Below are 50,084 nucleotides of genomic sequence, written 5' to 3' on the forward strand. Positions count from 1 at the left end.
CCGTCATCTCCGTGATGAGTAATACTCTTTCCGGCAGGCTTTTGGTCGTGCCCGGACGCAACATCAACGACTCAACCCTGGACGCCTACGCGCAGTCGTGGAACTTCCTGAACACCATCGTGGTCTAAGCAAACGAGCCCATCCCTGCGGCTTACGATCGCCACAGGGACGGGCTTTCACTTACTTCGGTCCCCACACGCGGAACTCGCCGCCCAGGTGCATCAGGCTCATCATGTAGAGCATTCCGTCGTAATAGCGGCTCTGCCCGCTTGGCACCGGTGTCTCCCACAACGCCTTCACAAATCGCTTCGCGCGCTCCTGGTCTGTCGCCGCCAGCCCCGCAACTGCGTTTGTTCCCACCAGGCCCGCCGGATGATCTTCATGCGTGAGCCCCGGCGTTGAGCCCAGGTCCTTGCCGTCCAGCGTATACACCGGCCCATATTTGTCGATACCCTGAGACTCGAAAAATGCCTGAATGCGGTCGCTCAGCTCGCGCTCCGCGGGCGCTTTGCCCCACCACGACCAGTCCACAGACCAGTTGCTCGCCGTGCGCCATGCGTCATAGCCAAACTTGTCTGATTGCACAAACCCCGACTTCACCGCAGTGCCATCAAAGTTCGCATACGCCGGAGCTAACCCTGTTTTCGGGTCCGTAGTCTTTACAAAGAAATCCCGGCTCGTCTGCGCAGCCTTCGTCCAGAAGTCGTGGTCTTCCTTCGGTCCCCACAGCGCCCACAACTCATAAAATGCGGGCAGATGATACGAAGGGTCCGTGAACGGATGCGGCGTCTTGTCCGCCACAAACAGGATCATCGGCGGATCGTCATGCATCATCGGTCCCACCGTATGCGCTACAGTCTTGCCTCGCCACTGAATCTCTCCAGTGATTTCCGGCCGATGCACCATCGCCGTCAGAATCTTCTCTGCTTCGGCCTGGTAGTCATAGATTCCCTTGCCATTGCCCCAGCGGTTAGCCGCAAACAACAGCGCCATCGCGAAATAGGATTCCCCATCCGGCGCTGCGCCCTCCGAGTTGTGCGTTCCGTCAGTCTTGCAGCTCCAGGCAAAGTACTGGTAGCTCGGCGCCTTGGGGTCACTGATATACATATACGTCTTAGCCCAGTTCCAGATGCCGTCAAACTCGGCCTTCTTGTTGAGCTGGACGGTAATCATCATCCCGTACGACATGCCTTCAGTCCGCACATCGTGGTTGGCCCAGTCCGTCACATACATCAGCGGGCCATTCTCATTTTTGCCCGCGGCAAAGGCAATGGCCTGCGTCTGCGGATCACCATGAAAGAGCTGCTGAAAAGTAGCTTCGATCTTCTCGTGAGCAGCCCGCTTGGAGTATCCGGCTTCCACCAGCAGATTGCGATATTTACCGGTCGTATAAGCGCCCGCGCTATCCGCAGGCTGCTTCTGCGCGGCAACCCCCACGCATGAGATCAATGCGAAAAACAGCGCTGCGCCAACTCTGGGCTTCATCTCGTTTTATCCCCGTGAAAAGCGATTTACTGATTCAGTATTCGCAAGGAGAGTATCGCGGTTTTGCAGCCGCTGGCAAATTACTTTTTATGTAGAGGAAAACGCTTGAAGCCTGCGTGCAGAAAGCTTTACCAGAGGCCCCAGTCGCCGCGCATCAGCACCCACGCTGCCAGCAGCAGATTGCTTACAGCATGTGCCGCAACCGCATCGCCAAGCTGGCCCTTGTATCGAGCCAGCAGGGCAAAGGCCAGCCCGGCCACGGTGCCCACCATCCATTGCTGACCGTGCATCAGCCCAAAGACGACCGACGAAATTAGTATCGAGATCACAGTCAGCTTGCCGAGTGGAAGGCCATCGAATCCGCGGTTTACAAGCCTGCGCGCCAGAAACCCGCGAAAGGCGAGCTCCTCAGCCAGAGGAACCGTAATCGCGGCTGCGGCTATGCGAATCGAAATCCATGCCCAGCGAGCAGCGGGAGAAAGTTGGTTCATCTCCGTGCCCAATGCCGCTGCAACCGGCTGCGCTTCCCTCAAGTGCGGAAATATCCAGACCAGAAATACAGCCGCGCCAACCGCCAACGCCTCCCAGCCAAATCGCCATTGAATGGTCTTATATGTTTTGCGGTAATGCCACAGTGCCCAGCCTGCTGCCACAAACCGCAGCGGATAGAGCCACTCAAAATGTCCTGAAGCGGCCCGGGAAATGAAGGACGCAGCAAGAATCGCCAGAAACGGAACCAGATAGGCTGCAGTGGCTGGAGATTCCGATTCTGTGTTTGCCCACGCGCGAGGACCAGCAGGAGCCGGAATCTCCAGATCGTGTACATAACTGCCTGATCCAGGCGAAGCAGACGAATATCGGCGAACCCAGCGTAACTTGCCCGCGGCCATGGCGAACAAATATGCCACAACGGTGAAGGCAATCCATCCTGCTTGCGAATGAAAGCCAACCATCGCTACCTCAGGCGCTCCCGCATTGCCAATCAGTATCAAGACCACGAGCCGCGCTATGTTCAAGACCCATGCGGCAGCAAGCGCGCATGGAATGAGCACCAGCGCTTGCGGAAAGCGGTTCTCCTTGCGAAAGAACAGCAGCCACGCCGTGGTGAAGATCAGCATCAACCCCAACCCTTCGAAACCGGAACAAGCTGCTTCCACGGTTACGCGAAAGCGATCGGTGCCTAAGAGGAAGGTTGCCGGATCGGCTACAACGGAAGGCAGCATTAATCTGAGAACAGACGCAGCCGAACGAAAGGCAAGAACCTGCAAAACCCGTCCCTGTGCCAGGATGCTCATGTTCCAAGCGGTCTGCATCGGAAACCGCAGGCACCAGGCCGCCACGCCCACCAGCAGCGAGTAGAGCCACAGTTTGCCCGTGGCATGAATCATTTCCTTGAATGCGCCGAACGGAATGCAGGCCAGCGCGGCGAGAGCCAGTCCCGCCAGTACTACAAGACTGATGGCCGCGGAAGAGACCAGAACCCAGGCGCCATCTACATGCCGGGAAACAAGAGCAGCACACCACGCCGCTCCCACGCAGATAAGATGAAGGGCGAAGAGACCGCCGCGGAACTGCAAGGGGAGACGCATGGCCTTGAGCGTCCGGTAACCAAGGCAGGTAAACGCAGCAAGCGCCGCAATGCCAATAGGCGCCAGCGGAGCAATCAGCAGACCAACATGCACTATGCTCGCCAGAATCGCGGCATCGATCGCCACGATCATCAGGAACAAGTGAATGCGCCCCAGTATATGCGAAGGCATACGAGTGCTGAGGCCGGACCGGGAACTTGCGTTCGCGGTCCACGCGGGATTGGAAAAAGAATTCAGGGCGTACTGTCCTAGCTGCGGCGCCGTGAGCGCATGACGGTCAACATGCCGGCAAGCAGGGAGACTCCTCCGACAGCTGCGCCGGGATCGATCTCAGGAGCGCGGACCGGCGGCGAAGTACGGCCGGAAGGTGGCGGAGGTGGAGCTTTGGGTTCAAAATATCGAACTGGCCCCAGCTCGCGAGCTGAACTCGACTCCACCGGAGACGTAAAGTGGCCATTGGCGAACAAACTTTGGCCTGCGGCGTATACGCTCGGAGTCATGCTCAACACAAATCCTGTACAAACCAAGGAGCACTTCAAGAAGAACTTCAAAACTACACTCTCACGTTTTCTCAGGAGCCCGCCCGAACTGGAAAACAACTTCATTCCCTCTCTGTTTTATAGGCCTGTCCTGCGCCTGATTTTTGACAGGAATGATTGTTCTTCTGTACGGGTTATGTCATCCAGCATTGCGTTTTGATGCTGTCTAATCGTGCAGCATACAAAACTGCTAAGTTGTCCGGTCGGCAACGTCCCGGCTGCGCCACTGACTCTCTGTGTCTGCAAACAAAAGCTTGTAGTCATAGAGAACCGGCGAAACTTCTTCCATAGTGATTCTTTCGGAATGACGCCTGTAATTCAAACAATTTCCATGAGTTAGCAGATGCAAATAGTAATCGTCATGACTCTCAGGGGTACTTCCGGATTTGGCTGCAGGTGGTAGAACGCTTTGTTACTTTCAAGCCATTGAGTCATAACACTCCAGGTGTACGTGCCGGCATAAAGCGTTTGAAAACTGCATTCTGGCCAACGGATGCACTCCCCATTCGTAACCTGCTCTGCGAAAATTAGGTTTGAATGCTCTCTCTTCAAAATGCGGGAAAACGCTTTGGACCACGTGTCCTGTTCATGGAAGCCAACTGGCTCATCCGCGCAAAAGAAAAAACCGCGCTTGTGGGCGCCAACGGCACCGGAAAATCCACGCTGATGAAAGTGCTTGCCGGTATGGAGCAACTCGACTACGGCGAAATTCAGCAGACACGCGGCATGAGCATCGGCTATCTGCCGCAAGAGGGTCTGCCTCTCACGGGGCGCACCATCTTTGACGAGTGCCTCACGGTCTTCGACGAGATTCACGCCATGGAGCGCGAGATAGAACAGCTTGGCGCGCGCATGTCCGAACTGGATCATGCAAGCGCGGAGTACGAGTCCACTGCGGAGCGATTTTCTCTTTTGCAGGAACGCTTTCATGCGCTCGATGGCTACGCGCTGGGCGCGCAGGTTGGTTCTGTGCTCACCGGCCTCGGCTTTGGTAAAGAGGATTGGTCGCGCAGAACCGATGAGTTCTCCGGCGGCTGGCAGATGCGCATTGCGCTGGCCAAGCTGCTCCTCGCCAAGCCGAACCTGCTTCTGCTGGACGAGCCGACGAACCATCTCGACCTCGAAACCCGCAACTGGCTTGAGGAGTATTTGAAGTCGTATCCATTTGGATACATTCTCATCTCGCATGACCGCTATTTTCTCGATGTGACTATCGACCGCACCGTGGAGATATGGAACAAGCGGCTCAACATCTATCAGGGCAACTACACCAAATATCTGCGGCAGAAAGACGACCGCCGCGCGCAGCTTGAAGCGGCGTATCGCAATCAGCGCGGCCAGATCGAACATCTTGAAGCCTTCATCAATCGCTTCCGCGCCCAGGCCACCAAGGCCAAGCAGGTGCAGAGCCGTATCAAGGAACTCGAAAAGATCGAGCGCATCGAGATTCCCGAGGAAGAGCCCGTTATTCACTTCAGCTTTCCTCAGCCGCCGCCCTCGGGCCGCATGGTTGTAGAGGCTGAAGGGCTGTCAAAAAGTTACGGCGAAAAGCATGTACTCAACAATGTGCGATTCGGCATTGAGCGCGGAGATCGCGTGGCGCTCGTCGGCGTCAATGGAGCGGGAAAATCCACCCTCATCAAGCTGCTCACCGGGGTCGAAGCGCCGACAACGGGAATAGTAAAGCTGGGCCACAACGTCGTCAGCGAATACTTTGCGCAGGACCAGTACAAGGTCCTCGATCCCGAAGCGCGCATGTTGGACGACATCAGCCGCGCCGCTTTGAAGGTGCCTGAGCCTGAGCTGCGTTCGCTGCTCGGGTGCTTCCTCTTCAGCGGCGACGATGTATTCAAGAAGCTCGGCGTGCTTTCCGGCGGCGAGCGCAACCGCTACGCATTGGCGCGCATTCTTGTCTCTCCTTCTAATTTCCTATTGCTCGACGAGCCGACGAACCATCTCGACATGCGCGCGAAAGACGTGCTGCTTGAGGCCATCGCCAACTTCTCGGGCACCGTTGTGTTTGTCTCGCATGACCGTTACTTCATCGACAGGCTGGCCACGCGCGTGCTGGAAGTGGAGAACGGCACCGTAATAAGCCATGAAGGCAATTACGAAGATTACTTGCGGCGCAAAGAAGGGCTCCTCGCCGGAACCTCGGCACCAGATTCGTATCAGGGCACGACTTTAGCCGTGCCGAAAAGACCACAGGAAAAAGATGGGGCTTTAGCCCCCGCCGAAACCAATCGCGACTCCGAATCCACGAAGGACAAACCAAAACGCCTCAATCCCATCAAGCAGAAGCAGATGGAAGACCGCTGCGCGTTTCTTGAAGAAGAGATCCCGCGCGTTGAGTCTTCCATTGTGCATACAGAACAGCAGCTTGCTGTATTTGTTTCCGCGCAGGAGACGCAGCGGCTTACCACGCTTGCAGAAGACTTGCGCACGCAGCTCACCGCCCTTACCGCTGAGTGGGAAGAGTTGATGCTTCATCTGGAAGAACAATCGATTTAAGCGAGAGCTATTCCGACTGCGCGATTGTCAGATTCATGCGTGTTTGAAATGGTTACAGCTTTCCATGAACGGCTTCAAGCAGCAGAATCAGGCCAACTGCGACAAGGCCGAAGTAGACATACTTAACGAACCCTTCACGCTCCATGCGGTGATTGAGGAACCTGCCGAGAAATATGGCCGGAACTGCTACGGGAAGCGATACAAGGTAATAATGCGTCACTGCGGGAACCCACAATCCTGCCCACCAATATCCTGCGAGAGCTATCAAACTGGCCGGCAGAAAATATGCCTGAAGCGTAGCGCGAAAGTGCTGTGCAGTCCACTGCCGCATGGTTCCATAGATGGCGAGTGGCGGCCCGTTCATCCCGTAGGCGCCGCCAAGAATGCCGGCGGCGAAGCCGCACACGAGCAGTAGTCGAATATCATCCTGCTGCAAAATGACTCGTCTGGATGCAAGCAGCGAATACAGAGAAAAACCGATGATGGTTAGGGCCAGGACAACCTTGACCGATGTGGGATGACTGCTGGTGAGAAGAAGCAGACCAATCGGGATTCCGAAGATGGTTGCTGCGATCAGCCAGCTTGCACTGCGGAGATGAATGCGCCGCCAGTCCTGAAGAACGACGATCCCTCCTATGGTGACGGACAGAAGGGTAGCCAGCGGAGTTGCGACTGTGATGGGGATAAACAGCGCGAGAAGAGGGACTGCAACCAGGGCCTCTCCGAACCCAAATGTGGAACGAATCAACGTGGCGGTAAAAATAATCAGAAGCACCCAGGTCAATGCCATGTTGAATGCAATCAACTCCTGAAAAATTCAAACGGTTCCATTAGATATGGTACGGGGCATCATCGTGCGTGGATACGTCGTGGATAATTTAAATACGATGGCACTTTTGTGGAGTCCCGAGAGTTGGTCCAAGCGGCTGGCAGAGTTGGAAGCCCGCTCTGGCGATCTGAAAGCTGTTCCGCTGCGGCGAGATGTGCGTTCGCTCGGCATTCTGCTCGGCGAAGTTCTGCGCGAGCAGGCAGGCGACGAGTTCTTTGAGCTGGTCGAGGCACTTCGCAAGGGCACCATCCGCCGCCGCGCAGCCGAGACCCGCCGCAACCGCAAAGAGGCTGCGCGCCAGGGCGCCGAGGCACTCAAGCTCGTGCATTCGCTGCCCGTCGAGCAGGCTATTCTTCTCTCGCGTGCCTTTGCCTTCTACTTCGAGCTCATCAACCTGGCTGAGACCAACCATCGCAAGCGCCGCCGCCTGGCTTTGCAGCTCTCCGGTGAAGCGGCTGAGCAGCGCGGCTCGCTGGCCGGAACATTTGCCATCATGAAGCGCGTGGGCATCGGCTCGGAAGAGGCGCTGGAGTGGCTGCGCCGCGTGCTGATTGTGCCGGTCTTTACCGCGCATCCCACGGAAGTGGCTCGCCGCTCCGTAATGTTCAAGCGCCGCCGTATCGGCGAATTTCTTGCCGCGCTTGACCGCATCCCAACACCGCGACAGGAGCTAGCGCACCTTGAAGACGCAATCCGCGCGGAGATCACCAGCCTGTGGCAGACAGACGAGGTCCGCTCGCGCAGACCCACCGTCTACGACGAGATCAAGATGGGCCTCGATTATTACGATGTCGCCATCTTCGCCACGCTGCCCGTGCTCTACGAAGAAATTTCTGAGGCTCTGCGCTGTGTCTACGGCCTCAAGATTGAGCCGCACAACCTGCCGCAAGTGTTGCGCTTCGGCTCATGGATCGGCGGCGACCGCGACGGCAATCCCTTCGTTACGCCGGAAGTTACGCGCGATGCCATCCGCCTGGCTCGCATGCACCTGCTGGCCTTTTATCGCCGGCAGTTGGAGCGCATCATCGATCTGCTCACCTCGAGCGCTCAGCAGATTCCCGTCAGCCGCGAGCTTCGCAAGCGGCTTGAAGATTACATTGAGCAGCTCCACGTGCCTGCCGAGCAGGTCTTTGGCGAGCAGTTCGAATTCGAGCATTACCGCCGATTCGTCCTCTGCATCAAGGCACGCGTGCGGCGCACTCTGGAGTCTGCTGTAGGCGGTTCGTTGCCTCCTTTGAGCGGAATTTCAGGGCAGGGTCATGAACTTCTGGCGCAGGCGCTGCCTGCGTATGGCTCGGCGCGGGAACTACTCGACGATCTTGAAACTCTTCGTAATTCTCTCGCCTCCAATCGCGGCCTGCGCATCGCCGAATCACAGATCGATCCGCTCATCCTGCAGGTCCGCACCTTTGGGCTCCATCTGCACACGCTGGATATTCGCCAACATGCGCGCGTTCACGCTCAAGCCCTTAAAGAAGCAGCCGCGGACGTCATTGCATCGGATCTGCCCGGAGCGTTGTCCACCGAGACGGCCGGGGTTCTCGAGACCTTTCGCGTCATCGCCGAGACCAAGCGGAGCAGCTCGCCGGAGGCCATTCGACATTACGTCATCAGCGGCGCCGCATCCGTGGATGACGTGCTCGCCGTAGTACGCCTGGCGCGGCTCGGCGGAGCGCGGATGGAAGGTACCAAAACCGATCCCGGCCTTATGCCGGTGCCGCTCTTCGAGTCCATTGAAGATCTGCGCCAGGCTCCTGAGATATGCCGTGAGCTATGGTCGCGGCCCGACTATCGCCAACTTGTTGCAACATGGAATAACTGGCAGGAAGTGATGCTCGGCTACTCGGACTCCAATAAAGATGGCGGCATGCTGACCAGCACTTGGGAAATCTTCCGCGCGCATCGCGATCTGCACACCGTTGCCCGCGAGTGCGGCGTGAAGCTGCGTCTCTTCCATGGCCGCGGCGGCACCGTGGGCCGTGGCGGCGGGCCTACGCATCGGGCCATCTTTGCGCAGCCCATGGATTCTTTTGAAGGCCAGCTCCGCATTACGGAACAGGGCGAAGTGCTCAACTTCAAATATGCGGACGAGGTGCTTGCCGAGCGTAACCTGGAGCTGATGATTGCCGCTTCGATTGATGCTCTGGCACGCCCCAACGCACGCGATCCGAAAGGACACTTCACCGGCATCTTAAAGCCTGAGTGGGAGGCTGCGCTCGATGAGCTTTCGGAGATTTCCTTCGGCTTCTACCGCGAAAACATTCTCGACAACCCCAGCGTCATTACCTATTTCGAAGAATCGACGCCGGTAGGCGAGCTGGAACAGGCCAAGATCGGGTCACGCCCCGCACGGCGCAAAGCCTCGCGCAACATTGCTGACCTGCGCGCCATCCCCTGGGTCTTCGGCTGGACGCAGTCGCGGCTGCTGGTGCCGGCGTGGTTCGGCGTGGGCCATGCCATTGAGCAGTATCTCGCGCCTCCCGGCACGTCCAAGGTGCGTCTCAAGCTGCTCCAGGAGATGGCCCGCGAGTTTCCACTCTTCATCGACCTCGTCCGCAATGTAGAGATGGCGCTCGGCAAGGCCGACCTGGCTACAGCGAAGCTCTACTCTTCGCTCGTTGAAGACTCAAAGCTCCGCGATCAGGTTTACGAAATGCTGGTGGCTGAATTCAATCGCAGCGTGCGCGCCGTTCTGGCGATTACCGGCCAGAAGCAGCTGCTGGAAGGCAATGAAGTGCTGGCCAACTCTATCCGCTTGCGCAATCCCTACGTCGATCCAATGCACCTGATCCAGGTGGATATGCTGCGCCGCAAGCGCACCGGCGAAAATACCCCGGAAGTAAACCGTGCCATCTCCGCAACAATCAGCGGAATTGCCGCAGGCCTGCGCAACACAGGATGAAATCGCTGAACCGTGAAAAACGGTCCGTCGCCCACTTGCATCCCCCCACCCACGGGGGCTACCCTGTACGCATGCGTCGATGTCGCTAACACCGTCCTGGTGAGAGTTCCGACGCTAACGTGTGCCTGCCTGCGCGTTTCTTCCTGCCACACAAGCTCCACCAATCCCCGAACATAATTTTTAGACTGCGGGGATTCTTCCCGCTCAAAAAGAGGAGAACATCATGGCGCGCATTGCCGCGAATGTTACGGAACTGATTGGGGGCACACCGCTGGTCAAGCTGAACCGCCTGGCCGACGGACTGCCCGCTACCGTTGTAGTCAAGCTCGAGAGCCGCAACCCGCTAGCCAGCGTGAAAGACCGCATCGGCTTTGCCATGATTGACGCGGCAGAGAAAGCCGGCAAGATTAAGCCGGGCGAGACGGTTCTGATTGAGCCCACCAGCGGCAACACCGGCATTGCGCTGGCGTTTGTGGCTGCGGTGAAAGGCTACAAGCTTATCCTCACCATGCCGGAGACCATGAGCCTGGAGCGCCGTGTGCTGCTCAAGGCGTTTGGCGCGGAGATTGTTCTCACACCCGGGCCGAACGGCATGAAGGGCGCTATCGCCAAGGCCAATGAGATTCTGGCGAAGACGCCGAACGGTCATATCCTGCAGCAGTTCGATAACCCGGCCAATCCTGCGGTCCATTTGGCGACCACCGGCCCGGAGATTTGGAACGATACTGACGGCGCGGTGGACATTCTCATCTCAGGCGTGGGCACAGGCGGCACAATTACCGGAATTGCGCAGTACATCAAGCCGCTCAAGCCATCATTCAAGGCCATTGCGGTGGAACCTACGGACAGCCCTGTGCTCTCCGGCGGCAAGCCCGGGCCACATAAGATTCAAGGCATCGGCGCCGGCTTCATTCCCTCTATCCTGGACACAAAGCTGGTGGATGAAGTGATTCAGGTTACTAATGATGAGTCGATTGCAATAGCGCGCCGTCTGCCGCTGGAAGAGGGCATCTTTGTCGGCATCAGCTCTGGCGCAGCCGTGGCTGCGGCACTCAAGGTGGCGGCGCGCCCGGAGAACGCAGGCAAGCTGATCGTTGTTGTGCTGCCGGACTTTGGCGAGCGCTATCTCTCCAGCGTGCTCTTCGATTCGCTTCGCCAGGAAGTTCTGGCCCTGCCCACGGAATCAGTTACGCTGTAAAAAGCAGGAAACAGGGATCAGGGATCAGCAAACCCTAGTCCCCTAGTCCCTTGGTCCCTGTTCTTATGTTCGACCGCATCCGCGAAGATATTCGCACCGTTTTTGAGCGCGACCCCGCAGCCCACTCGTGGCTTGCAGTGGTTACGTGCTATCCGGGTCTCTGGGCGGTATGGTTCCATCGTGCCGCGCACTGGCTCTGGAACGCGCATCTTCGCCTGCTTGCGCGCATTCTTTCGCAGAAGGCGCGCTTCCTCACCGGCATTGAGATTCATCCCGCAGCCACCATCGGCCGCCGCCTGTTCATCGATCACGGCATGGGTGTGGTGATCGGCGAAACTGCGGTCATCGGCAACGATGTGACCCTTTATCAGGGCGTGACGCTGGGCGGCACCGGCAAGGGCCACGGCAAGCGCCATCCAACCATCTGCAACAATGTCTTCATCGGCAATAACACCAACGTGCTCGGAAATATCAGCGTTGGCGAGAACTCCCGCATCGGCGCAGGCTCCGTGGTGCTGACGGATGTGCCGCCCAACTCAACTGCCGTGGGCGTGCCTGCGCACATTGTCTACCGCAACGGTGAGCGCATCCTCATTACCGATCCGCGAGAGATTAAAGATCCGCTCTCAGACGCGCTCATTGCGCTCTCTGGCCGCATGGATCATCTCGAAGCGCGGCTCGGCAGCGTTGCGCGCCAGGCTGAGCCCTTTGCCGCGGAAGAGGCCGACCGCACGGCCTATCGCAAGCAACTGGATCTGCTTGCTGAGTATGTGTCGATGGGTGAAGGCATCTAGCGCCACTGAATTCCAGCGAAACGTCAGTAGTGAGTGGTATCGTAAATTTGTTCACGCATCCTCATCCGGAGCCTCCGTTTCTTGTCCCGCGTTCGTACGCTTCTTGCCTGCATCCTCGCCGTTCCCGCGCTCCTGCAGGCAGCTCCGCATATCTACCCCGTACCCGTCCCGCAGGAGCTGCGCTCAACTGCATTTACTGTCACGGTGAACGGCAAGCCTGTTGACGTGGCCCATGCCGCGGCAAGCTACGATTTCGCGAACTTCGATATTACCGGCGCGGTGGATGTGGAGATCACTGCCGCCGAGCCGGGCTTCTGGGATCACGGCGTAGATATAGAGCCGTGGCGGCTTGGAATTCGCGCACAGCGAACAGGCCAGACCATTCGGTTTCACCTGGCAGGTCCGGCAAAGCTTTCGATCAGCCGCCCACGCGACTTTCTCAACCACGCATCGATGCTCTTTCTCTTCGCTGGCTCGCCGCCGCCTGCGCCTCCAAAAGGGCCGAACGTAAAAGCCTACTCGCCAGGGGTGTATCACGAGAGCCTCAATCCCAAAAGCGGTGACACGCTGTATCTGGCTCCCGGCGCATACATTTATGGCAGCCTCAATCTCTGGCAGGTAGATAACGTAAAGCTGCTGGGCCGCGGCGTCATCATTTATGACGGGCCGCAGAATCCCGATGACGATGATGGCTGGATGCAGAAGCCTGACTGGCACTGCGTAGATTCGCTCGAAGCGCATCACGTCGAGGTTGATGGGCTCACCTGCATTCTGCGCTCGCGCACCTGGTCCATCCAGATGAAGGATTCTTCAGATTTCACCTTCGATGATCTGCGCATCGTCGGCGGAAATCCCGGCAACGCTAATCAGGATGGCATGGACTGGGTGGGCTCATCGAACGGCGTGGTCCGCGATTCTTTCTTCCGCGCCTCAGACGATGTGATCGCGCTGATGGGCAACTGGGATGGCTATACGGATGCCGATATGCTGCGTCCCGGCAAAGATGTGCATGACATTCTGATTGAGAACAGCGAGCTTTCCACCAGCATCTCTAACATCGTTCGCGCAGGCTGGCCGCAGAAGATCTTTAACTCGCACAACTTTACTCTCCGCAACTCCGACATTCTGCATGCAGGCATCGGCGCATGCATCCAGAACTTCGGCCTGATCGGTTTCTGGGGTGCAAAGGACGCCAAAGGCCTGCATCAGAACTACACCTTTGAGAATCTCTTTCTCGACAACTGGTACTCGCTTGCGCAACTGGAGCAGGAGCAGCCCGCGCTGAAAGACTTCACCTTTCGCAACATCTGGGCGCTCGATCAGCCGCCAATGATTGCGTCCACCATAAAAGGCGATGTGTCAGGCGTAACGTTTGAAAACGTAAAGTACGGCCAGCACGTGGCGGAAAACAACGCCGATCTGCCGCTGTTTGTGGATGCCGCGGAACAGCCGCATTACGCGCCCTCAGCCGGTCCTGTTGCAGCCTTCACGCTCGACAAACCGATCGTCGCAACCAATCAAGATGTTCTCTTTACGGCAAGCAAGTCTGAGAATGCCGCGTACACATGGTACTTCGGCGATGGAACCACGGCACAGGGCCGCAAGGTTCATCACACTTACAAAGATACGGATGGTTCCGATCTCGATGGCACAAATGGCGCAGGGCGCTTCCGCGTGCTTCTTCAGGTCAAAGACGATCAAGGCCGCCAGGATTGGGCCGCGCAGGGTCTTGTTGTTGTTGCCAAATGGCAGGACGCCACCTTGGCTGCCGGACCCATGCTTGCTGGTCTTGCGTTCCAGGTCTATGCGGGCTCATGGACCGAGTTGCCCGATCTCAAGAAAGAGACCGCTGTCATCACCGGCGAGTCGCCGAACCTGAACGCCAATGCGCGCGGCTTCGAGCGATATGCCGTCGCGTGGGATGGACTTCTCGACATTCCGGCGGACGGCGGCTATACCTTCCATCTCATGGACCGTGACGGCGCGCGCCTTGTTCTCGATGGCATAGAAGTAGCTCGCACCGGTCCGCCCTTTGCAAATACCTGCGGTTCCATCGGCAACGCCGTGCGCTATGATCGCGGCTCACTTGGCCTGCGCGCGGGACTGCATACTTTTCACGTGGAGCAGCTTCACAATGCCAGCAATGGCGCGCCGCGAATTCTGTGGGAGGGGCCATCTTTGCCTGTCATCGACATTCCCTCCGCGGCCTTCACACATCCGCGGCAGGATGTGATCACTGCAAGGTAGCCGGTCTACTTTTTCTCCGGCGCGTCAGGCTTTTCCGGTGGAGGCATTCCCATCACCTTGATCAGCCGTTCGTCCTCAGCGTTGTTCAGACTGTTGGTCTTTTCGAACTCAGCCCTGGCATCGTCTGCCCGGCCCATCGCGCGATAAAGCCGCGCCAGCCGCCAGTGTGAGGCTGCATCCTTGGGCGTGAGCCGGATCGCTTCCTTCAGTTCCATCACAGCGGCATCGTTCTGGCCGGCGTCCGCATACAGCGTGCCCAGGTCCCTGTGCGCCATCGCATTCTGCGGTATCAGCTTCACCAGCTTCTCAAGCGACGCCCGAGATTGCTCTGTCTTGCCGGTCTTCATCTGCGTATCGGCAAGGTAAAGCATGGCCAATACATGCTGCGGATTATTTTGAATCTCCGCTTCAAACTGCTCCGTCGCTTCGCCATACTGCGCCTTGGTCCACAGCAGATAGCCCAGACCAAAATGCACGTTTGGCTGCTCGGGGTCCACGGCAATCGCCGCGCGAAACTCCTTCTGCGCGCCCAGCGGATCGTGCATCTCATCGAGCGCTTCGCCCACAAGCATGTCCGCTTCAGCAGATTCCGCATTCAGCGCGATTATGCGATGAAACGCATCGAGAACGCATTGGTACTCCTTGGCAAACAGGCAACTGTGCGCCAGTGTCAATTGCAGCTCAAGGTTTTGTGTGTCGGCATCGGCGGCGCGCTTCAGATAAGGAGTTGCGGCAGCATACTCGCTTAGCCCGTAATGCGACATGCCCACCAGCAGTGTTACCCGCTGATCGCCGGGGTCAGCCTTCAGCATGGGCGAAAACATCTCTATGGCCTGCTTATAGTCCCCGTTTTTGAAGTACGCCAGCCCCAGATTCGGCCGTAGCGCAGGCATCGCGGGCGCAATTACCATCGCTTTGCGATACGCCGCAATCGCCTCTGCGAAATGCCCCTGCCGCGCCTCAAGCTGGCCAATGTGTGCATACGGCTCAGCCTCGCCGGCATGATGTGCGGAGTACGCGCGCCACGCCGCTGCCGCCTCCGCGTTTTGGCCTTGTTGCTCCAGTGCGCTCGTGTCCGGCTTCATGTCGGTCTGTGCGAATACAAACTGTCCGCATGCAAGCGCAGCCATCACAAGAGCTGAGAGCGTATTGTGCTTCAGTCGCCTCAGAAATACGTCTCCGCCACATCCACCACGTTGTATTCGCTGTCCACAATCGGCAGCACGCGCCACTTGTCGAAGGTGAGGCACGGATGGCAAATATCAAAACCAATCATGTCGCCCACGCGCACATCGTCTCCCGGTTTGATTGCGAGAAAGCCATGCTGGTCCATCAGCTTGCTCACTTCCCAGTGCGCGGGCGCGGGCGTCGGCGCCGCACCACCGGGCCGATAATGCAGCGCTGGTATAGGCAGGCCGGAGTCAAAAGCCGCATCCCGTCTGCCCAGTCCCACAATCGCCTTCTGTGGCTCTGGAATCGACTGCACATACGCCCAGACATGCAATGCAGTCTCAAGGCCCGGCTGCAATTTGCATGCAACTGGATTGGTCTTTTCCATCCTCAGTTGCGCCTCCCGGTAGTTGCCCGCATCGTGCGTAAGGTAGCAGCCGGGGCGCAGCACAATCTCCGCATCTGTGAGCTTGGATGCCGCTGTAAACTCCTCCGCCACCACGTCGAACCACGCTGAACCAGCGCCGGTGAGAATCGGCCTGCCCACAAAGCGCCCTTCAGCAGACAGGTTCACGACGAGATCGCATGCCCGCCGCAGAAACGCGCGAATCTCATCCTCTTCTTTCAGCACGCCCTCGTACACTTCCACACCGCGCAACGCCAGCGCGCCCTTGTGCTCAGTAAGCGCGTGTAGAAGCTCCTGCAACTGCGCATCGTTGCGAATCCCCGCGCGCCCGCCTTCGACACCAAGCTCAATCAGCACATTCAGCTTTTGTCCGGACGAAGAAAAGAACTTCCCAAGCTGTTCCACCTGCGCTGCCGAATCGACAAGGCAGTAGAACTCAAACTCCGCATTGCTCAGCAGCCGCGCAATCATGTCCATATTCGGCTTACCCACAAGCTGGTTGGCCATCAGCACGCGGCGTACGCCATGCTCATACGCGACTGAAGCCTGATGCGCCGTCGCCACCGTAATGGCCCATGCTCCCGCATTCATCTGCATGGCAAAAAGCCGGGGAGCCATCGTCGTCTTGCCGTGCGGAGCCAGCTTCACGCCATATTCGGCCATGAACTGCCGCATCCACTTGAGGTTATGCTCCAGCTTCTCGCGGTAGAGAACCGCCGCGGGCAGGCTCAGATCCTCGCGCAGCAGGTTCCACCCGCGTTTTCCAATTTCTTCCATGGAAACCGGCGCGGAGAGCTGGCCGATACCTTTATTTAGCGGATTGATTTTATGCGAACTGACAAGTGAGATCATAAACACCCTTTATTCTAAAGGCATTGCGATGACGAACTGTGACCTCATTCTGCGCCGGGCGCGCGTTGTGGACGGCTCCGGCGGCGAACCCGACATTCTCGACGTTGCGGTGGCCGATGGCCGCATTGCAGCCATCGCTCCTGCGCTCTCACTTAACGCGCTCACAGAGATCGACGCCGAAGGACTCGTTCTCGCTCCCGGCTTCATCGATACGCACACGCATGACGATACCAGCGTGATCGAGACGCCTGAAATGCTTCCCAAGATTTCGCAGGGCGTCACCACCGTCATCGTGGGCAATTGCGGTATTTCTGCCGCGCCGGTGCGATTGAAGCCGGAATCTCTCACAACAGGGCCGCCTGACCCAATGAACCTTCTCGGGCGCGCCGAATTCTTCCGCTATCCTACCTTCGCTGCGTATGTGGCTGCCATTGCCACTGCAAAGCCCGCCGTCAACGTCGCCGCGCTTGTCGGGCACACCGCGCTACGCAGCAATGCCATGGACCGCCTGGACCGCGCTGCCACGGAGGCTGAGATCGCCGCCATGCGTGCGGACCTAGAAGAGGCTCTCCATGCCGGAGCCATCGGTCTCAGCACCGGCCTGGCCTATGCCAATGCCTCTGCCGCGCCAAACTCGGAAGTTCTCTCACTCGCTGAACTTCTCGCGCCAGCTCATGCCGTCTACACCACGCACATGCGCACAGAGACCGAAGCTATCCTCGATGCCATGCAGGAGGCCTTTGAAGTTGGCCGCGAGCATCAGATTCCCGTGATCGTCTCGCACCTCAAATGCGCCGGCATTGATAACTGGGGCCGCAGCGGAGAAGTGCTCAATGCGCTTGATGCGGCCCGAACTCACCAGGAGATTGCCTGCGACTGCTACCCCTACGCAGCCGGCTCCAGCACGCTCGATCTCAAACAAGTGGACCCGCGCGTGTCGATCACCATTACATGGAGCACGCCACATCCCGAGGTCGCAGGCAAGACCGTGGCGGAGATTGCAGAGCTGTGGGGCTTGTCACAAGTCGATGCGGCACGCCGCCTGCAACCCGCAGGAGCCATCTATCACTCCATATCGGAGAGTGATATGCGAAAGATTCTCGCGCACCCCAGTACCATGATCGGCTCTGACGGCCTGCCCCACGATCCGCGCCCGCATCCGCGTCTCTGGGGAACCTTTCCGCGCGTGCTCGGGCGCTATAGCCGCGAAGAAAAACTCTTCTCACTCCCCACCGCCATTCATAAAATGACCGGCCTGCCTGCGCAGCGATTTAATCTGCATAAGCGCGGTTTGATCCGGGAAAACTTTCACGCCGACCTCGTACTCTTCGATCCCGAAACCATCCTCGACACAGCTACTTTCACTGATCCTGTCCGGCCTGCTCAAGGCATTCATTCCGTCTGGGTCAACGGCGTGCTGACGTATACCTCTGCCGGCGCAACCGGCGCGCGCGCAGGCCGTTTTCTCAAGCGCCCGTTTCTCAACCCTGGAGCGATCAATGATTGACGCACACGGCATCTATCTCCTCATAGCCGCTGCCGGTGCGGTAATTGCACTCATCCTGCTTGTCGCATGGGCCAAGCTCAATCCATTCCTCACCATTCTGCTTGTTTCTTTGTCTCTGGGCGTGGCGGCCGGAATGCCGTTCCCCACGATTCTTCGTTCCTTTGAAACCGGTCTCGGCAATACTCTCGCCCACATTGCAGTGGTTGTCGCGCTCGGCACCATGCTCGGCAAAATGATGGCGGAGTCGGGCGGTGCCACGGCCATCGCCAACCGCATCATTGACTGGTTTGGAGAGAAGCGCGTGCCGTGGGCCATGATGGCCATCGGCTTTCTCGTCGGCCTGCCTGTCTTCTTTGAGGTCGGTTTCGTTCTCCTTATCCCCATCGCCTTTACCGTGGCCCGCCGTACCAAGACATCGCTGATTCTTGTTGCGCTGCCCATGCTCGCCGGTCTCTCGGTGGTTCACGGTCTCATTCCGCCGCACCCCGCAGCGCTTCTGGCTGCATCCATCTACAAGGCGAACGTGGGCCGTACCATCTTTTATGGCGTGCTCATCGGCCTGCCCACAGCCATGCTTGCAGGGCCGATCTGGGCAAAGATCATCGCTCCTTTTATCCAGCTTCCGGAAGAAAATCGCATGGCGGCGGAGTTCGCCGAGCATAGTAACGAGCAAGGCACACCGGGCTTTGCAATCACCGTTGCCACCATTCTGCTTCCCGTGGCGCTCATGATGATCGGCAGTTGGGCCGACTCGATTTCATCGCCAGGCAGCCCGTTGAACCAGGGGCTGCATCTTGTTGGCAATGACGATATTGCGCTCTTTCTTGGCGTGCTGGTCAGCTTTTATACCTTTGGAAAACGGCGCGGCTTTACACGCGAGACGATTCTTCGTTTCACCAATGAGTGCCTGGCGCCCACGGCAACCGTTACGCTGCTTGTCGGCGCAGGCGGCGGCTTTGGCCGCATCCTGCAGGATAGCGGCGTCTCAGGCTCCATCGTTACGGTTGCAATGGCGAGCCATGTCCCACTTGTGCTCTTCGCGTGGCTGCTGGCTGCGCTCATGCGCCTCGCCACAGGATCGGCGACAGTGGCCATGACCACCGCTGCCGGCATTGTTGCGCCCATCGCACTGCATACGCCGGGCGCGCATCCTGAGCTGCTTGCGATTGCCACCGGAGCGGGCTCGCTCATCTTCTCGCACGTCAACGATGGCGGCTTCTGGCTGGTCAAAGAGTATCTGGGCCTGAGCGTTCCGCAGACAATCAAAACATGGTCCATTTGCGAGACCATCATCTCTGTTACTGCACTCGTCTTTGCGCTCACACTCTCGTTTCTTCCGCTATGATCGAACCCGGTACAAAAAGGACCGCTCATGAATCCAATTGCTTCTCGCCGCAACTTTTTACGTTCCAGCGCCATCGCAACTGCAGGAGTGGCATTCATGCCCAAAGCATTCTCCGCTTCCTCGTCTCAATTCGTTTATGTCGGCACCTACACCGGCTCTGAAAATCACGGTGAAGGCATCTATCTTTTTGATTTGGACCCCGCGACCGGCGCGCTCAAGAATCGCAAGCTCGCAGCAACTACGACAAGCCCTTCGTGGATCGCGCTCCATCCCTCAAAGCGCTTTCTCTATGCCGTCAATGAAGGCGACACCTCGGGCTCTGTTACGGCCTTCGCGGTCGATGCGGCTTCAGGCGTGCTTCGTCAGCTCAACTCAGTAAGCTCTCACGGCTCCGCGCCATGCCACCTCAGCTTTGATCCAACCGGCAAATTTGCGCTTGTGGCCAACTATGTCTCAGGCACCATCGCCGTGCTGCCGATCAAGGCCGATGGTTCATTTGGAGAAGCCACCGATGTGCAGACACACACAGGTGTTGCCGGCGCACCCAACGGCGCAACCCACGCACCCAAAGGCAGCTTCACCACCATCGGCCATGACGCTCCGCACGCGCATTTCGTCCAGCCTGACGTCAAAGGCCACTTCATCCTCGCCGTCGATCTAGGCCAGGACCGCATCTACACCTATCGCTTCGACTCTGCCGCGGGTAAGCTGGCTCAGCAAACCACCACGTCTATTCCCACCGGTGACGGCCCGCGTCACTTGGCATTCCATCCCAACGGCAAATGGATCTATGCGATTACCGAGCAGGCTTCCACTGTCATCTTCTTCCAATACGATCAAAATTCCGGCTCGCTCAATTCGCAGCAAACCGTCTCTGCGCTGCCGGAAGACTTTGCCGGAAGCAGCTATGGCTCGGAGATCACCATGCATTCCAACGGGAAATGGCTCTATGTCACCAACCGCCTGCATGATTCCATCGGAGCCTATTCCATCGGAGCCGACGGCAAGCTGACGCACATCGGCCACGTCCCCACCCTCGGCGATTATCCCCGCCACACCAACATCGACCCCAGCGGCCAATACTTCTACGTCTGCAATCAAAAAGGCGACAACATCACCAGCTATCGCATCAACCCGCAGACCGGCGCTCTCACATCTACCGGCCACTATACCGCCGCCGGCACGCCTGCCTGCATCATCTTTGCTTAACCGGCCTCAAACCAGGGAAGGGAGATTCAAGGCCCAAGTGCAACGTTTCCGATTTTGAGGAGATAGTTGCCTATGGGCATTGAATCCGCCCTCGATCCCCACGCGCTGCAACAGCACAGCCAGTTTGCGTGCGCCCCAGCCCGGCCGTTGCAGGCGCAGTTCTACGATCCGCGCCTCGATCATCTCAGCCGTGCGGCGTGGACTCCGCTGCGGCCGCCGGCTGTGCTCCCGCACACCGGCCACGCCCTGTTCCCGGAATCGCTTCAGCCACAGATACCCGGTGGGCCGCGTGATCGCGAACTCCCGGCACAGGCTGCTCAGGCTCTCACCGCCACAGGCACGAACCACGAACTCCATCCGCTGCTCCAACACTCCCACAAGCCTCCAAGACATCTCCACCTCACCAGACCGTTTACGCTCCGGTGTAAAGAATCTCCTGATAACAACCTGTAAAGAATGTCATGAGACTGAACAATAAAGCCGCGGATGAATGGGCACCCGGCTCACAAATTTGATTGGGCCATTCTCTCTTTGATGTTTTACAGATAAAATTGCCATATTTCGTTCTTCTTAAAATTGAGATCGAGTCGTGTGGGGATATCTGCGTTCTCCGTCGGTAGGAATCAGCGCGGATATTTTGAGGGGAATTATGGCAAATGGTGTCGATTCAGGTCGTCAAAAAGCGATGACACATTTAAATGCAATGCTCGTCGCAGGCGAAACTTCTCAGTCCGTGGCGCTTCAGCGACGTATCTTTGCCCTTCTGCATAGACGCTTATTTGTAGCAGCCACAACTGGCAGGCTGATTGGTATCGAACGTGGCTTATTGGGAGGTTTTTCCCCTGTCGATCTTCGATGGCAAGACATTAAATCTGCTCATATTCAGCAAGGAATATTCGGAAGTCATTTGACGATCACAGCTCTGACCCAACCTGATTTAGCGATAGGAGGGGCTGTTCGGAAATTTGAGTTCAACGGATTGAATAAAGAAGAAGCTGCGGCCATTTATAGAATTTGTCAGGCCCAGGAGCAGGCGTGGCGAGAAAAACGTCGCTTGCGTGAGTTGGAAGAAATTCGAGCGAAGTCTGGAGGTTTCGTGGGTAACTTCGGTTCTGGAAATGTAGGCTCACCTCCTGAAGAAGACCCCGTATCAAGGCTCAAAAAAGCGAAAGCAATGCTCGAACAAGGACTGATTAGCGACTCTGAGTACGAGACGATCAAGGCGAGGGTGGTAGGGCAAATATAGGAAATATCAGAGGGCGTCGTTTAAGAACATGAGTGCATCATCATGAATAGCGCTTGATATAGCGGCGGCCTTGGATTTCGTATTGGTTGCTGGCTACTCTTGCGATGGCTTCGGTGTAGGCCAGGTGCTCTTCGGCCAGGATGCGGGCGGAGAGTGAGTTGGCATCATCTTCATCGAGGACTTCGATGGCGCGCTGAAGGATGATGACGCCGTGATCGAGATGCTCGTCGACGAAGTGGACGGTGCAGCCGGCGATTTTTACGCCGTAGTCGAAGGCTTGGTGTTGCGCGTCGAGGCCGGGGAATGCGGGTAGCAGCGATGGGTGGATGTTGAGGATGCGGTTGGGAAGCGCGGCGACGAACTCCGGTGAGAGAAGACGAAGGTAGCCGGCGAGGATGATTAGATCGACGCTGTGTTCGCGAACGCAGGCGAGAACATCGGCGTCGTGATCGGCGCGTGCGCGGCCTTTCGAGACATGGAGTGCGGTGGGTAGGCCTAGCTCCTGTGCGGAGATCAGGCCGCCGGCGTCGGCTACGTTCGAGATGACTACGGCGATTTCGACGTTGGCGAGTTTTCCGCTGCGGATCGATTCGGCGATGGCCAGGAAGTTGGACCCGCGGCCGGATAAAAGTACGCCTAGTTTGAGCGGCTTCGATGGAGCGGCGGGTTCCAAAAGCATACCTCAGGGGCTAAAGCCCCAATTGATTTCGCGGTCTGAATTGCCGGGGCTAAAACCCCGGCCTACCGTTCCTACATGTATTGCACGCGGCGGTCGCCTTTGACGATGCGGCCGATGATGTGGAATTTTTCTTCGGCGCGGTCGAGGAGGTTTTTGGCGCGGGTGAATTTGGCGGCGGGGATGGCGGCAATGAGGCCGATGCCCATGTTGAAAGTGCGCATCATCTCGTCTTCAGAGACCTGGCCAAGCTGGCGGAGATGCTCGAAGATAGGAAGCACGGGCCAGGAGCCCATTTCGATCTGCGCGGCAGTGGCTTTGGGCAGGATGCGCGGGAGGTTTTCCGTGATGCCGCCGCCGGTGATGTGCGCCATACCGGTCGTCAGGCCCGCTGCTACAAGCTTCTGGATGACGTGAAGGTAGCTGCGGTGCGTCTTCATGAGCGCCGTGCCGGCTTTTTCCTTGATGGCAGTGACGTACTGCGTGGGCTTGTAGCCGGCGGTCTCAAAGAGCAGCTTGCGGGCGAGCGAGTAGCCGTTGGTGTGCAGGCCGGTGGAGGGCAGTCCGATGAGGACGTCGCCGGGCTTGATGGTTTCGCCGGTGACCATCTTGTCGCGATCGACGGCGCCGACGATGAAGCCGGCCAGGTCGTATTCGCCATCGGAGTAGAAGCCGGGCATCTGCGCGGTTTCGCCGCCAATGAGGGCGCAGCCATTGGCTTTGCAGGCTTCTGCCAGGCCGGTGACGACGGATTCGATGACCGCTGGGTCGAGCTTGCCGGTGGCTAAATAGTCCAGAAAGAACAAAGGCGTTGCGCCCTGCACGGCGATGTCGTTGACGCAGTGGTTCACGAGATCCTGGCCGACGGTGTGATGGCTGTCGAGCTCGAAAGCGATTTTGAGCTTGGTTCCGACGCCGTCAGCGGAGCTGACCAGGATGGGGTTCTTGAACTTCTGCAGGTCGAGCCGGAAGAGCGCGCCGAAGCCTCCGATGCCGCCGAGGACATTGCGGTTGAAAGTCTTTTGCGCGAGGAATTTGATGCGGTCCTTGGCGCGGTCGCCGGCGGAGATGTCTACGCCGGAGTCGGCGTAGGTGACGGATTTTGAGCGGGATTCAGGCACGGGCGGAGGCTTTCTGCAGGTAAGATAACGGACCCGGCAGGCTTGGCCGGAAAGAGTGATTTTATCACCGCGCGGGGGCGCTTTCCGAGGCTCAGGCAGCGTCGTGATTTCCCACAGTCTCGCCGGATGCGGCCTCAGCGGGATAGTTGAAGAGGAGCTGATTGCCGTCGGGATCGTCGATTATCAGCAGCCGATAGCCCCAGGAACCATCCTTGACTGTGACATTTTTGGCTTCTAGCCCTGCGCGGAGGGCGTCGAGAGCAGCGGCGGCGTTTTCAGGCGTAGGCGGCTCAACGTTGAGGGAGATGAAGATCACTCCCTTGCCGATTTTCTCCGGAGCCATGTTGCTGGCCAGAATGAGGGCGGAGCCTTGCCGTTCGACCTGTGCGACGCGCGCATATCCGCCTTCGTCATAGCGCCAGGGGCTGGTAAAGCCGAGCAGGTCCGTGTAAAAGCGGAGCGAGGCATCGACGTCTTTGACGTGCAGGATGGGGCGCGCGAACCATTCTGTCATAGCAACATCTCCTTTATCTGGAGGCAGGAGCCAGCGGGTTATTCCAGTTGATTACGGTGGGGTCGAGGCCGGCCGGGGACCAGGCCTTGATGATGGCTTCGCCGATTTTGGCGAGCGTGATCTGGCCTTCGTTGTCGCCGGTCCAGCGCTGGTTTTCATTGTCAAAAGTGTAGGCGGCAATGACGATAGGGCCGGATTTTGAGGCGATGATAGCGACATCGGCGCGGACACGGTCGAGTGCGCCGGTTTTGTTGCCAATGGCGGAGCCTAGCTCACTGGTGTCCAGGGCTTCAATGTAGCGCGGCAGGCCGTCGCGGTCCTGCTGGACGCGGAGCATCTTCAAGATGGTGCCGCAGATGGAGCCGTCGATGCCTACACGAAATGTTTCTTCCGTGACAGGTAGATCGAGATTGCACGTGGCAAGGCGTGTCATGATTTCGGCCATCTCGCGTGGCGTGGTCTTGCCCAGGCCGAATTTTGGCTGATCGGCGGGCATGGGGCCGCTGGCGGGCTTGTATACCTTTTTATAGAGCCAGGTCTGGTGGAGGCCGGCCTGCTGGATGGTCTTGTCGATGTGGTCCAGGCCAAGGCGGTCGATGGCCATGTTGGTGGCGGTGTTGTCACTGAGCGTGACCATGAGGTGCAGCACGTCGCGGAGGGTGAGCGGGAGCGGCGTGTCAAGCTGGCCGATGATGCCTGAGCCGGGGACCTGGTTCTCGTGCGTAAGCACGAGCTTTTCGTCGAAAGAGGCGGTGTGAGAACGGACTTGTTCAGCGGCGTCGAGGAGGATGGCTAGCTTGATGGTGGAGGCTGTCTGTACCGGCAAATCGGGCGAGATCGATGCGGTCTGATGGGTGCGGAGATTTTCCGCGTAGAGGGCTACTTTGCCGTGATGGGCTGCTGCGATTTTTTCCAGGTCTTGGACGAGAGTTGTGTCCTGTTGGGCGAAGGCGGGAAAGGCGGCCAGAACAGTCGCTGCGAAGAGTAGAGCTCGGGACATGGGGTTATGGTACGGCAGGGATGAGGGGACAGGGATACAGGAAAAGTAACAGCAAAAGCTTCAGGTTGGCAGTGGTGGAACGGACGGATGCAGAAGCAGGTTCTCCGATGTCCCTATTCCCTGTTCCCTTATCCCTCTTCTTTGGTGAAGGCGATCGACGCGGAGTTGATGCAGTAGCGCAGGCCGGTGGGCTTTGGGCCGTCCGGGAAGACGTGGCCGAGATGTCCGCCGCATTTTGCGCAAGTGACCTCAACGCGGCGCATGCCGTAGGTGTTGTCTTCGTGCTCGCGGATGGCTTTTGAGTCGGCGGGGATCATGAAGGCGGGCCAGCCGCAGCCGGAGTCGTACTTGGCGCCGGAGGTGAAGAGCCGCGCTCCGCAGCCCGCGCAGTGGTAAGCGCCGGACTCGAAGTTGTATTCGAGCGGGCCGGTGTAGGCGCGTTCCGTACCTTTTTCACGCAGCACGTGGTACTGGAGCGGCGTGAGTTGCTCGCGCCATTCGGCTTCGGATTTTTCGATTTTTTCTATGGAATCGGACATCGTTTTTCTCTGCCATGTTGGATGTTAATCCCACTCTTTCGGTTCAGGTGACAAAGAGTGGGACGAAAAAGAGTGAATTACTCGACTTCGGCGATGAGCTCGATTTCTACCAGGATGTCGCCGGGCAGGCGGGCGGCCTGGATGGTGGTGCGTGCCGGTGGCGGCGTCCCTGCGGGGGCCAGGTAGCTGGCATAAATGGCGTTCATGGCTGCGAAATTGTTAATGTCCGACAGGTAAACGTTCGCTTTGACGACCTTCTCAAAGCTGGTGCCTGCGGCTTCCAGGATCGCCTTGAGGTTTTCGAGGGTGCGGATGGTCTGCTCCTCGATACCGCCGGGAACGACTTTGCCGGTAGCGGGGTCCAGCGGTCCCTGGCCCGCGGTGAAGAGCAGTTTGCCGGTGACAACGACGCCCTGCGAGTAAGGGCCGATGGCCGCGGGGGCGTTGGGGGTGGAGATGATCTTTTTGCTCATGGCTAGATTGTAATCAACGCCAAACCGCGAGTACGCCGCCGGTGAGCGTGCAGCCGACGAGCCAGTAGCCGCCGACGATGGCGAAGTAAGCAAATGGGCGGCCTTCGTAGATGCGGTGCGCGTAGAGCAAACCGCCGATGAAACCGAGCCAGCAGAGGAAGCCGATAAAGGCCCCGTGGCCGAAGTTGTCAGCTCCGGCCCAGACGACGATGTGGGCCATGACGAGCGAGAGAAGAAGATTTCCGATGAAGGACGCGATCATGCCGTGGACCATGCCTTTGGGCTTCTCTCCCATGGGACGACCGACGATGGCGGCCCAGGGTTTGGCGAAGAGCAAAGGCGAAAACCAGAATGCGCCCAGAATCCAGAAGCCGATGCCTATGGCGAGAATCGCCCAGAAGTTGAGCATGTGGTGGATGTGTTGCATGGCAGGGCCTTTCGAGAGCGGAATTTCAGGGGAGGGATTGAGGGTCGCGCAAGGAATGGTGGAGTGTCAAGAAAAATGCTACTTGCGCTTCAACATTTCCAGTTCATCCAGCGTGCGGGGCCAATCGGAACCGAGCAGGCGTGAAAGTCCGCGGTCGGCAAGGAGCTTGCCGCCAGTCTGGCAGGGGGGGCAGTAGTTGGTTTCGTTATCCGCGTACTGGATGCGCTGAATGGGCGAGCCGCAGCGCGGGCAGGGCTGGTTGAATTTGCCGTGCGCGGCCATCTCCGGGCGGAAGGCCGTCACCTTCTCTGGAAAGGATTCTTTCGCTTCGGCGTTGAAGCGGTTGATCCAGAGGGTGAGCGTCTCGCGAGTTGCTGTGAAGAGGCTCTGCCATTGCTCGTCTGTCATCTTGTGCGTCTGCAGAATGGGTGAGAGCCTGGCGGCGTGGAGGATTTCATCCGAGTAGGCGTTGCCGATGCCGCTGACGATGCGCGGATCGGTGAGCGCGCGCTTGAGGGTGCGGTTTTCGCGGGTGAGAGCGTTGCGGAAGCCTTCGAGATTGGTGGAGAAGACTTCAATGCCGCCGGGGTCAATGTCGTCGAGAGCTTCTGTGCTGCCGAAGACGTAGAGCGAGGCGCGGCGCTTGGAGCCGGCTTCTGTCAGCACAAGAGTGCCGTCCGAAAAATCAAAAGCGAGAAGCCCGACTTTGCCAGGGAGCTTGGCGAGAGGCGGTTTCCAGTGCAGGCGTCCGGCGATCATGAGATGCAGGACGAGCCATAGATCACCTTCAAGGCCGATGGCGATGCGCTTGCCGATGCGGCGCAGCGCCGTGACTGCACGGCCTTCTGCGGATTCAAGCGGCGGGCTGACTGTGCGGAGAAGAAAGATGGAGCCGAGACGGACGTGCTCAAGCTTTTGCCCGAGGATGCGCGCTTCGAGCGCGGTGATGTAGGCGGAGATGTCGGGTAGTTCGGGCATCTCTTCAAAGACTGCGATAATTTGTGCCGATGTGCAATACAGTTCTTTTGGGCTACATACGTGTTCTTCAAGAATGGAGTACCGGTGAAAACAAATCCGTGGTCAGCTTTGCAGCAGATCTGGCTGAGCGTCGGCCTCCCTGGGTTTCATAGCGAGACAACCTATCAAGGCTATCAACTCGAAAAAATGCCAGCCATCCCGATCAAACTGGATGATGATCTCATGTGGCTTTATATCAACGGTACGCCGCGTCCGGGAAACGGGCTTGACGGACGCGATGAGTTTGCCAAGCCATTGCCTCCGGCCACGGTGGTGAATTTGGCAAAAGAACTGAATTTGCCGCTCCCGGCGAGCTTCAGCCAATTTATGACATCGCCTGACTTGCAATCGAGAGTACGATCTTGCACGGATTGTTATTTAGATCCCGGAGAACGAATTGTTGAAACCATTGGTTCTATTCCGGGTTATCTCATGCATTTCCTTTCTGACTCTCAGAGCTGTGCGCACTGGTATCTGCATGTTCTTCCAGATGGGCGGTCGGCAGTGCTGCAGTCTGCTGATCTCTACTGTTATGAGGTTGAGAATTCGGATTGGATGGAGAATCCGGCATGCAGGCAGGAGCGAATTGATTTGACGATGATAGAGGCTTACTTTTGTGCGTCGTCCTTTTCAGAGTTCCTTTTTCGCTTCTGGATTGAAAACGAGATTTGGTATGTCGTTAGAGATTATGAGAGACGTCCGTTGACCGCTCTTGAAAATGCTTATCTCGAAAATCGAGTCATAAGAGTAGGCAAGAATTAATCTGCTCATATGATGCGCGAATCGACGTGGTAGGTTTGGCCCATTTCTTAGTGGAGAATTCGTATGATTTTTTTGAGGAAGTCTGGTCTTGGAATTTTGTGTGCTTTGATGCTGGTGATGGCGGCCTGCGCCGCTGGCGCGAAGCAGACTAAGGTGTGCTCGGCGACGGATGCTGATAAGCCGGCGGTGGCTGAGACTCTGCGGACGATGTATGCCATGGCGATGAAGAATGACGTGGCGGGCTTTGATGCTTTGATTGCGCCGGGGTTCTATATGTATGACAATGGCGCGCGGCTTGACGGCGACACGATCATGACCAAGGTGATGCCGGAGCAATAGAAGAAGGGTTACAAGTATGTGTGGTCTGTGCAGGAGCCGGTGGTGGAAGTGGACTGCAACATGGCTTGGATTACGTATGTGAATAAGTGTTCGGTGACGATGCCGGATGGGAAGAAGACGGATATGCAGTGGCTTGAGTCCGCGGTGCTGGAGAAGCGCGATGGGAAGTGGTTGTTGCGCTTCTTTCATTCGACGCGTGCGGCACAGTAAGAGCAGGCCGGGCAGCGACGATCTTGTATAGTTGGCAACACAAGTCTTCCCCACGTTTTGCGAATCCATTTCAATGCAGGTGCTGCTTTTATGAAGATGCGTTTGGTCTCTGTTGTGGCTGTGTCCGTAGTGGCTTTGTCTCTGGTGTTTTCCGCGGGGTTGTTTGGGCAGAGCCCGCCGACTGCGCCTGCGACTTCGCGTGTGGCAATTCCTGCAAAAGCGGGTGAGAAGTTTGACCTGGCTTGGATTGGGAAGATTGTGCGTGTCTCCGATCCGCAGATTGCGCCGGATGGCAAGTCGCTTGCCGTTGTGGTGGTACGCAATGACTATGACGAGGACCTGAATGTATCCGAGCTGGCGTTGGTGGATACGGCGACGGGCAAGACTCGCAGTCTGACGCATGGGCGAAAGACGGCTTCGTTTCCACGCTGGTCTCCGATGGGGGACAGGCTGGCGTTTCTCGCTGGCGATGCGGAGAAGCACAACCAGATTTTTGTGCTCGACATGGCGGGCGGGGATGCCGAGCAGGTGACGAAGAGCCCGACTTCGATTCAGCAGTTCGCGTGGAAGCCGGATGGGACGGCGTTTGCATACGCGGCGATTGACGAGGCTCCCAAGCTGAAGGACGCGGACAAGTTTGATGATGCGTTTGAGGTCGGTAACGGGAGCTTTCTGGATCGCGAGAAGGCGCTGCCGACACATCTGTGGCTGATTGGGGCCGAGGGCCGCGAGGCGAAGCGGCTGACGCAGGGCGCGTGGTCGCTGCCGGTGGCGTTTCCGCCGGGGCCTCCGGCTTCTCCGATTGCGTTTACGCCGGATGGGACGAAGCTGATTTATGTGCGACTGGAGAACACGTACTCGGGTGACCGTAAGTACTCGTCTCCGCAGGTGCTGGATCTTGCAACGGGCAAGTCAGAAGCGATTACGACGCATACCACCTGGGCGGGATTTCCGGTGATTTCGCCTGACGGGGCGCATGTGGCGTATCTGTATCTGCGCGATGGGGTGGAGCGGAACTATGAAGACATTTATGTGGTGAACGGGCTGAAGGGGGATGGCGCGAACATTACGCAGGCGATTGACCGCAATTTTTACCGCGCGTTGTGGACGCCTGACAGTAAGGCGATTTTGACCGGGGCGAACGATGGCGCGACGGCGGCGCTTTGGCTGCAGCCGCTGGATGGCAAGGCGGCTCGGCTCGATCTAAATGGCGTGACTCCGAATACGGGCTACTGGCTGGATGTAAATGTTGGCGCTCAGGGGCAGATTGCTTTTGCGGGGACGGAGCCGCACAGACCGGCGGAGATTTACCTGATAGACTCGCCGACGGCGAAGCCGCGCAGGCTGACGACTTTCAATGCGGCGTTTGATGACGGGCTGAAGCTGGGCAAGAGTGATGTTGTGACCTGGCAGAGTCCGGATAAAGCTCCGAAAAACTGGACGGAGAATGGGATTCTGACCTATCCGCCGGATTATGCACCGGGCAAGAAACTGCCGCTGGTGCTGTACATTCACGGTGGGCCGAACTCGGCATCGAAGGACACGTTTTCTACCTTTGCGCAGTTGATTGCGGCGCAGGGGTGGCTGGTATTTGAGCCGAATTACCGGGGCAGCGATAACTACGGGAATGATTTCTTTCGCGCTATTATTGACGACTCCGGCGACGGGCCGGGGCGCGATGTGTTTGCCGGCCTGGACATGCTGAAGAAGCGCGGCATTGTGGATGAGAACAACATTGCCGTGACGGGCTGGAGCTATGGCGGCTACATGACGACGTGGCTGATGGGTCATGCGCAGTTCTGGAAAGCGGCGATTGCTGGCGCGCCGGTGACGAATTTGCTGGACCAGTACAACCTGTCGGATGCGAATGTGGCGCGTGCGGGAGCAATTGGCGGCTCACCGTATACGGGCGACTGGATGAAGCACTGGGTGGAGCAGAGTCCGATTACGTATTACGACAAGATGGTGACGCCGACGCTGGTGCTGCAGGATGTGGGTGACTATCGCGTGACGATTACGCAGGGGTATGAGCTGTATCACTCACTGAAGGATCGCGGGGTAAAGACGTACTTCTATGCATATCCGATTGGCGGGCACAGCCCGGCGGACCCGGTGCGGATGCGGGATGTTTATCGGCGATGGATTGAGTGGCTGGGGGAGTACTTGCCGCGTAATTAGCGGAGGACTACTGTTCCCCGGCCTTGTGCGCGTCGCGTATGGCGGCGGCATCCGCGATGTCTTGTGGTCTGCCAGCAGAGAGCTTATTCGCGATCATGTCATCTAACGATATGAAAGATGCGGTGAGTCCAGTGTCTGCGTCAATGATTACTTCAATCCGCCGACTCCATGCCTGATCGAAATCCACTCCAGAGATGCGCGGAAGAATCTCGATCATGTTAGGCGGAAAACCCATACGGAAGAACGAGCCGGGATCTATGAGGTCCTCAGGCCGTAGATCTGCCAGCGGCGCGCCGAATTTTGTCAGCGCTGCGTAGACTGCTTTTGCATTTTCAGGATCTTGCTGAACGAAAAGATCGAGGTCTTTAGTAGCGCGTGGCTGTGCATGCACGGCGACTGCGTAGCCGCCGACGATAAGGTATTTAACGCGATGCGAATGGAACGCGGACAAAAGTTCTTTGAAGTCCTTGCTGAACATCGCGCGTAGGTTCCTTCCACTGGTAGAGCATGAATGACAATTCAGCTGCGGCGTCGAGGCGAGCTTGAGGAGACAGTGCCTGCCACTCGCGGTATTCGTCCGCTTTCATCTCCTCGAAGCTGGTGTATCTCTTCAGAGTCATCTGCATAACTTATTGTCGCACCGCGACAGTTGTGATTCAATGCCCGATTTCACAGCAGGATGGTGTTGTCGATGAGGCGGGTTGCGCCGACGTACGCGGCGATGGCGAAGAGAGTGCCGGGTGTTGCGGTCTCGACGGGGAGAAGCGTGGACCAATCTACTAAGGCAATGTAGTCGATGCGGATTTTGTTCTCGTTTTGGATGAGCTTGTCTGCGGCGGCGATGAGCACGGCGGTGTCGGTGACGCCATTTGTGAAGAGAGTCTCTACGCGGCGGATGGCTCGGCTCAGGCTTAATGCTTGTGTGCGTTCTTCGGCGCTGAGGTAGACGTTGCGCGAGCTTAGGGCGAGGCCGTCAGGGTCGCGGATGATGGGGCAGACTACGATTTCGACGCCGAGGCGCAAGTCCTCAGTCATGCGGCGAAGGACGGCGACCTGTGCGGCATCCTTCTGGCCGAAATAGGCGCGGTCCGGTTCAGCCGCAATGAAGAGCTTGGAGACTACAGTGGCGACGCCGCGGAAGTGGCCGGGGCGGGATGCGCCGTCGAGGCGATCGCTGAGGCCTTCGACTTCCACGAATGTGGTTGTGCTGGTTGGGTAAAGTTCATCGACTGTTGGAGCGAAGATGACGTCTGCGCCTTCGGCTTCGGCTAGTTTGCAGTCTGCGTCGAAGGTGCGTGGGTAGCGGGAGAAGTCTTCGTTGGGGCCGAACTGGGTGGGATTGACGAAGATGCTGACGGCTACGGCATCGCGTTCTCTGCGCGCGGCGCGGATGAGCGATGCGTGGCCGGCGTGGAGCGCGCCCATTGTTGGGACGAGGCCGACAACTCTGCCGCCGGTGCGGCGTGTGCGCGACCAGGCGCGCAATTCAGAAACAGTATGAATGATTTGCATAATGCTTTTCTGCTGAAGACCCAAACGAGTCCCTTACTGGGCTGACGCGAAGTTTTCGAAACGTGACTTCATGTGAACAGCTGATTAGACTTCACTTGATGGAAAGAAATACATCGCTTCAAGTTTTACATCATGCGATATACTCATCTTCCACACGATATGCGACGGGTAATCCTTCTGTTCATGCTGGGGATTTTCTCCACAGCTCTATTAAGCTCTGCCATCACGGTCTATGCATTCCATGATGTGGATAAGGACCAAATCGGCCACTGGAATGAAGCGCTCGCAGGATTGTGTATCGAGAGCGTTTTATTCACTGTAATAATCGGTGGAGGAGTAGGACTTCTTACGTTGGTGGTACGATACTTTTTTCATCTCAAGAGATACCTTCCTCGTGCAAAATTGGGTCTGCTACTTGGAATTGGTGTTACCGTACTTCAATATCCTTGGGACTTCTTCGCAAGGATGGCCTTTCCAACGCTCGCAGATTTCTCTCGTTCCCTCTATCTGATCGCTGCGATCGTTCTTTGCTCCGTTGTCATCGTCCGCGATAACTTCAGGCAGATGAGATTGCGCGATGCTCAAGTTGCTTCATTCGAAAATTGATGGTTTCTGAAAGCCGTGTTTTTGGAAACTTCAGGTTAAAAGCCCCATCGTGTCAATAAAGGTTTCTTGCTATCCCACATCCCAACTGCGGGATGTGCGGCACCCATTGTCTTTGATGGGTCTACATCCTGAAAAGCAACAACAAAAGCAACCGCAGGTCCTTCGACTCGTCGGTCACGCGCTGCGTGACCGGCTTCGCTCAGGATGACACCTCTGTAGGGGAACGAAGGATGTTATTGGTCCCTGCTCCCTCGTTCGCTTGGTCCCTTACAGCTCCGTGGATTGCGTGGCGACCAGGTTTTTCGCTTTGGCGATAAAGTCGGCTAAAGGCATGGAGCCCTGGTCGCCTTTGCCTCGGGTGCGAACGCTGACTGCGCCTGCTTCCTGCTCCTTGTCGCCGAAGACGAGGATGTAGGGTGTCTTGAGGTTGGCGAAGTCGCGGATCTTGGCGTTCATCTTTTCGTTGCGTATGTCTGATTCGACCCGGAAGCCTGCGGACCGCAACTCCTCCTCAATTTTTGAGGCGTAGGCTGCATGGCGCTCGGCGATGGGCACGAGGCCGATCTGCACGGGCGCGAGCCAGAGCGGGAAGGCTCCGGCATAGTGCTCGATGAGTACGCCGAAGAAGCGCTCGACAGACCCGAACAATGCGCGGTGGACCATGACGGGCTGATGGCGCTCGCCGTCTTCGCCGACATACTCCAATTCAAATCGTGCGGGAAGGTTGAAATCGAACTGCACGGTGGAAAGCTGCCAGAGACGGCCCAGCGCATCGACGAGTTTGATGTCGATCTTCGGGCCGTAAAATGCGGCTTCGCCGGGGATGGTCTTGTAGGCGATGCCTTTTTCTTTGAGAACTTTTTCAAGCGAGCCAATGGCGAGGTTCCAGTTGTCGTCGCCGCCGAGATAGTGGGCGCGGTCGTTCGGATCCCAGCTTGAGAGCTCGATTTTGAATTCGTTGAAGCCGAAGGTCTTGAGCACGGCTTCAGCAAAGTCGATGCATGCGGCGACTTCGGATTCCACCTGGCCGGGAGTGCAGAAGATGTGCGCATCATCCTGCGTAAACCCGCGAACGCGCAGCAGGCCCTGCATGGTGCCGGAGCGCTCATAGCGATAGACGTTGCCGAATTCGGCATAGCGCTGGGGCAGGTCGCGGTAGCTCTTGGGCGAATCCTTATAGATGAGGATGTGGCCGGGGCAGTTCATGGGCTTGAGGCGGTATTCGGCGTCGTCGAGCTCCATAGGAGTGAACATATTTTTGGCGTAGACGCCAGTGTGGCCGGAGACCTCCCAGAGGCCTGCGCGCATGACGTGCGGCGTGTAGACCAGCGAGTAACCGCGCCGGATGCACTCGTCGCGCATCCAGTCTTCCATGATCTTGCGGATGATGGCGCCCTTGGGATGCCAGAAGATCAGTCCCGGACCGGCGAGCTCCTGAATGCTAAAGAGATCGAGCTGCTTGCCGAGCAGGCGATGGTCGCGGCGCGCCGCTTCTTCAAGGCGCGCGAAATGCTCGTCCAGATCCTTCTTCGAGAAGAAGGCCGTGCCGTAGATGCGCTGAAGCTGCGGATTCTTCTCATCGCCGAGCCAGTAGGCACCGGCGAGGTTGGTGACCTTGACGGCTTTGACACGGGCTGTCGAGGGCACATGCGGGCCGCGACAGAAGTCGGTGAAGTGACCGTTCTTGTAGAAGCTGACTTCGGAGCCGGGCTCGGTGAACTTCGTCACGAAGTGCGTCTTCATGAAGTCGCCGTCTTTTTCAAATTCGGCCAGAGCCTGCTCGCGCGGCTCGTGGATCCGCTCGAATTTTTCATCGCGGGCGATGACCTCGGCCATTTTGGCTTCAATGGCGGTCAGGTCTTCCGGCGTAAAAGGCTTTTCGCGATAGAAATCGTAAAAGAATCCCGAATCCGTGGCGGGGCCGTGGCCGAGTTTTGTCTCCGGGAAGAGCTCAAGAACAGCCGTCGCCATGACATGCGCGGCGGAATGGCGAACAACCTTCAGAGCTTCGGGATCCTTCTCCGTGATGAGCTCGAGCTTTGCGTCTTCGGTAAGCGGCGCGGAGAGATCGACGAGACGGGGCGCGGAGGCGCTGCCGGCAGCATACATCGCGGCTTCCGGCGAATCTTCTCTATCGGCAACGGCATGCGCTGTGGCTCCGGCGGGAGTGATGCGGGCGACGACGGCGGCGGCGGCGAGGCGCGGTGAGATGGAGTTGGCGATCTCAAAGGGCGTGGTGCCGGAGGGAACCTGGCGGACTGCTCCGTCAGGGAGGGATATGGAGATTTGATTCTGGCTCATGATGATCGATGTGGTAACGATACAGGATAAATGAACAGCGGGGACTGAGGGATTGGAAGGCTATGGTTCCAAAAAAGAACGCCGGCATCCCACCTTTGTGCAATGGATAACTCTATGCGGCGGATGGCAGTATGCAGAAGTTACTCAAGCTTACCCTGGGCGCAAGCAAGACTGCTTTCTGCACGGGCGACGATTACCTCGTGTGGAGGGAACGCGCCTGGGGTGGGGTTTTCAATCGGTTGAAAAATGCACGTTTTTGCGGGGGCGAAAGCGAAGGGCTGGGATTGCTCCCAGCCCTTCAAAGTGTGCGTTGCTAAGATTCTGCCGGAATCCGGCCTTTGAGATTTAGAGAGGCTGCACGTCGGCAGCTTGCCATCCCTTGGGCCCCTTGACCACGTTGAACTGAACAGCCTGGCCTTCTTGCAAGCTCTTAAAGCCGTTCGCGTTGATTGCCGAATAATGTACGAAAACATCTTCGCCATTCTGACGCGAAATGAAGCCGAAACCCTTCGCGTCGTTGAACCACTTCACAGTACCTTGTTCCATTTTGATCGTGTTTCCTGGTGTTGAATTGCGCTGGATGAATCGGAGCGGCCACTGGCAGAATCTTGCTTGGTTGGGCGAGTACTGCTCACGCCCGGTTCGCCTCTAACGCTGATTGGATTGTAGCACCTTCCCGATGGAAAGTGGGCGGGACTGTGCGCCGATTCCGCTTTCCCTCCCCGAAATGGTTCCTTGCGTAAGCTTTTGAAGAATCAGGACTTTCGTTTCGTTACGAGATCTTTATGTGGCCATAATGGAGAGCTGACCGCCGGTGTCGTGATAGGGTGGAAGGTCGTTATGACTGCCTATCCTTTCGTAGAAAAGTCTGTCCCCGGATTGCTCGCCAGAGCTGAAGAGCGGCTGGCGGCCGAGTTTTCTACCTTGCCGGAAGCAGGCCCGGACAGCAAGTATTCTCCGGAGCTGTCTCAAATTGAGGCAGTTCTTGAGAAAACCGCATCTCGGCTCGGCGATAACTACCCATATTTCCATCCCTTGTATGCAGGGCAGATGCTGAAGCCGCCGCACCCCGTGGCGCGGGCGGCGTATGCGCTGGCTATGGCGGTCAATCCGAACAATCATGCGCGGGATGGCGGCCGGGCCAGCTCCGAGATGGAGATCGAGGCGGTTCGCGGGATTGCGGAGATGTTTGGCTGGGGTTCCCAGTCTGATTCCGGCGGGTTTCTGGGACATCTGACCAGCGGCGGGACCATGGCGAACCTGGAGGCGCTGTGGGTGGCGGGGCAGCTTGCGCCCAAGTCGGGAATCGCCAAAAGAATTGTCGGCTCTGAGCAGGCGCATTACACGCATGGGCGGATTTCCAGCGTACTGAAGCTGGAATATGCGCCGGTAAAGGCAGATGCACGCGGACGAATGCGGCTCGACGCTCTTGAGGACGAGCTTCGCAAGGGCGACGTGGGAACCGTGGTGGCGACGCTCGGGACGACGGCCATTGGGGCTGTCGATCCGCTGGAGGAGATTCTGGTGCTGCGCGAGAAATATGGCTTCCGGGTGCATGTGGACGCGGCGTACGGAGGCTATTTCCGGCTGATTCGGGATCACTTGGAAGAGTCGGCGCGGCGGGCCTTCGAGGCGATCTCCCAGGCCGATTCGATTGTGGTCGATCCGCACAAGCATGGGCTGCAGCCGTATGGATGCGGGTGCGTGCTGTTTCGAGATGCGGCGGTCGGGCGGTTTTACAAGCACGATTCGCCGTATACGTACTTCACTTCAAAGGAGTTGCATCTAGGGGAGATCAGCCTGGAGTGTTCGCGGGCCGGCGCGGCGGCTGTGGCGCTGTGGGCCACAATGCAACTGCTTCCGCTGATACCCGAGGGCGAATTTGCGCGAGGGCTCGCGGCAGGACGCAGGGCGGCGGAGGAGCTGGATCGCAAGGTGCGGGCGGATGGCAGGTTCGAAGCGCTGGCGAGCGGCGTCCCGGAGCTGGATATTGTCGTCTTTCGGGTAAAGGCAGCTTCGGTGGCAGAGTCCTCGCGATTGGCTCAGGAGATCTTCGATGCCTGCGCGGAGCGGAATCTGCATCTTGCGCTTGTACAATTGCCGGAACGCTGGTTTTCCAACCCGGCTACAGCGAAAGATGCCCCGGAGATGGTGACTTGCCTGCGATCCGTGCTGATGAAACCGGAGCACGAAGCATGGCTGCCGCGCATCTGGAACGAACTGGATACGGCGACAGCGAAAGTTCTGCAAACCTGAGAAATGGATGAAGAAATGACGGTGTCTGCGGGCCCTGAAGAAAACGTTGTCATGGTGGATTGCCGGTACTAGGGCGTTTAGATTCGGAGAACTATGCAGAATCCTGCAGATTTGCGTTCGCTTCATATGGCCCGGTTTGGTGTTGAGCCGGAGATCTTTGCCGCGCCGGGGCGGGTAAACATTATCGGCGAGCACACAGATTACGCCGAGGGTTTTGTGATGCCGGCGGCGATTGACTTTGCCACGCTGGCGGGGATTTCGCCGCGCAACGACGGGAAGATCCTCATTTACTCGAAGAACTTTGACGAGGAACGAGAATTTCAGTCCAAAGCGCTGCCTGCCGCGGCCAGTCGCCACTGGAGCGATTATCCGCTCGGCGTGCTGGCGATTCTTGCCGGCGTAGGCTACACAATTCCGGCCTTCAGCCAGAGCATCTGGAGCGATGTGCCGCTGGGATCGGGGCTTTCGAGCTCGGCAGCGATCGAGGTGGCCACAGCTCTAGCGGTTTGTTCGCTGCTGAAGGTGGAGATTCCACGCCCGGTGCTGGCGCGGCTCTGCCAGCGGTCGGAGAACGAGTTTGTGGGCTCGGCCTGCGGGATTATGGACCAGTTCATCAGCGCGAATGGAAAGAAGGATCACGCGCTGCTGCTCGATTGCCGGGATTTGAGCTACAAGCTGGCGCCGATTCCGCCGGATGTGGCCTTGGTGATTGCGAACACGATGGTGAAGCACGCGGTGACAGGCGGCGAGTACACCAGCCGCCGCGCGCAGGTGGAAGAGGCTGCGGCGGTGATTGGCCGGCACAGGCCGGAGGTGAAGTTTCTGCGCGATGCGACGCTGGAAGACCTGGAGAAATGGGGCGCGGAGATGTCGCCCGAGGCCGTGAAGCGTGCGCGGCACGTGATCGGCGAGAATGAGCGGACTGTCGAAGCCGCCCAGGCGCTCGCCCGAAACGAGAGAAAAAAATTAGGCAGGCTGATGGCCGAGGCGCATTGGAGCTACAGCCGCGACTTTGAAGCAAGCTGCGTGGAGGCCGATGCGATGGTGGAGCTGGCGCAGGATTTGCCGGGGCTGATTGGAGCGCGATTGACGGGCGGAGGATTCGGCGGATGCACGGTGAACCTGGTGGAGGCGGATCACGCGAAGGAATTTGCAGCGGAACTGGGCCGGAGATATGAAACGCGGACCGGAATTCAACCACAAATTCACATTTGCCACGCTTCAGACGGTGCACGGAAAGTCTGAATGGCTCATCTAAGCGGACAAGTTGTATTAGAAGCGTTTCACATTGTGGCCCGAAGTGAGAATTGTGATTCACTTCAGTATGGAAAGATTTCGGCCACTTACATATTGAAGTCATTGATTTTGCGTGTCATGAGAACAAGCTAAAGCGGTATCCAAACTGGCCCGCTCGTGGGACGGTTTGGGCATAGGAATCTTGTTAAAATCAAGACAAAATGAGACGCAGGCGGTTTTTTTACAAAAGCCTGACACATTCCGATAAAAGACGTGTCTTTGATTGATAACTGTTCCATTTTTCAGTACGGGACACTGGAGGGCGCTTTTATTCCATGCACAATTCATCCGCTAAGCCGTTTACTCATATGACTCTGCCGACCACGGGCAGGGTGGCGTATTTCTCCATGGAGATTGCGATCAACCCCGGCATGCCGACCTATTCAGGCGGCCTGGGTATGCTGGCCGGCGACACGCTGCGCTCCGCGGCGGATATGGACCTGCCGCTGGTGGCCTTTACGCTGCTGCACCGCAAGGGATATTTCCAGCAGCATCTCGATGCCACCGGGCAGCAGTCGGAAGAAGTGCAGCCGTGGAATCCAGAGGAGTTCTGCGCGGAAGAAGCCGCGCGCGTAACCGTCTCGATTGAAGGGCGCAAGGTGACGTTGCGCGCCTGGCGGTACGATCTCACCGGGCAATCGGGCCACGTGGTCCCGATTTATCTGCTGGACACGGATGTGGACGGCAACTCGGGCTGGGACCGCGGGCTCACGGATCACCTGTACGGCGGAGACACCAACTACCGGCTGCAGCAGGAAATTGTGCTGGGCATGGGCGGCATGCGCATGGCTTCGGCTCTGGGTCTGGAAGTCAATGTCTTCCACATGAATGAGGGCCACGCTGCCTTGCTGACGCTGGCGCTTGTCGAAAGCGCGATGGGCGGCGGTCCGGAGGGATTTGCCACGGACGCCGATGTGGAACTGGTGCGGCAGAAGTGCGTCTTCACCACGCATACGCCTGTTCCGGCAGGGCATGACCGCTTCAGCAGCGAGCAGACAAACCGGATTATGGGCTCGGAGCGTTCGTCGCACCTGGAGAAGCTGGGCTGCTTCAGGGATGGAATGTTGAACATGACGCTGCTGGCGCTGAAGTTTTCGCGCTATGTGAACGGCGTGGCGCTGCAGCATGGAAAGGTTTCCAGGGAGATGTTCCCGGAGTATGCAATTGATTCCATTACAAATGGCGTGCATGGGCCGACGTGGATTTCAACGCCGGTGCAGCTCATGCTGGACCAGCATATTCCCGCATGGCGGCGCGACCACCTGTATCTGCGGAATGCAATCGATCTTCCCGAAGATGCGATTCTGAAGGCGCATGCGCGGGCCAAGCGGAATCTGTTTACGGCCGTGGAGCAGCGGAGCGGACATAAGCTCGATCCCCAGATGCTGACGCTCGGCTTTGCGCGGCGCGTGGCGACGTACAAGCGCGCAAATCTGTTATTTAACGATCCGGAGCGGCTGGTGAAGATTGCGGCTCAGGCTGGCGGATTGCAGATTCTGTACGCGGGCAAGGCGCATCCGCAGGATGAGCCCGGCAAAGCGCTGATTCGCGATGTGGTTGAGAAGGCTTCAGAGCTCGAAAGCGAGACGTTGAAGATTGTGTATCTCGAAAACTATGCGTGGGATCTGGGCGCGCTGCTGACTTCCGGCGTGGATGTGTGGGTGAATACACCGCGGCGTCCCTACGAGGCCAGCGGCACCAGCGGTATGAAGGCTGCCATGAACGGCGTGCCGAGCCTGTCGATTCTGGACGGCTGGTGGATTGAAGGCTGCTTTGAGGGCGTGACCGGCTGGGCGATTCCGGATGGCAAAGATGATGCCGAGGAAGCTGCATCGCTCTATGACAAGCTCGAGAATGTCGTAGTGCCGCTGTATCGCGAGACGCCGGATAAGTGGGCACGGGTTATGCGAACCACGATGGCGCTGAACGGCACATTCTTCAACACCAACCGCATGGTGCAGCAGTATGTTCGAAATGCGTACTACCCGGTGCAGGTTCTGGATGGCGCGCGGGTGGTCGAGGCGGCCTTTGCCGACTAAGGCGGCCGCTGAGACCGTTCTTCCGAAAGATTGAGTTATTTTCCGGTAATATTAAAGCGAAGTCGCACTTCGCCGAGCGCAGATAATGCGTCGTTTCCGGTGTTCCGAACGTCTTATGCACTGTGAGATGTTTTTGCCATGCATTGGGGCAATTTGTGCGTCCCATCATCCGCATGGTCTAACCTAGAACTTCAAGGAAACATGGACCCCCACGGGTTCGATCGTAAAGCAGGCTTTTTCTGCGAGAATTGCTCGCAGGCAGGTCGGTATTGATCGGCCCGGCTCTGGAGCGAGAACCAGCCCTATGATGTGGATTGTCCGGCTTGCGCTAAGGCGGCCTTATACCTTTGTCGTCTTCGCGTTTTTCATTTTGCTCCTTGGCGCCTACAGCATCGAAACGATGCCAACGGACATATTTCCCAACATCAATATCCCAGTCGTGACGGTGGTGTGGCAGTACACCGGGTTGTCGGCCGACCAGATGGCCAACCGCATCGTGTCCAACAGCGAACGCGGCATGACGACGACGGTCAATGACATCGAGCACATCGAGTCGGCCTCACTGAACGGCATTGCAGTCATCAAGGTTTACTTCCAGCCCAAGGTGGATATCGCTTCGGCTGTGGCGGAAGTTTCGGCAATCTCTCAGGTGCAGCTCAGGAGCCTTCCGCCGGGCACAACGCCGCCGTTCATTATTCAGTACAACGCATCGAGCGTGCCGGTTTTGCAGCTTGGACTCTCCGGCGAAGGCCTGGATGAGCAGAGGCTGAACGATCTCGGCCAGAACAACATCCGCACCCAGTTGGCAGAAGTGGAAGGCGCGCAGACGCCCTATCCGTATGGCGGCAAGCAGCGGCAGATCCAGGTGGATATCGACCTTCCTGCACTGCAGGCGCGCGGTCTTTCACCGGCTGACGTGGTGAATGCCGTCGGCGTGCAGAACCTGATTGTGCCTTCGGGCACGATGAAGGTGGATCAGTTCGAGTACGCGGTTGAAACGAACTCCGCGCCGAGCGTTGTGGCGCAGTTGAACGATCTGCCGATCAAGACATCCAACGGCACGGTGGTGTATGTCCACGACGTAGCGCACGTGCGCGACGGCTATCCGCCACAGACCAACATTGTGCACATCGATGGCCGGCGCGCCATCCTGATGAGCATCATGAAGACCGGCTCAGCCTCTACGCTGGACATTATTTCCGGCGCGAAGGAGAAGATCGACGCGATGGTGAAGCGCGGCGAGCTTCCGCAGCAGTTGAGGATTGTTCCGCTGAGCGATCAGTCGATCTTTGTGCGCGGCGCAATCAACGGCGTGGTGCGCGAGGCGATCATTGCAGCCTGCCTCACGGCGGTGATGATCCTCGTCTTCCTCGGCAGTTGGCGCTCGACGCTGATTATCGCGGTCTCCATCCCGCTTTCGATTCTCTGCTCGATCGCAGTGTTGTCCATGCTCGGCGAGACGATCAACATCATGACGCTGGGCGGCATGGCGCTGGCCGTCGGCATCCTGGTGGACGACGCAACGGTGGAGATTGAGAACATCAATCGAAATCTGGAATCGGGCAAGGAGATTGAGCAGGCGATTCTGGATGGCGCGGCGCAGATTGCCACTCCGGCGCTGGTTTCAACGCTGGCCATCTGCATTGTGTTTGTGCCGATGTTCTTTCTAAGCGGGGTGGCTCGATACTTGTTTGTCCCGCTGGCTGAAGCCGTGGTCTTTGCCATGTTGGCCAGCTATCTGCTCTCGCGAACCATTGTGCCTACAATGGCGCGCTACCTGCTCAAGGAGCACGATGAAGCCGAGGCGAAAAAGAAGAAGACCAGCCGCAACCCGTTCGTGCGCTTTCAGCTTGCCTTTGAGCATCACTTTGAAAATGTCCGCGTTGGTTATCTAAGGCTGCTGACGACGTGCGAGGAACACGCGGCAGTGTTCTTGATCCTCTTTATCCTCTTCTCCATAGGTTCCGTGCTGGCGCTGGCGCCGTTCCTCGGCCAGGACTTCTTTCCGGCGGTGGACTCGGGCGCTTTTAAGATTCACCTGCGCGCGCATACGGGAACGCGTATTGAAGAGACGGCGGCGCTGTGCGATCGCGTGGATGCGACGATCCGGGAAAATATTCCGCAGAGCGAGATTGTCGGCATTGTCGACAACATTGGCCTGCCTTACTCCGGCCTGAATCTTTCTTATTCGACAACTGGCGTTGTGGGCACGGCAGACGCGGATATCCAGGTGCAGTTGACGGAGGAGCATCATCCGACGGAGCCGTATGTGGATCACCTGCGCGAGGTATTTGCAAAGCAGTATCCGGGCGTGACGTTTTACGTGCTGCCGGTCGATATCGTGACGCAGATTCTGAACTTTGGCCTTGCCGCGCCAATTGATGTCCAGATTGTTGGGAATAACCTGAACAGCAACCGCGCACTGGCACAAAAGATGCTGGAGGAAGTACGCCATGTGCCGGGTGCCGTGGATGCGCGCATCCAGCAGCCCTTTGACCTGCCGAATTGGACGATCAATGTGGATCGCACGCGGGCAGGAGCTATTGGACTGTCGCAGTCGAATGTTGCGCAGAGCGTGCTGACGGCCCTCAGTGGAAGCTTCCAGACCGCGCCGAACTTTTATCTGGACCCGCGCAATGGCGTGAGCTACAACGTGGCCACGCAGAGCCCGCAATACAAGGTGGATTCACTGGCCGATCTGAAGAGCATGCCGATTACCGGAGGCGGCTCGGGAATTCCTGCAGCGATTGGTTCGGGCGGCAGCGTGACGACTGCGCTGTCCACGAATGCTCCGGGCGCGCCGAAGCCGGTGCAGGTGCTCGGAAACCTGGCTTCGATTCAGCCGGGGAACGAGCTAGGCGAAGTGAGCCATTACGACGTGCAGAATGTGCTGGACATCTATACAAATGTGAACGGCACGGATCTGGGCTCGGTCACACGTGCAATGCAGAAGATCGTGGACAAGCATCAGAAGGATCTTCCGCGCGGCTCGCACTTTACACTGCGCGGGCAGAGCGACACGATGTACAAGAGCTACATTGGATTGATCGGCGGACTGGCGATGTCGATTCTTCTGGTGTACCTGCTGATCGTGGTGAACTTCCAGTCATGGCTTGATCCGTTCCTGATTATTTCGGCTTTGCCGGCTGCGCTGGCGGGCATTGTGTGGTTCCTGTTCCTGACCGACACGCGCTTGAGCGTGCCGGCGCTGACTGGCGCGATCATGTGCATGGGCGTGGCGACGGCGAACTCGATCCTGGTGGTGAGCTTTGCGCGGGAGCAGTTGGAGATGCTGGTGGGCGATTCCCGCAAAGCCGCATTGAATGCGGGTTTTGTGCGCTTCCGCCCGGTGCTGATGACAGCCTTGGCGATGATCATCGGCATGGTGCCGATGGCGTTAGGATTGGGCGACGGCGGTGAGCAGAATGCGCCATTGGGCCGCGCGGTCATTGGCGGACTATTATTCGCCACAATAGCTACCCTGTTTTTTGTGCCGGTGTTTTTCTCCGTGGTGCATGGCTGGCTGGGCAAGCGCAGGGAAAAGAAAGAAGCCGCTCATGGACACACGCACATTTTGCAGGATGAGTTCGGCGAAGCGTAACGAAGACGAGCTGATGATTAGCTTCTGGAGTATCGGGATATGACGAACGAAGAGAATTCCAAGCCGCGGAATGACGTGCAGAAGAAGAATGGGGCACAGGCCGTGCATAATGATGAGAGCGCGCCGGATCATGCAGGGGTTTCCGGTCGCGGCACATTGATCACAGTGGGCGTGCTGCTGGTTGTGGTGGCCGTGCTCGCCGTGTATGGCATCTGGAAGCGCCATCGCACAAGCGAGGTCCTGGCGGATACGACCAACGAACTGGCCGCGCCGACGGTGATTGCCCTGCCGGCCAAGCCGGGCGCAACGGTGGACAGCTACGTGTTGCCGGGCAACGTGACGGCGTTTTCCGATTCGCCGATCTTCGCGCGCACCAGCGGCTACCTGACCAAGTGGTATTACGACATTGGCGCGCCTGTAAAGGCGGGCGCGCTGCTGGCGGAGATTGCCACGCCGGAACTGGATCAGCAGTTAGCGCAGACCGAAGCCGACCTGGTGACCGCGCAGAGCAGCGCCAGCAATGCGCGCGTGCAGGCGGAGCGCTACAAGGGGCTCGTCACCTCCGATGCGGTCTCGAGGTTGGATACGGATACGTTTGTGACGCAGGAGGCAACGACCTCCTCGGCCGTGAAGTCCGCGCAGGCAAATGTGCAGCGGCTGAAAGAGCTGCAGAGCTTTGAGAAGGTGTATGCGCCATTTGATGGCGTGGTGACGGCGCGCAGTGTGGATGTAGGACAGCTCATCACACAAGGATCGACTGCGGAGTTGTTTCATATCCAGGCGGTGCGCACGCTGCGTGTGTACACCAATGTGCCGCAGGTATATACGCCGGGAATCGAAAAAGGACAGAAGATTGACCTGACCTTCCCGGAACATCCGGGCAAGACGTTTCAAGGCACGCTGGTGAGAACGGCAGATGCCATCGATCCGGTGAATCGCACGCTGCTGGTGGAAGTGGATGTGGACAACCGCAACGGCGAGCTCACTTCGGGCTCGCTGGCGCAGGTACACCTGAAGACGCCTGCCCAGGGGCAGACGTTTATTGTGCCGGCTGCGGCGCTGATCTTCCGCCGTGAGGGAATGCGGGTGGGCACCGTGGTGCATGGCGATGTTGCACACCTGGCGCCGGTGACCATTGGCGAGGATGACGGCGCGACGGTGCAGATCGTTGCCGGCCTCAATGCGGACGACAAAATCATTCAGGATCCGCCGGACTCGCTGATTGAGGGTGAGAAGGTTCGCCCGCAGAGTTCGCCTGATCAGAATTCGTCCAGTCCGGGCGCGCCGAACCAGAAGGGCGGAGGCAAGTAGGGATGCGGAAGCGGTTTTCTATTGCTGTACCGGGCCGTGCTGTAAGTCTCGCCGCGGGTCTCGCCGTGCTGAGTTTTCTCGCCGGCTGCAAACCCGTGGGTCCGAATTACACCCGTCCGACATATACCGCCCCGCCAGTCTACAAAGAGGCCGGCGCGCCGACTGTCACCGTGCCTCCGCCAAATCCGGATGGAGGCGCATGGAAGCCGGCCACGCCTTCTGATGGAATGCTGAAGGGCAAATGGTGGGAGATTTACAACGATCCCCAGCTGAATGCCCTCGAAGAGCGCATTGACGTGAATAACCAGGCCGTCAAGCAGGCGATGGAGACTTACCTGGCGGCGCGTGACCAGGTGAAGTCGGTACGGTCGCAGTTGTATCCGCAGTTCTCAGTGGGCCCAGGCTATTCCTATAACCGGCTCAGCCACCATCAGCCGGACGCATTGCCGACCACCCCAACCAGCTTCAACGATCTGTTGCTGGCAGGCTCAGGAAGCTGGGAACCGGATTTCTGGGGCAAGATTCGGCGGAGTATTGAGGTTGCACGGTCCACCATGCAGGCGGATGCCGCGCTGCAGGCAAATGTGAGCCTGACACTGCAAGCCGAGATGGCAGCGGACTATTTTCAGATGCGCGGACTGGACTCGCAGATCCGGCTGTTGAAGAATACGGTGTCCGATCTGGAGCAGCAGCTTGACCTGACGCAGCGGCGGCTCAGCGGCGGCGTGGCCACGGATGTGGATGTGGCTCAGGCGCAGACGGAGCTTGAGACGGTGAGGGCGCAACTGGTGGATGTGAGTGTGGCACGCGCGCAGTTTGAGCACGCAATAGGCACCATTGCCAATTACACGCTTTCGAACTTCAGCATTCCCTTTGCGCCGCTGGATCTGACCCTGCCCAATGTACCGCTGGGCGTGCCTTCGCAGTTGCTGGAGCGCAGGCCGGATATTGCCGCAGCGGAACGGCAGGCGCAGGCAGCCAATGCACAGATCGGGGTTGCGATCAGCGCATATTATCCGACGATTACTCTGAATGGAGCGGGCGGCTTTCAAAGCACGCACGGCGGCACGTGGATACAGGGGCCGAGCGCGCTATGGTCGCTGGGGGCTTCCGCTACGGAACTGCTCTTTGATGCAGGCCAGCGCCACGCGCTTACCGATCAGGCTAAGCACCTGTACGAGGCTCAGGCCGCCGGCTACAGGAACACGGTGTTTTCGGCTTTTCAGGATGTAGAAGACAATCTCTCGACGCTGCGCACTCTGAACGAAGAGGAGGCAGTGGAGAAGCGTGCCGTGGATGCCGCACAGCACTCGCTCGATCTTTCCAACCAGCGCTACAAGGGCGGTGTAACCAGCTACCTTGAAGTGATTACGGCAGAGACCACGCTGCTGATGAATCAGCGCACACTGACGGATCTGCAGACGCGGCAGTTTGCCTCCAGCGTACAGTTGGTTCGCTCCTTGGGCGGCGGATGGGATGCCTCGCAGCTGCCGAAATAGAGGGGTAACGGTAAGAATTTCTTGATGAGTTACAGAATAGGATTCTGTATCAGGGCACGACTTCAGTCGTGCCGCTCGATCTCGAACTAGAAGACCCGGGCTTTAGCCCCCGCGTTTTTTGCTCTATCAGATACTGAAAGCAATACGGGTATTGATTCGGGGAAGTGCAGAGGCCAGCTTTTATCGGATTTTCTGCAATGTAACGGCGATGTTGTTCCCAGCTCTCTGAATCTTCAACTCGCACTTCAGAGAATCCTCGCTGCCAGACTTCTCCCAGATAGCCGGTTTCCTTCTTGAGACGGTAGGAGAAACCTCCTTTGACCAATTGCATTGCCAATTCGATACTCATTCCGCTATCTACCGTGATGAGCAGGTGAATGTGATCCGGCATGATGACAAAATCATGCAATTGAAAGCGGCCCTGAGCGACGTAACTACGTAAGACATCAATCAACAAAAGAGCATTTCGTTCTGACTGCAGAAGTCGCCGTCCCATGCTTGTTTTTGCAGTGGCAAAAAACGTGCGTGCGGAGGCGCGAATGCTCCCCGGATCAGCATTCCTTGATGGTCGTGCCATGGATTGACCTCTTGGTACGTATGCTGTGCGCGGGGGCTAAAGCCCAGAACCTTAATCTGACGCTTATCGGCATGGCTAAAGCCATGCCCTGATACAAACGCAGATCAACGTCTGAATTCCTCAGACACTCTGTGAAGCTTGCTCTTCCAGATAAATCTTCGTGTAATCCAGATAATTCTGCGCGTACTCAAGAATGAGCTTTCGGTCGGCGTCGCCTAGCTCGCGGCGCTGTTTACCGGGGACGCCGGCCCACAGCGTGCGCGGCGGAACGACGGTGTGTTCGGGCAGCACGGCTCCGGCGGCGATGATCGAGCCTTCGCCGATGCGGCAGTCGTTGAGAATGGTTACGCCCATGCCGATGAGCACGGCGTCTTCCACCGTGCAGCCGTGGACGGTGGCGTTGTGGCCGATGGTGACCCAGTCGCCGATGGTGACGGCGTAGAGATTGCGCTGGCCGTGGAGGACGCAGCAGTCCTGCACGTTGGAGTTTGCGCCGACGCGGATGGAGTTGACGTCGCCGCGCAGCACGGCGTTGCACCAGACGGAAGAGTTCTCGCCGAGCTCGACATCGCCGAGCACCTGGGCGGAAATATCGATGTAACAGCTTTCGGGAATCTTTGGCCAGCGGCCGCGGTAGCTGCGGATCATGGGTTGCTCCTTAAGGCCAAAGTGTAGTCGATTGCGGCTGCGGCGCGGGAGCGGGGCGGGCTGAGGCTGTTGGTAATCAATTCATTGAAAAACTGCTTGCTGGCATCGTGCTGCTGCCTGTATGATAGGGCGCACAGAAAAAACATGCAGCCGGAGACCCTGCCGTGCGCGGCGCATCGCACGGCCCGTCGCGCCGCATCGCACCGTTATCGAGGAGATTCCTTCATGCTCGAACAGAAGCTGATCGTTGGCCGTTTTTTCGATTTGCCGCCTATCGTCACGACGCCGGTTTACGTCGGCCCTGCCGTGAATTTCTTTCATGAAGTCACTTCCGTCATTCGGCACTTGAATGAGTCGACCAAGACTTCGTTTTTCGGGCCGAAATCGAGCACCACAGGAATGGGAGCGCATGCCTCCAAGGCACACCGCAACTTTGTATGGCTGCCGTGGGAAAAGGGGTTTGTGACAGAGGTTCAACTGGCAGGCGTGGATGTGCTGACCGGTCCGATGTCCGGGTGCTGGATTTCGCGCTACACCAAGAACGGCAATACATACGTGGGCCATGTGGGAACAGACGTAAATTCCCAGGCCAATACAACCCAGGCAAAGGACGCATGGAATCAATTTGCGGCCGGAAAAAATGGGATTACCGGATTCAATCCCTCAAATCATTGGGCCCTGAATCCGGTTCCGTCAACGGGGAATGACGGCGGATTCTGCATCTACGGCCTGATAACGGCAGCGGGCTCTTTTTACAGCGTGTTTACCTATGAGCAGGGGAAGGTGGGTCACTCGAATAATTTCAGAATTGCCGGTATCCGGCTGGAGCAGGATGCGCTTCCCCTAAACGGCCAGATTCCGTAAGCGGTTTTGCGCCGGCATAAAAATCTGTAAAGATGGAAGTATGACGACTGTAACCGCTCCCACCAAGGTTTTTGCCGACCGTATTGGCCGGATTGAGGTTTCTGCAACCATGGCCGTGGCCGCTGAGGCCGCCAAGCTTCGCGCCCAGGGCGCCAAGCTGGTGGATTTTGGCGCGGGCGAACCGCATTTTCCCACTCCGCAGCACATCAAGGACGCTGCCATCGCCGCCATTGACGCGAACTTCACACGGTACACGGTGGTGCCGGGAATTCCCGACGTGCGCAAGGCGATTGTGGAGCGGCATGCGACGGACTTCGGTTCGGACTACAGCATTGATGAAGCGATCTTTACCACCGGCGGCAAGCTGGCGCTCTTCAATACGATCCAGATTCTCGTGGATCACGGCGATGAGGTGATTCTGCCGGTGCCGTACTGGGTGAGCTTCAAGGACATCATTCAGTATGCGGGCGGCAAGGTGGTCTTCCTCGA

44 protein-coding genes (1 of these 44 only partly in view) are annotated in these 50,084 nt (G+C 58.0%); 23 read left to right on the forward strand and 21 right to left on the reverse strand.

Annotation, left to right across the window (positions count from 1 at the left end; all coding sequences use genetic code 11):
* Nucleotides 1-128, forward strand: partial view of a DUF6519 domain-containing protein gene (locus ABSG47_RS01410; protein ID WP_424165407.1) — the end only. Its footprint begins 3,685 nt before the window's first position; only the last 128 of its 3,813 coding nucleotides appear in the window; its start codon lies off the left edge, out of view; it ends in the stop codon at nucleotides 126-128.
* 52 nt (nucleotides 129-180) lie between these two features.
* Here ABSG47_RS01410 and ABSG47_RS01415 read toward each other — a convergent pair whose 3' ends face one another.
* From ABSG47_RS01415 to ABSG47_RS01425, 3 genes are all read right to left on the reverse strand, one after another.
* On the reverse strand, nucleotides 181-1,485 hold the full coding sequence (locus ABSG47_RS01415; RefSeq protein WP_424165409.1) for a family 8 glycosyl hydrolase: 1,305 nt from the start codon (nucleotides 1,483-1,485) through the stop codon (nucleotides 181-183).
* A 128-nt stretch (nucleotides 1,486-1,613) separates the two neighbouring features.
* A complete protein-coding gene (gene xrtE, locus ABSG47_RS01420; RefSeq protein ID WP_424165412.1) occupies nucleotides 1,614-3,245 on the reverse strand; it encodes an exosortase E/protease, VPEID-CTERM system in 1,632 nt (543 codons plus the stop codon).
* Nucleotides 3,246-3,322: 77 nt separating this feature from the next.
* Complete coding sequence (locus ABSG47_RS01425) at nucleotides 3,323-3,574, reverse strand: hypothetical protein (RefSeq protein ID WP_424165415.1); 252 nt, start codon at nucleotides 3,572-3,574, stop codon at nucleotides 3,323-3,325.
* A gap of 576 nt (nucleotides 3,575-4,150) precedes the next feature.
* Between ABSG47_RS01425 and abc-f the strand changes: the two genes are divergently transcribed.
* Nucleotides 4,151-6,124, forward strand: a complete 1,974-nt coding sequence (abc-f, locus tag ABSG47_RS01430) for a ribosomal protection-like ABC-F family protein (protein ID WP_424165418.1) — start codon at nucleotides 4,151-4,153, stop codon at nucleotides 6,122-6,124.
* A gap of 52 nt (nucleotides 6,125-6,176) precedes the next feature.
* On the opposite strand, the gene ABSG47_RS01435 is transcribed toward abc-f, so the two are convergent.
* Entirely contained in the window at nucleotides 6,177-6,914 is a 738-nt protein-coding gene (locus tag ABSG47_RS01435; protein ID WP_424165420.1) for a sulfite exporter TauE/SafE family protein, read from the reverse strand.
* Nucleotides 6,915-7,011: 97 nt separating this feature from the next.
* Between ABSG47_RS01435 and ABSG47_RS01440 the strand changes: the two genes are divergently transcribed.
* The 4 genes from ABSG47_RS01440 (at nucleotide 7,012) to ABSG47_RS01455 (ending at nucleotide 14,094) form a co-directional block, all read left to right on the forward strand.
* Nucleotides 7,012-9,855 carry a phosphoenolpyruvate carboxylase gene (locus ABSG47_RS01440; RefSeq protein WP_424165423.1) on the forward strand — a complete coding sequence of 948 codons (2,844 nt, stop codon included), beginning with the start codon at nucleotides 7,012-7,014 and terminating at the stop codon, nucleotides 9,853-9,855.
* A gap of 223 nt (nucleotides 9,856-10,078) precedes the next feature.
* Nucleotides 10,079-11,053: a cysteine synthase A gene (cysK, locus tag ABSG47_RS01445; RefSeq protein WP_424165426.1), complete on the forward strand. Its 975-nt coding sequence runs from the start codon at nucleotides 10,079-10,081 to the stop codon at nucleotides 11,051-11,053.
* Between the two features lie 65 nt (nucleotides 11,054-11,118).
* Entirely contained in the window at nucleotides 11,119-11,847 is a 729-nt protein-coding gene (cysE, locus tag ABSG47_RS01450; RefSeq protein ID WP_424165428.1) for a serine O-acetyltransferase, read from the forward strand.
* Nucleotides 11,848-11,928: 81 nt separating this feature from the next.
* Nucleotides 11,929-14,094, forward strand: a complete 2,166-nt coding sequence (locus tag ABSG47_RS01455) for a PKD domain-containing protein (protein WP_424165431.1) — start codon at nucleotides 11,929-11,931, stop codon at nucleotides 14,092-14,094.
* Between the two features lie 5 nt (nucleotides 14,095-14,099).
* Here the strand turns inward: ABSG47_RS01455 and ABSG47_RS01460 are convergent, their stop codons facing one another.
* Nucleotides 14,100-15,224, reverse strand: coding sequence for a tetratricopeptide repeat protein (locus ABSG47_RS01460; RefSeq protein WP_424165434.1), 1,125 nt, complete (start codon nucleotides 15,222-15,224; stop codon nucleotides 14,100-14,102).
* Nucleotides 15,225-15,259: 35 nt separating this feature from the next.
* Nucleotides 15,260-16,522 (reverse strand): amino acid deaminase, encoded by a 1,263-nt coding sequence (locus tag ABSG47_RS01465; RefSeq protein ID WP_424165437.1) that lies wholly within the window; start codon nucleotides 16,520-16,522, stop codon nucleotides 15,260-15,262.
* Between the two features lie 28 nt (nucleotides 16,523-16,550).
* Here ABSG47_RS01465 and ABSG47_RS01470 point away from each other — a divergent pair, with 28 nt between their 5' ends.
* The 3 genes from ABSG47_RS01470 (at nucleotide 16,551) to ABSG47_RS01480 (ending at nucleotide 20,583) form a co-directional block, all read left to right on the forward strand.
* On the forward strand, nucleotides 16,551-18,029 hold the full coding sequence (locus tag ABSG47_RS01470; RefSeq protein ID WP_424165440.1) for an N-acyl-D-amino-acid deacylase family protein: 1,479 nt from the start codon (nucleotides 16,551-16,553) through the stop codon (nucleotides 18,027-18,029).
* Nucleotides 18,022-19,374: a GntT/GntP/DsdX family permease gene (locus tag ABSG47_RS01475; protein ID WP_424165442.1), complete on the forward strand. Its 1,353-nt coding sequence runs from the start codon at nucleotides 18,022-18,024 to the stop codon at nucleotides 19,372-19,374. Before ABSG47_RS01470 ends, ABSG47_RS01475 begins: the two co-directional genes overlap by 8 nt.
* A gap of 96 nt (nucleotides 19,375-19,470) precedes the next feature.
* Nucleotides 19,471-20,583: a lactonase family protein gene (locus ABSG47_RS01480; protein ID WP_424165445.1), complete on the forward strand. Its 1,113-nt coding sequence runs from the start codon at nucleotides 19,471-19,473 to the stop codon at nucleotides 20,581-20,583.
* 6 nt (nucleotides 20,584-20,589) lie between these two features.
* Here the strand turns inward: ABSG47_RS01480 and ABSG47_RS01485 are convergent, their stop codons facing one another.
* A complete protein-coding gene (locus ABSG47_RS01485; RefSeq protein ID WP_424165447.1) occupies nucleotides 20,590-20,976 on the reverse strand; it encodes a helix-turn-helix domain-containing protein in 387 nt (128 codons plus the stop codon).
* 256 nt (nucleotides 20,977-21,232) lie between these two features.
* Here ABSG47_RS01485 and ABSG47_RS01490 point away from each other — a divergent pair, with 256 nt between their 5' ends.
* Nucleotides 21,233-21,829 (forward strand): hypothetical protein, encoded by a 597-nt coding sequence (locus tag ABSG47_RS01490; RefSeq protein WP_424165449.1) that lies wholly within the window; start codon nucleotides 21,233-21,235, stop codon nucleotides 21,827-21,829.
* Nucleotides 21,830-21,869: 40 nt separating this feature from the next.
* Here ABSG47_RS01490 and purN read toward each other — a convergent pair whose 3' ends face one another.
* The 8 genes from purN to ABSG47_RS01530 all read right to left on the reverse strand — a co-directional run bounded on the left by purN (nucleotide 21,870) and on the right by ABSG47_RS01530 (nucleotide 27,557).
* A complete protein-coding gene (gene purN / locus ABSG47_RS01495) occupies nucleotides 21,870-22,508 on the reverse strand; it encodes a phosphoribosylglycinamide formyltransferase (RefSeq protein ID WP_424165451.1) in 639 nt (212 codons plus the stop codon).
* 71 nt (nucleotides 22,509-22,579) lie between these two features.
* A complete protein-coding gene (gene purM, locus ABSG47_RS01500; RefSeq protein WP_424165454.1) occupies nucleotides 22,580-23,626 on the reverse strand; it encodes a phosphoribosylformylglycinamidine cyclo-ligase in 1,047 nt (348 codons plus the stop codon).
* A 91-nt stretch (nucleotides 23,627-23,717) separates the two neighbouring features.
* On the reverse strand, nucleotides 23,718-24,140 hold the full coding sequence (locus tag ABSG47_RS01505) for a glyoxalase superfamily protein (protein ID WP_424165457.1): 423 nt from the start codon (nucleotides 24,138-24,140) through the stop codon (nucleotides 23,718-23,720).
* A gap of 13 nt (nucleotides 24,141-24,153) precedes the next feature.
* Nucleotides 24,154-25,140: a serine hydrolase gene (locus tag ABSG47_RS01510; RefSeq protein WP_424165460.1), complete on the reverse strand. Its 987-nt coding sequence runs from the start codon at nucleotides 25,138-25,140 to the stop codon at nucleotides 24,154-24,156.
* Nucleotides 25,141-25,268: 128 nt separating this feature from the next.
* Nucleotides 25,269-25,679: a peptide-methionine (R)-S-oxide reductase MsrB gene (msrB, locus tag ABSG47_RS01515; protein ID WP_424165462.1), complete on the reverse strand. Its 411-nt coding sequence runs from the start codon at nucleotides 25,677-25,679 to the stop codon at nucleotides 25,269-25,271.
* 77 nt (nucleotides 25,680-25,756) lie between these two features.
* A complete protein-coding gene (locus tag ABSG47_RS01520) occupies nucleotides 25,757-26,152 on the reverse strand; it encodes a RidA family protein (RefSeq protein ID WP_424165464.1) in 396 nt (131 codons plus the stop codon).
* 13 nt (nucleotides 26,153-26,165) lie between these two features.
* Nucleotides 26,166-26,579, reverse strand: coding sequence for a DUF1761 domain-containing protein (locus ABSG47_RS01525; RefSeq protein WP_424165466.1), 414 nt, complete (start codon nucleotides 26,577-26,579; stop codon nucleotides 26,166-26,168).
* A gap of 78 nt (nucleotides 26,580-26,657) precedes the next feature.
* Nucleotides 26,658-27,557: an Fpg/Nei family DNA glycosylase gene (locus ABSG47_RS01530; RefSeq protein ID WP_424165468.1), complete on the reverse strand. Its 900-nt coding sequence runs from the start codon at nucleotides 27,555-27,557 to the stop codon at nucleotides 26,658-26,660.
* An 84-nt stretch (nucleotides 27,558-27,641) separates the two neighbouring features.
* On the opposite strand from ABSG47_RS01530, the gene ABSG47_RS01535 reads away from it, so the two are divergent.
* The 4 genes from ABSG47_RS01535 to ABSG47_RS01550 all read left to right on the forward strand — a co-directional run bounded on the left by ABSG47_RS01535 (nucleotide 27,642) and on the right by ABSG47_RS01550 (nucleotide 31,085).
* Nucleotides 27,642-28,358: a hypothetical protein gene (locus ABSG47_RS01535; RefSeq protein ID WP_424165470.1), complete on the forward strand. Its 717-nt coding sequence runs from the start codon at nucleotides 27,642-27,644 to the stop codon at nucleotides 28,356-28,358.
* 63 nt (nucleotides 28,359-28,421) lie between these two features.
* Nucleotides 28,422-28,697, forward strand: coding sequence for a hypothetical protein (locus ABSG47_RS01540; protein ID WP_424165473.1), 276 nt, complete (start codon nucleotides 28,422-28,424; stop codon nucleotides 28,695-28,697).
* An 18-nt stretch (nucleotides 28,698-28,715) separates the two neighbouring features.
* Entirely contained in the window at nucleotides 28,716-28,907 is a 192-nt protein-coding gene (locus tag ABSG47_RS01545; protein ID WP_424165476.1) for a Cif family virulence factor, read from the forward strand.
* A gap of 90 nt (nucleotides 28,908-28,997) precedes the next feature.
* A complete protein-coding gene (locus ABSG47_RS01550; protein ID WP_424165478.1) occupies nucleotides 28,998-31,085 on the forward strand; it encodes a S9 family peptidase in 2,088 nt (695 codons plus the stop codon).
* A gap of 7 nt (nucleotides 31,086-31,092) precedes the next feature.
* Here the strand turns inward: ABSG47_RS01550 and ABSG47_RS01555 are convergent, their stop codons facing one another.
* Complete coding sequence (locus tag ABSG47_RS01555; protein WP_424165479.1) at nucleotides 31,093-31,563, reverse strand: DUF6036 family nucleotidyltransferase; 471 nt, start codon at nucleotides 31,561-31,563, stop codon at nucleotides 31,093-31,095.
* Nucleotides 31,564-31,754: 191 nt separating this feature from the next.
* Nucleotides 31,755-32,597, reverse strand: coding sequence for a pantoate--beta-alanine ligase (gene panC, locus ABSG47_RS01560; protein ID WP_424165482.1), 843 nt, complete (start codon nucleotides 32,595-32,597; stop codon nucleotides 31,755-31,757).
* Nucleotides 32,598-32,780: 183 nt separating this feature from the next.
* On the opposite strand from panC, the gene ABSG47_RS01565 reads away from it, so the two are divergent.
* Nucleotides 32,781-33,203 carry a hypothetical protein gene (locus tag ABSG47_RS01565; protein ID WP_424165485.1) on the forward strand — a complete coding sequence of 141 codons (423 nt, stop codon included), beginning with the start codon at nucleotides 32,781-32,783 and terminating at the stop codon, nucleotides 33,201-33,203.
* 267 nt (nucleotides 33,204-33,470) lie between these two features.
* On the opposite strand, the gene thrS is transcribed toward ABSG47_RS01565, so the two are convergent.
* Together thrS and ABSG47_RS01575 are read right to left on the reverse strand one after the other, a co-directional pair.
* Nucleotides 33,471-35,504 carry a threonine--tRNA ligase gene (gene thrS / locus ABSG47_RS01570; protein ID WP_424165487.1) on the reverse strand — a complete coding sequence of 678 codons (2,034 nt, stop codon included), beginning with the start codon at nucleotides 35,502-35,504 and terminating at the stop codon, nucleotides 33,471-33,473.
* A gap of 345 nt (nucleotides 35,505-35,849) precedes the next feature.
* Entirely contained in the window at nucleotides 35,850-36,050 is a 201-nt protein-coding gene (locus ABSG47_RS01575; protein ID WP_058187212.1) for a cold-shock protein, read from the reverse strand.
* A gap of 294 nt (nucleotides 36,051-36,344) precedes the next feature.
* On the opposite strand from ABSG47_RS01575, the gene ABSG47_RS01580 reads away from it, so the two are divergent.
* From ABSG47_RS01580 to ABSG47_RS01605, 6 genes are all read left to right on the forward strand, one after another.
* Nucleotides 36,345-37,760: a pyridoxal phosphate-dependent decarboxylase family protein gene (locus tag ABSG47_RS01580; protein ID WP_424165490.1), complete on the forward strand. Its 1,416-nt coding sequence runs from the start codon at nucleotides 36,345-36,347 to the stop codon at nucleotides 37,758-37,760.
* Between the two features lie 93 nt (nucleotides 37,761-37,853).
* Nucleotides 37,854-39,005 carry a galactokinase gene (gene galK, locus ABSG47_RS01585; protein ID WP_424165492.1) on the forward strand — a complete coding sequence of 384 codons (1,152 nt, stop codon included), beginning with the start codon at nucleotides 37,854-37,856 and terminating at the stop codon, nucleotides 39,003-39,005.
* Nucleotides 39,006-39,364: 359 nt separating this feature from the next.
* Nucleotides 39,365-41,095: an alpha-glucan family phosphorylase gene (gene glgP, locus ABSG47_RS01590; protein ID WP_424165495.1), complete on the forward strand. Its 1,731-nt coding sequence runs from the start codon at nucleotides 39,365-39,367 to the stop codon at nucleotides 41,093-41,095.
* Nucleotides 41,096-41,402: 307 nt separating this feature from the next.
* Nucleotides 41,403-44,696, forward strand: coding sequence for an efflux RND transporter permease subunit (locus ABSG47_RS01595; protein WP_424165511.1), 3,294 nt, complete (start codon nucleotides 41,403-41,405; stop codon nucleotides 44,694-44,696).
* 39 nt (nucleotides 44,697-44,735) lie between these two features.
* Complete coding sequence (locus ABSG47_RS01600; protein ID WP_424165498.1) at nucleotides 44,736-46,007, forward strand: efflux RND transporter periplasmic adaptor subunit; 1,272 nt, start codon at nucleotides 44,736-44,738, stop codon at nucleotides 46,005-46,007.
* 2 nt (nucleotides 46,008-46,009) lie between these two features.
* Nucleotides 46,010-47,506, forward strand: coding sequence for an efflux transporter outer membrane subunit (locus ABSG47_RS01605; RefSeq protein WP_424165500.1), 1,497 nt, complete (start codon nucleotides 46,010-46,012; stop codon nucleotides 47,504-47,506).
* A gap of 49 nt (nucleotides 47,507-47,555) precedes the next feature.
* Here the strand turns inward: ABSG47_RS01605 and ABSG47_RS01610 are convergent, their stop codons facing one another.
* Both ABSG47_RS01610 and ABSG47_RS01615 read right to left on the reverse strand, forming a co-directional pair.
* On the reverse strand, nucleotides 47,556-48,083 hold the full coding sequence (locus ABSG47_RS01610) for an REP-associated tyrosine transposase (RefSeq protein WP_424165502.1): 528 nt from the start codon (nucleotides 48,081-48,083) through the stop codon (nucleotides 47,556-47,558).
* 120 nt (nucleotides 48,084-48,203) lie between these two features.
* Nucleotides 48,204-48,731, reverse strand: coding sequence for a gamma carbonic anhydrase family protein (locus ABSG47_RS01615; RefSeq protein WP_424165504.1), 528 nt, complete (start codon nucleotides 48,729-48,731; stop codon nucleotides 48,204-48,206).
* Between the two features lie 225 nt (nucleotides 48,732-48,956).
* Here ABSG47_RS01615 and ABSG47_RS01620 point away from each other — a divergent pair, with 225 nt between their 5' ends.
* Together ABSG47_RS01620 and ABSG47_RS01625 are read left to right on the forward strand one after the other, a co-directional pair.
* On the forward strand, nucleotides 48,957-49,595 hold the full coding sequence (locus tag ABSG47_RS01620; protein WP_424165506.1) for a hypothetical protein: 639 nt from the start codon (nucleotides 48,957-48,959) through the stop codon (nucleotides 49,593-49,595).
* A 40-nt stretch (nucleotides 49,596-49,635) separates the two neighbouring features.
* The coding region (locus ABSG47_RS01625; RefSeq protein WP_424165509.1) for an aminotransferase class I/II-fold pyridoxal phosphate-dependent enzyme at nucleotides 49,636-50,084 on the forward strand (449 nt) is incomplete at its 3' end.

Source organism: Occallatibacter sp., from assembly GCF_049510455.1.
Lineage (GTDB): Bacteria > Acidobacteriota > Terriglobia > Terriglobales > Acidobacteriaceae > Telmatobacter.

Bases quoted from the DNA above. Each gene is read 5' to 3' on its own strand.
- ABSG47_RS01440 (WP_424165423.1), top strand. From the start codon at position 7,012: ATGGCACTTTTGTGGAGTCCCGAGAGTTGGTCCAAGCGGCTGGCAGAG.
- ABSG47_RS01575 (WP_058187212.1), bottom strand. From the start codon at position 36,050: ATGGAACAAGGTACTGTGAAGTGGTTCAACGACGCGAAGGGTTTCGGC.
- ABSG47_RS01620 (WP_424165506.1), top strand. From the start codon at position 48,957: ATGCTCGAACAGAAGCTGATCGTTGGCCGTTTTTTCGATTTGCCGCCT.
- thrS (WP_424165487.1), bottom strand. From the start codon at position 35,504: ATGAGCCAGAATCAAATCTCCATATCCCTCCCTGACGGAGCAGTCCGC.
- ABSG47_RS01485 (WP_424165447.1), bottom strand. From the start codon at position 20,976: ATGTCTTGGAGGCTTGTGGGAGTGTTGGAGCAGCGGATGGAGTTCGTG.
- cysK (WP_424165426.1), top strand. From the start codon at position 10,079: ATGGCGCGCATTGCCGCGAATGTTACGGAACTGATTGGGGGCACACCG.
- ABSG47_RS01460 (WP_424165434.1), bottom strand. From the start codon at position 15,224: ATGGCTGCGCTTGCATGCGGACAGTTTGTATTCGCACAGACCGACATG.
- ABSG47_RS01415 (WP_424165409.1), bottom strand. From the start codon at position 1,485: ATGAAGCCCAGAGTTGGCGCAGCGCTGTTTTTCGCATTGATCTCATGC.
- ABSG47_RS01600 (WP_424165498.1), top strand. From the start codon at position 44,736: ATGACGAACGAAGAGAATTCCAAGCCGCGGAATGACGTGCAGAAGAAG.
- ABSG47_RS01470 (WP_424165440.1), top strand. From the start codon at position 16,551: ATGACGAACTGTGACCTCATTCTGCGCCGGGCGCGCGTTGTGGACGGC.
- galK (WP_424165492.1), top strand. From the start codon at position 37,854: ATGCAGAATCCTGCAGATTTGCGTTCGCTTCATATGGCCCGGTTTGGT.
- ABSG47_RS01615 (WP_424165504.1), bottom strand. From the start codon at position 48,731: ATGATCCGCAGCTACCGCGGCCGCTGGCCAAAGATTCCCGAAAGCTGT.
- xrtE (WP_424165412.1), bottom strand. From the start codon at position 3,245: ATGCCTTCGCATATACTGGGGCGCATTCACTTGTTCCTGATGATCGTG.
- ABSG47_RS01480 (WP_424165445.1), top strand. From the start codon at position 19,471: ATGCCCAAAGCATTCTCCGCTTCCTCGTCTCAATTCGTTTATGTCGGC.
- ABSG47_RS01540 (WP_424165473.1), top strand. From the start codon at position 28,422: ATGATTTTTTTGAGGAAGTCTGGTCTTGGAATTTTGTGTGCTTTGATG.
- ABSG47_RS01605 (WP_424165500.1), top strand. From the start codon at position 46,010: ATGCGGAAGCGGTTTTCTATTGCTGTACCGGGCCGTGCTGTAAGTCTC.
- ABSG47_RS01465 (WP_424165437.1), bottom strand. From the start codon at position 16,522: ATGATCTCACTTGTCAGTTCGCATAAAATCAATCCGCTAAATAAAGGT.
- panC (WP_424165482.1), bottom strand. From the start codon at position 32,597: ATGCAAATCATTCATACTGTTTCTGAATTGCGCGCCTGGTCGCGCACA.
- ABSG47_RS01565 (WP_424165485.1), top strand. From the start codon at position 32,781: ATGCTGGGGATTTTCTCCACAGCTCTATTAAGCTCTGCCATCACGGTC.
- cysE (WP_424165428.1), top strand. From the start codon at position 11,119: ATGTTCGACCGCATCCGCGAAGATATTCGCACCGTTTTTGAGCGCGAC.
- abc-f (WP_424165418.1), top strand. From the start codon at position 4,151: ATGCTCTCTCTTCAAAATGCGGGAAAACGCTTTGGACCACGTGTCCTG.
- purN (WP_424165451.1), bottom strand. From the start codon at position 22,508: ATGCTTTTGGAACCCGCCGCTCCATCGAAGCCGCTCAAACTAGGCGTA.
- ABSG47_RS01555 (WP_424165479.1), bottom strand. From the start codon at position 31,563: ATGTTCAGCAAGGACTTCAAAGAACTTTTGTCCGCGTTCCATTCGCAT.
- msrB (WP_424165462.1), bottom strand. From the start codon at position 25,679: ATGTCCGATTCCATAGAAAAAATCGAAAAATCCGAAGCCGAATGGCGC.
- ABSG47_RS01505 (WP_424165457.1), bottom strand. From the start codon at position 24,140: ATGACAGAATGGTTCGCGCGCCCCATCCTGCACGTCAAAGACGTCGAT.
- ABSG47_RS01510 (WP_424165460.1), bottom strand. From the start codon at position 25,140: ATGTCCCGAGCTCTACTCTTCGCAGCGACTGTTCTGGCCGCCTTTCCC.
- ABSG47_RS01530 (WP_424165468.1), bottom strand. From the start codon at position 27,557: ATGCCCGAACTACCCGACATCTCCGCCTACATCACCGCGCTCGAAGCG.
- ABSG47_RS01580 (WP_424165490.1), top strand. From the start codon at position 36,345: ATGACTGCCTATCCTTTCGTAGAAAAGTCTGTCCCCGGATTGCTCGCC.
- ABSG47_RS01475 (WP_424165442.1), top strand. From the start codon at position 18,022: ATGATTGACGCACACGGCATCTATCTCCTCATAGCCGCTGCCGGTGCG.
- ABSG47_RS01610 (WP_424165502.1), bottom strand. From the start codon at position 48,083: ATGGCACGACCATCAAGGAATGCTGATCCGGGGAGCATTCGCGCCTCC.
- ABSG47_RS01435 (WP_424165420.1), bottom strand. From the start codon at position 6,914: ATGGCATTGACCTGGGTGCTTCTGATTATTTTTACCGCCACGTTGATT.
- ABSG47_RS01525 (WP_424165466.1), bottom strand. From the start codon at position 26,579: ATGCAACACATCCACCACATGCTCAACTTCTGGGCGATTCTCGCCATA.
- ABSG47_RS01425 (WP_424165415.1), bottom strand. From the start codon at position 3,574: ATGACTCCGAGCGTATACGCCGCAGGCCAAAGTTTGTTCGCCAATGGC.
- ABSG47_RS01490 (WP_424165449.1), top strand. From the start codon at position 21,233: ATGGCAAATGGTGTCGATTCAGGTCGTCAAAAAGCGATGACACATTTA.
- glgP (WP_424165495.1), top strand. From the start codon at position 39,365: ATGACTCTGCCGACCACGGGCAGGGTGGCGTATTTCTCCATGGAGATT.
- ABSG47_RS01520 (WP_424165464.1), bottom strand. From the start codon at position 26,152: ATGAGCAAAAAGATCATCTCCACCCCCAACGCCCCCGCGGCCATCGGC.
- ABSG47_RS01550 (WP_424165478.1), top strand. From the start codon at position 28,998: ATGAAGATGCGTTTGGTCTCTGTTGTGGCTGTGTCCGTAGTGGCTTTG.
- ABSG47_RS01595 (WP_424165511.1), top strand. From the start codon at position 41,403: ATGTGGATTGTCCGGCTTGCGCTAAGGCGGCCTTATACCTTTGTCGTC.